This window comes from Microbacterium sp. 01T413_2 (genome assembly GCF_056398985.1).
In genome coordinates this window covers 1-57,671 of the sequence record NZ_JBFTQL010000006.1, presented here as the reverse complement: position 1 = coordinate 57,671, position 57,671 = coordinate 1, and the positions used below count along the sequence as shown (strand labels likewise).

Here is a 57,671-nt window from a genome sequence, read left to right as displayed (position 1 = left end):
GGGCTCCGTGCCGGTCGTGGTGGCGGGCCTGGTGCTGTTCGGCCTCGGCAACGGATCGCTGGRCGTGATGATGAACGTCGAGGCGACCGCGATCGAGCAGCAGATGGGCAAGACGATCCTGCCGGTGTTCCACGCCTTCTTCAGCTTCGGCACGGTGATCGGCGCCGGGGTGGGAGCGCTCCTGGTGAACCTCGGCCTGAACGTCGCCGCGCACACCCTGATCATCGCCGTGATCATCGCCGTGCTCGCCTTCGCCTGCTGGATGAACGTGCCCAGTCGCGAAGCGGCGCTCGACCCGCAGCCCGAGGAGAAGCCGCACTGGCGCGAGCGGATGCACGTCGCGCTCGAGGCCTGGCGCGAGCCGCGCACCTACTTCCTCGGCATCGTGATGCTGGGCATGTCCTTCGCGGAGGGCGGCGCCAACGACTGGCTGGCCCTCGGTGTCTCCGAGGACCACCACGCGGGTCCTGCGCTCGGCGCCGCGGCCCTGGCCACGTTCTCCGTCGCGATGACCGTCGTGCGCCTGTTCGGCGGCCCGCTCGTCGACCGCTTCGGGCGCGTCGTGGTGCTGCGGGTGCTCGCGATCACCGCCGCCGCCGGCATCCTGCTGTTCATCCTGGCGCCGAGCACCCCGCTGGTGTTCGTGGCAGCGGCGCTGTGGGGCGTCGGCGCGTCGCTCGGCTTCCCGCTGGGCATGTCTGCCGCGGCCGACGACCCCGCCAAGGCCGCCGCGCGGGTGAGCGCTGCCGCGACGATCGGCTACATCGCCTTCCTCGGCGGGCCACCCGTGCTCGGCTTCATCAGCAACCACATCGGCCTGCTCAACACGCTCTTCATCCTGGTCGCGCTGGCGGCCCTCTCCGGCCTGTTCTCGGGCGCGGCCCGGCCGCTCCGCGAGGAGGAGAAGGTCTCCGCGGGCTGAGCCCACGCCCGTCTCGGCCGCTGCGGGCGGCGCGTCTGCAGGACCCCGGGACGCGCATCCGTGGATCCGTCCTGCCTCCGTCGCACGATCGTGCAGGTGTTGCGGCGCAGCGGGCTAGGCTCTTCGGGTGCGTCTCGTCATCGCCCGCTGCGCCGTGGACTACTCCGGCCGCCTCAACGCCCATCTGCCCCTCGCCACGCGTCTGCTCGTGCACAAGGGCGACGGCAGCCTGCTCGTGCACTCCGACGGCGGCAGCTACAAGCCGCTGAACTGGATGAGCCCGCCGTGCCGCCTCGAACCGGAGCAGCCGGGGGAGGAGGAGGCATCTGCCGGCGTCACCGAGGTCTGGCGGGTCACCCACCAGAAGACCGGTGACGCGCTGCGCGTGCAGATCTACGAGATCCTGCACGACTCGGCGCATGAGCTGGGCATCGATCCCGGCCTGCAGAAGGACGGCATCGAGGCGGACCTGCAGCGACTGCTCGCCGAGCAGGTGGAGCGGATCGCCGAGGGAGCCACCCTGGTGCGCCGGGAGTACCCGACCGCCATCGGCCCTGTCGATCTCATGGTGCGTGACGCGGACGGCGCCGCGATCGCCGTCGAGATCAAGCGCCGTGGCGACATCGACGGCGTGGAGCAGCTCACCCGCTATCTCGAGCTGCTCGGCAGGGATCCGCACCTCGCTCCCGTGCAGGGTGTGTTCGCCGCACAGGAGATCAAGCCGCAGGCGCGCGTGCTGGCCGAGGACCGGGGGATCCGGTGCCTCGTGCTCGACTATGAGGACATGAAGGGCATCGAGTCCGGCGTGCCGCGGCTGTTCTGATCCGGTATTCCCTGAAAGGCATAAACGTGGCCGCATCCCCCTACTCCTGCATCCTCTGGGACGTCGACGGCACGATAGCCGACGCATCCGCCGGCATCCTGCCGCGCCTGCTCGAGGTCTTCACATCCTTCGGGCTGCCCGAGCCCGACGCAGGCGCCCTGTCCCGCTGGATCGGACCGCCGATGTTCGAGTCCTTCCAGGAGCTCGCCGGGATGTCCGCAGAGGATGCGCACCGCGCCGTCCGCGAGTACCGCCGCCTCGCCGCGCGCGACGGCTACGCCGCGAGCGTGCGGATCTATCCGGGAGTGGCCGAGGCGCTGAAGACGGTGAAGGCCGCCGGCATCCCGCAGGCGACGGCCAGCTCGAAGCCGGAGAACCAGGTGCTCGCGATCCTCGAGCACTACGAGCTCATCGACGACTTCGTCGTGGTCGCCGGAGCCCTGCCCGACGCCGCGGGCCTGCACGACGGCAAGGAGGCGGTCCTCCGCCGSGCGCTSSGCCGKCTSRCCGASGCMGGCGTCGAYRTCAGCCGYCCCGTCCTGATCGGCGACCGCCTSCACGACATCGAGGGSGCSGCSCCKCTCGGCGTGCCCGTGATCTTCGTCACCTGGGGCTTCGGCGAGCCGGGCGAGTCGGCCGGCGCCGTCGCCGAGGTCGCGACCCCCGACGAGCTGCTGCGAATCCTCTTGCCCGCGGCCTGACCGGATCCGCCTGGTCATCCGCGAGACCGAACTTCCGTCCCGAGAGCGACGATCGAATCGTCGGTCTCGGGACGCAGCTTCGGTCTCATGGTCAAGCCGCGCACGTCGAAGCCCGCACAAAGAGAACTCCCCCGGTGCCGAAGCACCGGGGGAGTCTCAGAATTCCGTGTCGCTCAGAGCGGACGGATGTTCTCGGCCTGCAGGCCCTTGGGGCCCTGYGCCACATCGAACTCGACGCGCTGGTTCTCGTCGAGCGAGCGGTAGCCGGAGGATGCAATGGCGGAGTAGTGCGCGAACACGTCAGCTCCACCGTCGTCGGGGGAGATGAAGCCGAAGCCCTTCTCCGAGTTGAACCACTTAACCGTGCCCTGAGTCATGTACTGCCTTCTTGCTTGGGCTTACGCCGGCGCAAACGCGTCGACGATGCTAACGCTATCCGAGTCGACCCGCATCGCAACACCCCGGATGACAAGGTGACGAAAATGTTGCACGTCTGCGCGACCGCCGGATCCGACCGTCCGCCGCCGGAATCGCCTGTCACGACGGCACAGCGCCGGGAAATGGAGCGGGTCCCCACCGCGGGGGGAGCGATGGGGACCCAGGACGACCGGAGGGTGCGTCTGAGATCAGCATAACCCATCTTCTGAGATTTTGTCCCCCAAAAGGGGGACAAATCTGCCTCACGGGGATATCATCTCAATACATCGGAATACTGGGGACGAAGCGGCCCCCCCGGGGGATCCATTGGGGACTGGATGCGCCGAGGGGGCCATTGCACGCACTGACCGCCGGTCTCTGGGGAAGACCTTTCCACCTTCGCTGGGGACGTCAGGCGGGAGCGGCCGTCTTCACGTGCGCGCGGTCCACATTAGGCGAGGCCGCGCACCCTGTCCAGAACGGACGGGCGCGCCGATCGGAAAACGCTCTCAATCGTTCAGAGAGCGCCATTCTTCGGCGAGAATCCCGTAGTTCATGCCGTCCATCCACTCTCCGCTGCGGTGCAGCGCCGTACGACGGCTGTGCTCTTCGCGCCGCATTCCCAGCCGCTCCATCATCCGCCACGACGCCTGGTTCGCGGCGAAGCAGCCCGCGCTGACCCGGCGCAGCCCCAGCACGGTGAAACACGCGGCCATCACTGCACGGACCGCCTCGGTCGCGTAGCCGCGGCCCTGCTGCGCGGGACCCATCGCCCAGCCGAGCTCCGCCTGCACGCCCGCAGCCTGCGCACGAACCTCGGCCTGCGACCAGGCGTCCTCGACGCGCACCATGATGTCGCCGATCACGCCAGTGCCCGGCAGTTCCACGAGCAGGGTGATCGCGAGTCGCTCCGGATCCGTGAAGTGCGCGCGGAACTCCTCGGCATCTGCGGGCGCGGTGGTCAGCCACCGGGACACCTCGTCGAGGCGGCGATAGCGCCACACCGCGTCGGAGTCGGCCGGCGTGCTCGCCCGCACGATCAGGCGCTCGGTGCGCAGGGGGAGGGCGAGACGTTCCAGAGCGGAGGAGGTCATGCCTCCAGGCTAGAGTCCGGATCCGACATCCGTGCGGCGCGCACGTCGACGAGTCCGTCCAGGGCCTGCAGCAGACGAGCGGCGCCCGGCCGGTCCGGGGTCGCGCGGGTGTGCACCAGCACGTTCATCGCGGCGAGCACGAGCGACACCGCACGCACGGCCTCGTCGTGGTCGGCCGCCCGTCGCTCGGCGAGTTCGATGAGCTGCTCGCGCACGGATCCCATCCATTGCGAGAAGGCGGGCAGCAGCTCGGGCCGGCGCATGAGCAGCTGCTTGATCCGATGCCGGTCCATGCCCTCGTCCATCGACGAGCCGACGACCTCGCACAGCGCCGGCACGAGCTCACCACGAGCATGCAGGAAGCGCGTCACCACGTCATCGGCGGCGCCGGACTCCGGCAGCTTCAGGGCCGCCGCCGCCTTCGAGGGGAAGTAGTTGAAGAAGGTGCGCGGTGAGACATCGACGGCTTCGCAGATCTGCTCGATCGTGGTGCCGTCCAGGCCCTGCTCCTCGACCAGATGCAGCGCCGCCTCGTGCAGCGCCTGCCGGGTCTGCTGCTTCTTGCGCTCGCGCCGGCCCTCACCGACGCGCTCGCTCGCGGCACCCCGGCCGTCGACGGTCTCGATCATGCTCCTCATCCTTCCCGACGGGAGGGCCGGAACGGGAATCCGCCCGTTCCGGCCCGTCCGCTCAGGCCTGCTGGGTCCTGATGGTGCCGGTCTCGCTGACACCGGCGGCATCGGCCTGCTCCTGCAGCGCGGAGCGCGTGCGGAGCGGGGGAGCCTTGAAGAACCAGGTCAGCACGAAGGCGAGCATGAGCACGCCGAACCCGACCCAGTAGATGACGTCGATCGCCTTCGTGAAGCCGACCATGAACGGCTTGGTGAGCACCGGGTCGGCCCCGTTCAGGAACGACGTGTCGCTCACCGCGCTGCTGGATCCGCTCGACGTCTTCGAGGACGCCTTGTTCAGCTCCTTGACGATGTTCGGCACGAGCTGGTCGACCCAGTAGCTGCGCTGGTCCTTGTTCGACCAGTCCACGACGACCTTGCCGTCCTGCACGGCCGCATGCGCCTTGTCGGCGACCGCCTGCAGGGCCGCGGCCTCAGCGGCCGGAGTCGCCTCCGCCACCTTCTGGGCGATCACGGTCTGCGCCGCAGCCGCCGGGAGCTGGCCCGCCGCGACTGCCTGGTTCACGCCGTCAGTGACCTTCTGCGTCACAGCCTGGCCCGCCGCGGTCTTCGCCGCAGCCGCGCCCTTGTCGAGCTGTGCCTGGATGTTCTGCTCGAGCGGACCCGTGATCGGCGTCCACAGCTGCTTCATGACCGCCTTGTTCTGCTCCTTGCCCGCGACGGCGGGATCCAGAGCTCCGTTCAGCGCGGCCGTCAGCGTCGGCTTGTCGGCCATGCTGTGCGTGATGTTCAGCGGCAGCAGGGTGAACAGGATGGAGAGCATGATCGCGGTGCCCAGCGTTCCACCGATCTGGCGGAAGAAGGTCGCGGCGCTCGTGGCCACACCCATGTCCCTGGCCTCGACGGCGTTCTGGCTCGCCATGACCAGCGACTGCATGAGCTGGCCGAGGCCGAGGCCGACCACGAACATGCCGATCATCATGAACCACACGGGAGTGTTCGAGGAGACGAAGGTCAACAGCAGGAAGCCGAGGGCCATGATCAGCGTGCCGGTGCGCGGGAAGATGCCGTACTTGCCGGTACGCGAGGTGATCTGTCCTGCCGCCATCGACGAGCCCATGAGGCCGACCACCATCGGCAGCATTGCGAATCCGGACTCGGTCGGCGTGAGTCCGCCGACGATCTGCATGTACAGCGGGATGGTCATCATGGCACCGAACATGCCGAAGCCGACGAGCACGCCGATGCCGGTCGCCCAGGAGAACGGGCGCGAGTGGAACAGCCGGATCGGGATGATCGCATTGTCCTTCATCGCGATCTCGATCAGCACGAAGGCGATCACGCCGAGGCCGCCGATCACGTAGCAGGCGATCGCGCCGAACGAGGCCCAGCCCCACTCACGGCCCTGCTCGGCGACGAGCAGCAGCGGCACGAGCGCCACGATCACAGCCGTCGCGCCCCACCAGTCGATCCGCGGATTCTTGTGCTTGCCGACCTTCGGGAGGTGCAGGAACGCGAGCACCATGCCGAGCGCGATCAGGCCGATCGGCAGGTTGATGAGGAACACCCAGCGCCATCCGGAGATCCAGAGGATCTCGTTGGCACCCGCGAACAGGCCGCCGACGAGCGGGCCGATCAGCGAGGAGATGCCGAAGACGGCGAAGAAGTACCCCTGGTACTTCGCCCGTTCGCGCGGCGCGAGGATGTCGGCCATGATCGCGAGCGGCAGCGACATCAGCGCGCCCGCGCCGATGCCCTGGACGCCTCGGAACGCCGCGAGCATCAGCATCGACGACGAGAACGTGGCCAGGATGGAGCCGAGGATGAACACCGAGATGCCGAAGATGAACAGCGGYCGGCGACCGAAGATGTCGCTGAGCTTGCCGTAGATCGGCACCGAGATCGTCGACGTGATCAGGTACGCCGTGGTGACCCAGGCCTGCTGGTCGAGACCGTGCAGGTCATCGCCGATCGTGCGGATCGCGGTGCCGACGATCGTCTGATCGAGAGACGACAGGAACATGCCGGCCATGAGGCCGTAGATGACGAGCAGGATCTGCTTGTGCGTCATGATCGGGGCGTTCTGCGAGCGCTCGGCGCGCGTCGCCCCTGTTGTTGCTGTGGCGGTGGACATGGAGTCCCTTTCACGTGAATCGAGGACACCGTCGCCCGTCGTCGACACCCGTCGCTTCGAGCGCCGACGTTGGCGGCAAGAATTTTGCAGCCCTGCAAGATTACACGAAAGGAAAGGTTGCGCAAACGCAGAATCGCTATGAGGTTGCTGGATCTGCGCGGCGGGGCGCTTCGACAGGCTCAGCGACCGCGGGGTCAGGCGGGGTCGCGGAGGAGAGCGCCGCGAGCGGCCACCAGTTGCTCCACGCCCTCCAGCAGCCGCGCGGCGCCCGGCCGCTCGCCGCCCGCGATGCCGTCGTGCATGATCACGCTGAGCGCCGCCATCGTCAGCGCGACCGCGGCCATCGCCTCCTCGTCATCCGCGCGCTCGCGCACCAGCGCGAAGTACTGCTCGCGCACGCTTCCCATCCACTGCGCGAACGCGGGCATCAGCTCGGGGCGGCGCAGCACCAGCGCCTTCATGCGCTTGCGCTGCTGCGCGTCATCCATCGAGGCGCCGATGAGCTCGCACAGCGCCGGAACCAGCTCGCCCTCGGCCGCGCGGAAGGCGGCGGCGCCCTCAGGGGAGATCCCGGAGTCCGGCAGATCCAGCGCAGCGGCGGCCTTGGACGGGAAGTAGTTGAAGAAGGTGCGCGGCGAGACGTCCACCGTCTCGCAGATCTGCTCGACCGTGGTGCCGTCGAGGCCCTGCTCATCCACCAGCTGCAGCGCCGCCTCGTGCAGCGCCAGACGCGTCTGCTGCTTCTTGCGCTCGCGGCGCCCGCAGTTCTCCGCGTGCGGATCCGCGGCCGGTTCTTCGTTGCTCGTCATCTCTGTCTCCTCGAGAGCCCGGGCGGGGTTCCGCTCCGGTTCTCGTCGGGCTCTGCTCAGGCCTTGTGGGTCCTGATGCTTCCGGTCTCGGTCATGCCGACCTTGTCGGCCCGTTCCTGCAGGGCGGAGCGGGCGCGCAGCGGCGGAACCTTGAAGAACCAGGTCAGCACGAACGCGAGCAGGATCACGCCGAGGCCGACCCAGTACAGCGTCACGAGCCCCTGGATGAAGCCGATCTTGAACGGCTTGCTGAGCGCSGCGTCCGCCCCSGTCAGGAASGASGTGTCGTTCACCGCRGTGCCGGAGGAACCGGATCCGGAGGCGTCGTTCTCCTTTTTCTTGATCTGGTCCTGCAGCGTCGGCACCAGCTGGTCGACCCAGTAGGTGCGCTGGTCGTGGTCGGCCCAGTCGACCGCGACCGTGTCGCCCTGCACAGAGGCGTGCGCCTTCTCCGCGGCCGTGTTCAGCACCTGCTGGTGCGCGGAGGCCTCGGCGGCAGGCGTCGCCTCGGCGACCTTCTGCGCGATCACGGCGGGGGCGGCCTCAGCGGGCAACTGACCCGCGGCGACGGCCTGGTCCACGCCCGCGGTCACGGCGGTGGTGACGGCGTCGCGGGCCGCGGACTTGGCCTTCGCGTCACCCTCCGCCACGCCCTTGTCGAGCTGCGCCTGAACGCCCTCGGTCAGCGGACCGGCGACTCCGCTCCACTGCTGCTTCATGATCGCCGCGTTCTCGCTCTTGGACGACGTCGCCGGATCCAGCGCGGCGTAGAGCGCCGCGGTCAGGTTGGCCTTGTCCTCGGTTGCGTGCAGGATGTTGGTCGGCAGCATCGAGAACAGCACCGACAGCATGACGGCCGTGCCCAGCGTTCCGCCGATCTGGCGGAAGAACGTGGCAGCGCTCGAGGCGACGCCCATCTCGTGCGGGTCGACCGAGTTCTGGCTCGCGAGCGTCAGCGGCTGCATGAGCTGGCCGAGACCGAGACCGAGCACGAACATGCCGGCGAAGATCTGCCACAGAGGCGTCTCGTAGCGGATGAGCGTGAGGGAGAGGAAGCCGACGGCGGTGAAGAGCGTGCCGAGGACCGGGAAGATGCGGTACCTGCCGGTGCGTGCGGTGATCTGTCCCGAGACCAGCGACGCGATGATGAGGCCGAGGATCAGCGGCAGCATCGACAGTCCCGACTCGGTCGGGTTCATGCCGACGACGATCTGCATGTACAGCGGGATCGTCATCATGGCGCCGAACATCGCGAAGCCCACGAGGACGCCCAGCACCGTGGCCATCGCGAACGTGCCGGAGCGGAACAGCTTCAGCGGGATGATCGCGTCCTCCTTCATGAGGGCTTCGATCACGATGAACGCCACGAGGCCGAGCCCGCCGATCGCGTAGCAGGCGATCGCGGCGACCGAGTCCCAGCCCCAGGTGCGGCCCTGCTCGACGACGATGAGCAGCGGCACGAGCGCGACGATCACGGCGGCGGCGCCCCACCAGTCGATGCGCGGGCCCTTGTGCTTGCCGACCTTGGGCAGGTGCAGGAACGTGATCACCATGAACAGGGCGAACAGGCCCAGCGGGATGTTGATGAGGAAGGTCCAGCGCCAGCCGTCGATCCAGAGGATCTCCTTCGCACCGGCGAAGAGACCGCCGACCAGCGGGCCGATCACGGTCGCGATGCCGAACACCGCGAAGAAGTAGCCCTGATATTTGGCGCGCTCACGCGGGGCGAGGATGTCGCCCATGATCGCGAGGGGGAGCGCCATGAGGGCACCGGCGCCGATGCCCTGGAACGCGCGGAACGCGGCCAGCATCATCATCGAGGTCGAGAACGCGGAGAGCGTGGAGCCCAGGATGAAGATGACGATGCCGAGGATGAACAGCGGGCGGCGGCCGAAGATGTCGCTGAGCTTGCCGTAGATCGGCACGGCGATGGTCGACGTGATGAGGAACGCGGTCGTCACCCAGGCCTGCTGGTCGAGGCCGTGCAGGTCGTCACCGATCGTGCGGATCGCGGTGCCGAACACGGTCTGCGCGAGCGACGACAGGAACATGCCGCTCATCAGGCCGTAGATCACCAGCATGATCTGCTTGTGGGTCATGATCGGCTTCGGCGCGTGCGCGATGGGCGCCTCGACCGTCGTGACGGTGTCGGTGGCGGTTGCCATACAGGTCCTTCCAGGAGAACGGGGGATGGAGCGGTGCGGATCCTGCCCGCGGACTTCATCGATCGACGCGAGCGCCGACGCCGGCGCAAAACTTGCAACCCTGCAATGTTACACCTTTGCAAGCTTTCCTGCACGCACGGATTCGGATCCGTTGTGCCGGGCCGGTTGTCGGAGGCTTCGGCGACGATGGAGGCATGACGGACGGCTACGACCCCGGGTTCCTCGCGACGACTGTGCCTCTTCCTCGCCCTGGTCACCAGGTGCGCGAACTCGCGTACCCGCGATTCACCGTGCTGCTGGACCCCGAGCGTCGGCTGGCAGCGTCGACCGGCGTGAACATCGACGGTGCGACCTTGCGCGACTTGCCGCGCACGGGCGAGTGGCGGCTCGATCCGCGGGTCGGCGAGGATGAGCAGACCGGCCCGGCCGTCTACGCCCGCAACGACCTCGATCGTGGTCATCTGGTGCGCCGGCGAGATCCGGGCTGGGGCGAGACCGGTGACGCGCGCGCGGCGATGGAGGCCACCTTCGTCTACCCCAACGCGGCGCCGCAGGCCGCGAACTTCAACCAGGGACCGGAGCTCTGGCTGGGCCTCGAGGACCATGTGCTGACCTATGCGGAGGCGACGGCGCAGCGCCTCTCGGTGTTCACGGCGCCGGTCCTGGCCGAGGATGACCCGCCCTACCGCGGCATCCGGATCCCGCTGCGCTTCTGGAAGATCGCAGCGTGGGACACGGCGGGTTCGCTCGCGGCGGCGGGATTCGTGCTCGATCAGTCCGACCTGGTCGACACCAGGGACGGCCTGCTCGCGACGGCGCCGCTCGGCGGGTTCCGCACGTTCCAGGTGCCGGTCTCCGAGATCGCGACCCTCGCCGGCGTCGACGTCGGGCCTCTGGAGTCCGCCGACGTGCTCGCGACGCGGACGGTCCGCCCGGGCGAGTGGCGTCTGCTCCACGCGCTCGACGACGTCGTGGTCTGACCAACCCGACCGCGGACGGAAACGGGCGGACGGAACATCCGCCCGCCGAGGCGATCAGCCGGCCACGCGCTCCCGTGCGGCGCGAAGAATGCGGAACCAGGTGCGTCTGCTCACGTTGAGCGCCATGAGGCACTCCTCCTCGCTCGTGCGCGTGCCGAGGTGGACGAGCTCGAGCGCCCGCCGTTGACGACGGTCCTCCGCGCCCGCTCCGAACACCTCGTCGAGCCGGGCGGTGAGTGCGGCGATCCGCACGGGGTCGTCGTCTTCGGCGAGAAGCAGACCGGCGTCGATCGAGCGCGGCACGAACCCGAGTTCGCCGAGCACCATCGCCTCCACGTTGCCGATCGCCCCGAACGGGCGGAAGTCGCTCAGCGCCACGGGCCGCGGAAGGGGACCSGKGACCTCGCTSGCGATGCTCGMSGGSACRGGCGGTCGSCGATCCGGCKCGGGGTAGTGGATCAACATCGACTGCATGTCGCCGACGCCGTGCTGCAGCATGAAGGCGCCGCTGCCGAGCCGCGCCGCCTCCGCCGCGTCGCGCGCAGGACCGTCGGCGAAGAGCACGACGCCGGCGAATGACCGAGCCGGATCCGCGTCTGTGCGTTCCGCGGCGAGCGCCAGGCTCCTCGCGATGGCGCCGGGCGCCGGCCCCGAGTCCCGTTCATGCGACCTCCGCGGATCCGGCTGCCTCATCGGCGCGGCGGTGTGCGCAAGCTCCCGCACCGCGACGAAACGCGTCACCATCACGGCCTCGCCGTCGCGGCGGCGGATCAACAGCAGGCCCTCAGGCCGCTGCAACCAGTCGAGCACCTCACCCCAGTCCGCGCCGTCGTCGAAGCCATGGTGGCGCCCGAAACGCTCGAGCTCACCCGGGTGCAGGCGATTGTCGGCGTAGTACTCGTCGCTGGGATCGTTGCCGATCGCGGCCCGCAACTCGGCGCTCTCCAGCAGCCGGGAGAGCCGCAGCAGCGCCCCCATGTCGCCGAGCCTCGCACGCGTGGCGAGGTGCTCGGCGATGCGCCGCGAAAGCGCGGCCGCCCGCGCCGGGGCCGTGCTGCGCAGGTGTTCGCGGATCGACGCGGCGAGGACCGCATGCAGCGCGATGTCGTCTCCGAGACGCTCCACGACGGGCAGTGCGGCGAGGCGCCGCAGGCCGTCGCGAGTGGCCTGCCCGGGAAGGGCGGCGCTCAGCAGGCGAGCGTCGACAGTGCGGGCGAGAGCAGCGACCTCGAGAACGTCGCGGGATACGTCGAGGATCGGCTGTCCGACGAGCCACTGCGTCAGCCGCTGCTCGAGCGCGGCTGAGCTCGGGCCGTCGGTGCGACCTGCGGGAGCGCTGGCGGCGACCGTCAGGGCGAGCGGGGATCCCTGCGCCCACTCCACGATCTCCGCGACCTGCGCCTCATCCATTCCCCGCGAGCGCAGCAGCTCGGCGGAGTCCTCGTCGGTGAGGGGGCGCAGCGGCAGTCCGACGACGATCGCGTCCAGCCCCGCGGTGCGCCACGACGGGGAGGGTCCCTTGCGGCCCGCGACCAGAAGGCAGCTGGTGTCGGCGAGCTCGTCCAGCAGCCGGTCGCGCAGCACGTCGAGGCGCGGACCGAGTGCATCCGCCTCGTCGATCACGACACATCGCCGCACGGCGCCACCGGACATGACGACCTCGACCGCGTGCTCGAGTTCGGGCGGCAGGGTGCGTGCATCGATCCGCGACGTGCGCAGTCCCCGGCGATCCGCGAGCGCGGCGGCGGCCCGCAGCAATGTCGATTTGCCGATGCCGCCGGGTCCGTGCACGAACAGGATCCGGCTCGGCGTGTCAGGGTCGAGCAGGTCCGCGACCGTCGCCATCTCCGGATCCCGGCCGACGAAGCGCGCGGCGTCGGATTCCTCTGCAGCGGCGCGCAACGACCGTGGTCTCACGGGACGAACGTAGTGGACGGGCGCACGCGTGCGGAAGGCCTGGACGACACAGGCTTCGAGGGCAGGTGGCCGAGTGCGCGGCGCACGCTCAGCCCGGTCGTCGTCAGCCGCGTCCTGGGTCGCGTCGCCGTGACCGCTGAGCTCCACGATGTCCGTCAGCCCCGCGGCCCGACGGCGCCTCGCCCCTCAACCCCGTCTTCGACGACGGCCTCGCAGCAGCCCGGCTCCGGCCAGTAGCGCGAGCGCACCGATGACCACCGCCGCGACCGGGAGCGCCGCCCCGGTGCCCGGCAGGTCACCGCCTCCGTGATCTGCCTGTGCCGGGAGGGAGGGAACGGGCGTCTGCGGCGACGACGGTTCCGGACTCGGGCTCGGTCCGGAGTCGAGTGCGCGTGTGATGAGGATCGTCACGGATGCCGGAGAGACGACCGTGCGCGTCCCGGGGGCGGGGGTCAGCGCGACAGTCAGCACGTGCCCCTGTTCTGCTGAGGCGGCCGCAGTCAGCAAGGCCGTCGGGACCGTGATGGTGCCGTGGCCGCCGCCCTCACGGCCGCCCGCGAGGGTCACGGTTCCGGCGGAGGCGGTGTAGTCGGTTCCCGCCCGGGCGGTGGCATCGACGGTGTGCCACTCCACGGCGACCGACTCGTCGGCCGGTACGAGCGGCGAGGCGATCTCGATCGCGGCCGTGTCGCCGGCGGCGACGACGACGCTGCGGGCCCGTAGCGTGACCGGGTCGTCGTCGGCGATCGTCAGGGATCCGGTCACGGGGAGGATCACGGATGCGACATCCGGAGCGACTGGGGCCGCGGTCAGCGTCAGAGCACGGTTCGGCTGGGGCACGGTGTTGCCGAGCAGCACGAGCGGCGCGGTTGCAGTCGTGCTGCCGGCCGGCACCGGAACCGTGACGTCGAGCGGCTTGTAGTCGGTTCCCGCGGTCGCCGTGCCGTCGGCGGCGGTCACGCGCACGCGGAGATCCACCGCTGCCGGCCGGGAGAGCCGGACCGTCACGGGCGCCGCGGTCAGAGCGTCGTCGCCCTCTGCGATCGAGGAGGGTTCGAGAGAGAGCTCGGGAGCCGGATCCGCGTCGGTGATCGTGATGTCGGCGACGTCCTCGCCGAGGATCGCGTTCGCGGACACTCCGGTGAGCATCACGGGTGCGTGCCGATCCGCACCCCACACGCCATCGGGTGCGGGCAGCGTCAGCGGGAGGTCGACGCGGGTCTGGCCGGCGGGCACGGTGACATCGCCAGTCGCGTCGCCGAAGCGCCAGGACACGACGAGATCACCCGACGCGGGCCGGTCCAGCACCACGCCGGCCGTGGCTGCGCCGCCCTCAGGACCCGTGGCGCCCGACGCCGACACCCTCACGTCGGGCTGCGGCGGCACCCATCCCGACGCGGCCACCGTGGCCGAGGGGAGCACCAGCGCATACCCGTCCCACGTGGCCAGGCTGCTCTGCAGCACGAAACCGTCGATCAGCGCAGGCGCCGGGGTGCCCCAACCACCCTGCCCGGGGTGGCCGGACGACCCCGCGGTTCCCTCACCCCAGGTGAGCAGTGTGCCATCGGCGCGGCGGAGGTGCATCGTCGGCCACGTCGTCTCCAGATCCACCGCCGCGGCCCCCGGCGGGAGTGGCGCCTCGAACAGCTTCCAGCCGGGGCAGGTCTGAGGCGTGCAGCCATCGAGGTCGAGAGCGAGTCCGGTCGACGCCTTGACCCAGAGCTTTCCGGATGCCGTGACGACCCAGAATTCGTCGGAGCTCTGCGTCACTGCAACGTCCACCGCCGGATCCGCAGGTCCGAAGTCGCCGAACGGGACCACCTGGTTGCTGGGCGCCTGCGCGGGGCCCGGCATGTCCGCCCCGCAGGCCAGGACGCGCCCGTCCGCGAGCCGGAACATCGCGGCGCCGTCGTTGTTGCTGCCGCCGATGGCCTGCACGAGTCCCGGCAGCGCCGCCGTCAAGGCCGGCTCAACCACCGCGGTGTAGCTGATCGGCCGATACCCCGGGGTCCCCGCGCACTGCCGCCGACCCCACTGCAGCAGGGTCCCGTCGGCCTGCTGCGCCAGCCCCGCCCCGCCGAGGTTCCACACCTTCACCACGTTGCTCAGCGGATCCGGCGCCCCGTCACCGTCGGTGTCGGGGCCGAGCACGTAGTCCGGGTAGTTGCGGCAGTTCAGGGCCGCTCCGGCACCGAGCTGCCCGTCGGTCGTCGCGTTTCCCTCGCAGCCCACCGACGCGACATGACCGTCGGAGAGCAGCAGGAACACGGCCGGCACCAGATAGGTGGTCTCGGTGATCGCCGTCACGCCGCCGAGCTCCCCGGACTCGCTGCCGAGGCCGTACATCGGTCCGTAGTTCGTGCCGGGGCGCCGGGTGATGGACCCGTTGCCGTCACCCCACCCCCACACCGTGCCGTCGCTGCGCAATGCGTTGCCCCCCACCATGAAGCCCGAGATCTGCACCGCGTCCGTGATTCCCATCGGTGCGGGGACATCGGCGGCTCCGCCCCGCGCGTTACCGCGGTAGTCGCCCCAGGTCCACACCTCACCGCCCGTCCCGAGATTCGCGGGCTGGTCGGCGGTCGCGGTGTTGCAGTCGTCGTCCCGGCCGTTGTACAGCACCTCGCCCTGCCCCGGATGCACGGACGCATCATGGTCGTCGCAGTCGGCGACCGCGTTGTCCGCCCAGCCGTCGTGGTCCCGGTCGGGGTCGTTCACCTGCCAGCGCCAGGCCTGCTCGGCGATGTTTCCGGGATGCGGATCCTGCACCTGCACGCTCACCGTATGCGGCCCGCGATCGCCACCCGCCGGGGTGAGCGTCAGTGTCGGCCCGTTCCCGGTCTGCACGGCGCCGTCGACGAACCAGTCGTAGCGCAGGGCCTCACCCTCGGGGTCGTTCGCCTGCACGGTGAAGGTCTGCTCGTCRCCCACTGCCGTGGTGGCGTAGGCGCGCCCGTCGATCCCTGCCGGATCGAAGCCGTCGATCCGCGGAGCGCCGTTCGCCGCTGTCACGTGGACCAGCGCGTGCGCGGTGACCGCCGGGCCGTCGCCGACCGTTGCCTTCGCCGCGACGAACCGATGGCCCGCGATGGCGAACGTCACCGTTGCGGACGCCCCGGTCGCATCGTCGAATGCGCCGTCRCCGTCCAGATCCCAGCTCACCGTCGCACCCAGGTTCGCGCTCGCGGCCAGGGTCACAGGCGCACCGACCGTCGCTCCCGTCGCACCCGTCAGACGCAGGGTCGGCGTGGTGGCGGATCCGACGATTCCGTCAGCCAGCTGTCGCAGCGTCGTCGCCGTGCTGCGCAGCTGGTCGGACTCGGCGCTCTGCTCGTTCACGACGGCGCTCACCGGACCGAGGTTCGACAGCGGCGCGCAGTTCAGGCCGCCAGGAACGATGCCGTTCGCGCGCACCTCGTCGAGCCACGCGGATCGGGCCGAACCCGCGTTGCCCCAGTTGCGCAGGGCCTGGTTCTCGGTAGGGGTGATCCCGCTGCCGTTCGCCCCGTTCAGCCCGCCGAGCAGGCGCCGCGCGTCGGCGCATTCGTCCTGCGTGATTGCGGTGAGGTCGGGGATCGCGGTCTGCACCGCGTCGAACCACCCCTGCATCAGCGCGGCGGTGACGGGTGCGGCGTCCGCAATGGTGTCGGCCAGATTCGCCGCAGAGCGTGCCTGGGCCACGGCCGCCGCGGTATCGCCCGCGGCCTGGGCGCCCTGATAGCGCTCTAGCGCGGCCAGCAGTGCGGTCCGCATCAGCTGCTCACGTTCCAGTGCGGTCGCGAACTCGCTCAGCCGGTCGAAGACCGGACCGTCGCCCTGGGTCTGCGGGATCGGCAGGTCGGGCTGCACCGCCGAGGACGCGGAGGTGTAGTCGGTGCGCGGGGGGTCGGCATAGATCCCGAAGAACGTCTTGGCTTGGTTCGCGATGAGGTTCTTGGCCCCGGACGTGACGAAGGTGCGCACCGGGGATCCGTCCAGCCCCCAGTACGAGGAGATCAAACCGAAGCAGGCACCGGCGTCGTCGCCATGGCATCGGGCGGCATCCTTGATCCGCCCGGTCTGTTCGATCCAGGTGGAGATCGCCGGGGAGTCCACCCAGATGTTGACGACTTCCAGGCAGCCGTGCAGCGCGTCCTCCAGTTCTTCGCCGTGCTCGAATGCGGCGGTGCCGCAGCCGGCAGCCTTGTCGACGTTCAGGAGGGTGTCGAACAGCTTCGCGATCTCCTGCCAGTTGCCCCATTGGGTGCGGGCATTGTTCTTCAGCTCCAGGATGGACTGATCGATCGCGGGCAGGACAGGCGGGAATGCGACGCTGATCGTGTCGCTCAGGAGCGTGTCGGACGCGGCGTTGAAGACACCGTTCTGGCAGGTGTCGACGACGATCGAGTACTCCCCCTCCGGCAGGGATCCGCTGGGCTGGGTGATCGCGAGGATCTCGTCCACGAACGTACCCCCCGCCTGCACGATCGTGGTGGGCGTGCCGGAGGCGTCGCTCAGCGCGTCGCCGTCGGAGGGTTCATGGTTCGCGGCGACGACGTAGACGTCCGCCGCCGGGTAGACGAAATCATCGATCCCGCCGGCGTTCGCCGGCGCCGAGCAGTTGTTGAAGTACCGCAGCCGCCCGTCGATGCGCAGCACATCGTTCGGCCCCAGAGTGGCGTGCGCCTCGCCGCTGCTGAAGCGGATCGAATCCTCATCGGCGTGCGCGGGGGAGGACGGTACGACCACGATGCCGGTGACGATCGCCGCCAGCAGCAGCGCCACTCCAGTCGATCGAGCGCTCTGCCTGCTTCGCCCCGTCACTCGCCCTCGTTCCCGTTCGTCGCACGTCCCGCCGCATCGCCGGATCCCGGGTCCGGCGATGCCCCGCACCCCACTCGATGCGTTCCCGAGCGCCGATCCAGGGCACGACAGACGTTAGCGGCGCGACTCGGGGCGCGTCAGTGTCACCACGGTGCCATGGTTATCCACAGGCGCCGGAACGGGCTGCGCGGACCATCACTGTGTACCGGATGGCCGCCATCGCGCTCCCGCGATGCCCTCTCGCCCGCTGATCCGGGCTGTGCGCCCTCAGCCCGCCGGCAGGTGGTCGCAGTCCGGGGTCGGTGCCTTTCCGTCCCAGCGGTCCAGGGTCCACTGCTCGAGCTGCGGCGTGAGCGGCGAGTCGGGCCCCACGAGCTCCACGTGCCCGAGCCCCGGGTAGGTGCGGTAGTCGACGGGGATGCCGGCATCGCAGCGAGCCTTGACCCACTCGTCCTGGATCACGGGCTTCACGAGCGGATCCGCCAGACCCTGGGCGACCAGCAGGGGAGCAGGGAACGGCCCCGTGGGCTCCTGCTCCTTGAGCTTGTCACCGAAGGGCCCCGCCAGCAGCGCGTTCGGGAAGATCTGGTTCGGCACCTGACTGCCGCGCAGGATCGCCGCAAGGCCGTCGTGCCCGTTGAAGCAGAGTCCACCGATGCGTTCCACGGGACCTGCGGATCCGGGCGTGAGGTTCTTCTCGACGTCGAGATCCGGGAACACCTTGTCCCAGGTCGCAGCGATGTACGCCGAGACCGTCTTGCCCGCCGTCTCCGACTTGATGGCCTCGGCGAGCGCGTACAGGTTCGAGGCCGGCGCGAACGCGGCGACGCCCTTGACCGTGAACTCCGGGGCGTACGACGCGGCGATCTGACCCGTCCACAGCGATCCCTGACCGCCCTGCGAGTGGCCCCAGATCACCGTGTCGGTGGAGACCTTGAGCTCGCTGAAGCCGAGCACGGCCTTGGACGCGTCCCACACGTTGCGCGCCTCCGCGTCGCCCACGAGGTAGGGATGCGGGCCCTTCGTGCCCAGACCGATGTAGTCGCTGGTCACGGCGACCCAGCCGTGCTTCGTGACCATGTCGACCATCGCCGTTCCCGCGCCGTCGGCGAACGGCTCGGCGCTGAGCGAGGGCGCGCAGCCGGGGACGACGCCGACCGTGCCATGCGAGACGGTGAGCAGGGGGAGTGGATCCGGTCCGGGATCCGCCGGTGCGAGCACGGTGCCGCTCGAGACCGCCGGGGATCCGTCGGGGTTGGTTGTCGTATAGAGGATCCGCCAGGCCTTCGCCCCAGCCGGCACGCCGACGGTCATCGGTGCGGAGCGGATCAGGGTGCCGGCCTGCGCCGGCACGTCGGCGGGCGGGGTGTAGAACGCGTCCGGCACCGGCAGCGGGGTGCCGCCGAGCAGCGCGCCGCTGCCCGCGGCGAGCGCGACCGCGAGCACGAGGGCGACGCTCGCCCCGATCGTGCGGAGCCAGCGCACCCCGCGACGTCCACCCGGGGCGCGGGGCGCCTGGGGGCGACGCCAGAGCACCCGCACGAGCAGCTGCAGCCCGATGAAGACGAACCACGCCCCCACTCCGAGGCGGAACACGACCAGAGTCAGCACGGGCCAGAACACCGTGACTGCGGCGACAGCCAGTGTCGCGACGGCCCCGATGATGCCCGTGACGCGCTGGTCCGCGCCGGGCCGGAACGCCCGTATGACGGTCGCCACGGCGAAGACGACCAGCGCCACGGTGAGGAGCTGCGCCAGCAGGGGCGCGCCCGCTGCGGGCCACAGCGCCATCCCGGCGCCCAGCAGCACGAGCAGTGCACCGAGCACCCGGCTGACGATCACGGGAAGCGAACGGGATCCGGATCCGGGTCCCTCGGCGCGGTCACCGGGCACGACCAGAACGGCGACACCGACCAGCAGGATCCCGATCCCGGTGACCAGCGCGATCGTCTGCACCGTCATCGACACGAGGAGGAAGACGGCGCCGACCGCGACGAGCGCGAGCCCCAGCACGATCCGGATCGCCGTGCTCTGCCGGGCGATCACGCCGATCGGGCGAGCGATCCCGCCGCTCAGGCGGTCGGAGCGTCCGCGTCGGGCCTCATCCGGATCCGGTAGGACTGCACTCTCGTCGCCGGCCACGGTGCCCCCTTCGCCTCACGGGTCACTCGGCCGCTCAGCCGCGATCCGCATCCTGCGATCCCCGTGCCGGGGTGCGCTGAGGCCAACATACTGGCCCTTCGGCTGCAGTGTGAAGCGTCTGCGCGCGGGCGGAGTCCCTGCCCGCACGACGGGACAGGGACTCGGCTCACCGCGCGGGTCAGCCGACGCCGATCGCCAGGACCAGCAGGCCCGGCGTCTTGCCGTCCGTGTAGGCCGGCCGCTGCGGCAGCGTCACGTAGGCGACCTGCTTCGCGCCGTCGATCGGGATCGTGCTCTCGAAGAGGCTGAACGGGCCGTTTCCCTTGCCGCTGGGGGTGTTGCGATAGGCCATCTTCGTGAACAACGTGTTCCCCGTCGCCGGCTGGTTGTAGTAGTAATCGCCGGCGGCGAGCGTGAACGAGCTCGTGGATCCGTCCGTGTACGTCACCGATGCCGTGCCGGACACCGGGGTGGGATATGCGTTCACGCCGAACACCACGAGTCCGAGCGCGGTGCCCTGCCCGTGCACGGCGATGCTCTGCCCGCTGGCCCACACCGCGTTCTTCTCACCCGGCGTGAACTGCGGCCAGGTGTAGGCGACGTTTGCGCCCTGAACGGTCGCACCGGGAGCGATGCCCTTGGCCTTCAGCAGCTCGTTCGAGGAGAGGCTGCTCCGGCTGAGCGCGAGATCGCCCGTATACGGCGAGGCGCCGTCCGCGGTGATGGCCACATCGTTGTAGGCGGCCTCGACCGACGCGAAAAGGGCGCGCACCTTTGCGTCCGTCGCGACGCCGCCGAGCAGGCCGTCGCCGGCGGTCACGGTCGCGGTCAGCGTCGCTGTGCCTTCCGCGGCATCGGCGGGCGGGGTCACGGTCCAGGACAGCTCCGCGCCCGCGCCGGACTTCAGCCCGTCCGGAACGCTCGCCTGGACCGGGGTCACCGTCCATCCGTCCGGCGCCTGCAATGCGGCCGTCGCGCTGCGCGTGGGCTTGGCGCCCCAGAATGTCGCGGTGACGTGCACGGTGACCGGCAGGCCCGCTGCGGCCGTGACGGACGGCATCCGCAATACCGCCGACGGATCCGTGTGCGCGCCGACGCCCTGGTCCGCGCCCAGGTTCACCGGGCCCGTCTCAGGCACGGGGGTGCCAGTGATGTCCCGTCCGCCGTTGTCCGCGACCGCGAGACCGGCGCGGAAGGCCGGCGAGAACTGGCGTAGCCCCAGACCGCCGAGTCCGTCGAGGCCGGTCGGCTTGTGGGTCTCCTCCACGAAGCCGGGGTCGTCGCCGAGACCGCCCGGGTTGACGGCGCCGTCGGCATTCGCGGGCACGCCCGTGACGCCGATGAAGAGGTTGTGATCGAACGACAGCCCGGGGCCGCGCACCTGCACGCCCATGGGAGCGCCGCGGTTGACCATGATGTTGTTGCTGAACGTCACGCCGCGGCTGGTGCTGTTGTCGTCCTGGAGGAAGTACGTGGGCGTCGCGTGCTCGTCGACGATCGTGTTGTTGTAGATGTGCGTGTCCTGGATGTTGCCGGGGCACAGCTGGAACACCCGCGCCGCGTCGTCGTAGCTCATGTTGTAGCGGAACACAGTGCCCCAGGTGCGCGCACCGGAGTAGGGGCAGACGAGCAGCAGGCCGCCCGCGTTGTCATGGCTGTAGTTGTACTGGAAGACGGTGTTCTGGGATCCGCCGTCGGCGTCGAACGACATGCCGTCGTGACTGTTGCCACCCCCGGACACGTCGTTGTACTGCACGAGCGTGTCGTCGGCGTTGAAGGGCCAGATGCCGGCATTCGCCACGGCGGATCGGAGCTGGAAGCCCGCGAGGATGTTGTGCTCGATCACCGCGCCTTTCGTCGTGTCGACCTTGATGCCGTCGCCCGCGACGCTCGTCAGGGTGTTGCCGGCGATGACGACGCCCGTGCTCGGCGTCCACGGGCCGAGACCGCTGGTGTCCTGGGATCCGACCTCGGGACGCTTGTTCCAGGTCGACTTGAAGTAGATGCCCTCGCGCCCGACATGCGTGATCGTGCTGTCGCGGATCTGCAGCCCGTCGATCCACGTCGGCGTGCTCTTGCCCCCGATGCCGATCTGGATCGCAGCGGATCCATTCAGTCCCTTGTTGTCGTCGCCCATCACGTCATGCACGTCGAGTCGCTGCAGCACGTAGCCGCTCGCCTTGCCGAAGTCGGTGAGGGAGAGACGGATCCCGTTCCGCTCGGTGCCGGGGTTCGCGGCGTTCGTGATCGCGAGGTCCTGCACCGTGATGTGCTCGATGTCCTTCAGCAGTACGGCGTCGTGCGCGCCTGCGCCGTCGATGACCGGCGCGGCGCCATCGCCGTAGGCACCCACGACGATCGGCGCATCAGCGGATCCGGATCCGTGCGGGATGAGCGTGCCTGTGCACGTCGTGCCGCGGGCGAACAGCAGCGCATCACCGGGCTGGAGCGCGAGAGCGTTCACCTCGGCGAGGGTCGTGTACGGGTGGTCGGCGCTGCCGTCCGCGCCGGCGTCGGCCGCGCCGCAGTCGACGCGATACTCGGCGCCGGTCGCTGCGGCGGCGGGCAGCGCCCCGAGCCCGACGAGCGGCAGAGCAAGAGTCGCTGCACCGGCCAGGAGGCCCGTCCAGCGGCGGATCCTCCCCGATGCGGCAATGGGATGGGGATGCGAAGTGCGGGCCATCGTGCGTTCCTCCTCGAATGCAGTCCTGTGCCCCCATGGTCACGGGAAAGCGTGTTCCAACGAAAGGAAGCGAACGCATTCGCACACGTACGAGCGGAATCGATCCGGTCGGCTCATGCGGCAATGACATCGATCCTCCGTCTGTCACGAGGAGGAGGGCCGCGGCCGCTCTGCGCGCGGAGACGAAGAAGGCCCGGATCCTGAGATCCGGGCCTTCTTCGTTCTGTGCGCGAGGGGGGACTTGAACCCCCACGCCCTTGCAGGCACTGGCACCTGAAGCCAGCGCGTCTACCTATTCCGCCACTCGCGCATGTCGATCCTCGCGAACCAACCTCCCGAGAATATCACGCCCCGAGTCCCGGTTCGAACCACGGCGCCGCGCCCGCAGGCCGCCCCATCCGCACGCCGGGTCCCGCGCGACCGGATCCCGCGCGGCCGGGCCCCTCGCGGATCCGAGCCCCTGCCTTCCGCCCGCCGCGTCACCCGACCGCTTCAGGGTTTCCTGCGTATCGCGCCATCCGGGGCTTCATTCAGGCCGTGTCGCTAACATGGCCGTACCGATCGGTGAGCCATGGGAGCCCAGTGGGACTACTAGACAGCTTTGAGAAGGGTCTCGAGCGCGCAGTGAACAGCGCCTTCGCGAAGACCTTCCGCAGCGGCATCCAGCCCGTGGAGATCGCCTCGGCCCTGCGCCGTGAGATGGACACCAAGGCCGCTGTCGTCAGCCGCGACCGCATCATCGTGCCGAGCACCTTCCTCGTGAATCTCAGCGGCGAGGACGCGACCGCCATGCACGGACTCGGATCCGCTCTCATCGACGAGCTGCACGTGCTGGTGAAGGAGCACGCCCGTTCGCAGGGCTACAGCTTCGCCGGCCCCGTGAACATCGCCCTCGAGGCCGACGACAAGCTCGCCACCGGCACCGTGCGCGTCGAGTCCGCTTCCACCTCGAGCACCGGACGGGTCACCTGGCAGGCCGAGATCTCGACCGGCGGATCCCGGTACCCGCTCACGAAGGCCCGCACTGTCATCGGGCGCGGCAGCGATGCCGACATCACCATCGCCGACGCCGGATCCAGCCGCAAGCACGCCGAGGTGCTGTGGGACGGCGATCACGCCATGCTCCGCGACCTCGGCTCCACCAACGGCACCAAGCTCGACGGCCAGCGCGTGCGCGAGGCCCAGCTGGAGAGCGGCATGGTCATCACGATCGGCCGCACGGACCTGACCTTCCAGGTCGTGCCCGTCTCGGCACCGGCCCGCGGCGACGACGCGACGCGCGCGTTCGGGGTCAATCCGTGAGTGAACTGACACTGCTCCTGCTGCGCATCGGCTTCCTCGTGCTGATGTGGTTCTTCGTGTTCGCGGTCGTCTACTCGCTGCGTGCGGATCTGTTCGGCGTGCGCGTGCGCAAGCTTCCTCAGGGCCAAGCCGCCGCGGCGAGCGCTCCCGCCGCGAAGCCGGCGCCCGCCAAGCCCGCGGCCGCGCCGAAGGGCAAGCCCGGCGGCCCCGCCACCACGTCCACCGTCACCAAGCTCGTGATCACCTCGGGTCCGAAGGCCGGCCTCGAAGTGCCGCTCGGATCCGAGCCGATGTCGATCGGCCGCTCCAGCGAGTCGGGTCTCGTCATCCGCGACGACTACACGTCCAGCCACCACGCGCGACTGCTGCTGTGGGGCGAGGCGTGGATGCTGCAGGATCTCGACTCCACGAACGGCACGTTCCTGAACGGCGAGCGCGTCGGCGCCCCGGTGCCCGTACCGATCGGCGCGCCCATCAAGGTGGGCGCCACCACGTTCGAGTTGCGGGCGTAACCGGCGACCATGGTCTTCGAGGGCTCGAGCGCCGCGATCTCCCACACCGGGAAGGTCCGCTCCAACAACCAGGACTCCGGTTACGCCGGGGCGAACCTGTTCGTCGTCGCCGACGGCATGGGCGGCCACGCGGGTGGCGACGTCGCGAGCAGCATCGCGATCCACCGGCTGCAGAACCTCGACCACGCCTACCCCTCCACCATGGACGCGGAGGCCTCGCTGCAGGCGGCCGCCACCACCGCCGCGGGCGACATGATCCGCGCCGTCAAGGACCGCCCGGAACTGGCAGGCCTCGGCACCACGCTCGACGCGATCATCATGGTCGACGACTATGCCGTCATCGGCCACATCGGCGACTCGCGCATCTACCTCTACCGCGACGAGACGCTCACCCAGATCACCACCGACCACACGTTCGTGCAGCGCCTGGTCGACTCCGGGCGGATCACCCCCGAGGAGGCGCGCTATCACCCGCGCCGCTCCGTACTCATGCGCGTGCTCAGCGACATGGACGCGGATCCCGAGCTCGACATGTTCGTCATGCCGACGCTGCCCGGCGACCGCTGGGTGCTGTGTTCCGATGGCTTGTCCGGCGTGGTCGACGAGGCGCACATGCAGAAGACGCTGCGGCTCGGCATGGCGCCGGGGCGCACCGCGGACGGCCTGCTGCGCTACGCCCTCGACGGCGGTGCCCCGGACAACGTCACGATCGTGATCGTCGATGTCGGCGGCCAGCACCCCGTGCTCTCCGGATCCGCCACGGTCGTCGGCGCTGCGGCGAATCCGCAGGGCATCGTCGTTCCGGCGGCGCGCCCGGCCCGTCCCAGCTGGCTGCACCCCGTGCGCCAGGCGGCGAACGAGCCGACGCACTTCGAGCCCGCCGCCGACTACCTCGAGGAGCTCATCGAGGAGGACCACCGCCGCTCGGTGCGCCGACGGGTCGGCTGGATCACCGGCCTCATCGTCGTGATCGCGCTCATGGCGGCCGCGCTGTTCGGCGCCTACGCGTGGACTCAGACGCGCTACTTCGTGGGCGTCGACACCCAGTCGGACACGGTCGCGGTCTTCCAGGGGATCCAGCAGGAGCTCGGGCCGATCTCCCTCTCGCACGTGTACGACGACACCGGCATCAGCATGTCCGATCTGCCGAGCTTCAACCAGTCGCTCGTGCAGCAGACCATCACCGCACGGTCCCTCGACGATGCGAACGCCATCGTCGAGCGCCTCCGCGCCTCGGCAGGGACGGGGAAGAAGCCATGACCTCCACCGCACCCGCACCTCACGCCGGCGACGTCGCCGCCGACACCGCCGTGCTGCGCGCGCTGCGCAGGATCCGCGGGCCGCAGACGCAGCGCAACCGCGAGTTCTGGCTCCTGCTCTTCGCTGTGGTCGTCGCGGGCACCGCGCTCACCCTCGTGCAGCTGGGCGCGCTGGGCCGGATCGACCCGATGATCCTGCTCATCGGCGGCGGGCTCGCCGTGCTCGTCTTCGCCCTGCACATCGTGCTGCGCTTCGTGGCGAGCGATGCGGATCCGTTCGTCCTGCCGATCGCGACGCTGCTGACCGGCGTCGGGATCGCGGAGATCTACCGTCTCGACATCGCGGCGCACCGGGTGGGCTTCGACGCCTACTCGAACAAGCAGCTCATGTGGATGGCGATCTCGGTGATCGGCGCCATCGCGCTCGTGATCTTCCTGCGCAACTACCGCGTGCTGTACCGCTTCACGTACCTGTCGGGCCTGACCGGCATCGTGCTGCTGATCCTGCCGTTCATCCCCGGCCTCGGCGTCGACGACGCGAACGCGGACGTCTGGATCAACATCGCCGGACTCGGGATCCAGCCGGGCGAGCTCGCGAAGATCTTCCTGGCGATCTTCTTCGCCGGCTACCTGGTTCGCACGAGGGAGAGCCTGTCTTCGGTGGGCAAGCGTTTCGCCGGCATCACCTGGCCGCGCATGCGCGAGCTCGGGCCCGTGATCGTGGTGTGGCTGATCTCGCTCGCGATCATCGTCGCCCAGCACGACCTCGGCACCGGTGTGCTCATCTTCGGCATGTTCATCGTCATGCTCTACGTCGCGACCGGCAAGACGAGCTGGGTGCTCATCGGCGTCGCGGGCGTGGTGGTCGGCGTCGCGATCGTGTCGCAGTTCCTCACCTACGTGCAGAACCGGTTCAACACCTGGATCAACGCCTTCAACCCGGACCTCATGGAGGACCAGAGCTACCAGCTCACGCAGGGCATCTTCGGCCTCGCGCACGGCGGACTGCTCGGCACCGGCCTCGGCCAGGGCCGCCCGCAGATCACGCCCGTCGCCGAGAGCGACTTCATCATCACCAGCCTCGGCGAGGAGATCGGCCTCATCGGGCTGTTCGCCCTGCTCTGCCTGTACATGGTGTTCGTCAGCCGCGGACTGCGGATCGGCGTCGCSGGKCAGGACGACTTCGGCAARCTRCTSGCGGTGGGGGTCTCGTTCACGATCGGYCTGCAGGTSTTCATCATGGTCGGCGGCGTCACCCGGGTGATCCCGCTGACGGGACTCACCACCCCGTTCCTCGCCGCGGGAGGATCCTCGCTCATCGCGAACTGGCTCATCGTCGGGCTGCTGCTGCGCATCTCCGACGGGGTGCGCCGCCAGCCCAGGGTCGTGATCGGATGAGGAAGGTGATCGGATGACGAAAGAACTCCGTCGGATCAGCATCCTCGTGCTGGTCATGTTCCTCGCACTGTTCGGCTCGGTGAGCTGGATCCAGGTCGTGCAGGCCGATGCGCTCTCGCAGAACGACGCGAACCGGCGCACGCGTCTGGACAGTTACGAGATCCAGCGCGGATCCATCCTCGCGGGCGACACCCCGATCGCCACGTCGACGCCGTCGGGCGACATGTACTCGTTCCAGCGGGTGTACACCGACCCGCAGATGTGGTCCGCCGTCACGGGCTACTACAACCCGGCCCTGGGCAGCGCCACCGGCATCGAGAAGGCCATGAACAGCGAGCTCAGCGGCACCGGCAGCACGCAGTTCCTGTCCTCGATCGAGCGCATCATCTCGGGCCAGCCGCAGAAGGGCGCGAACGTGCGCCTCAGTCTCGACCCGGTGACGCAGAAGGCCGCCTACGACGCCCTGCAGGGCTACCAGGGAGCCGTCGTCGCCATCGAGCCGAAGACCGGGCGGATCCTGGCCATGGTCTCCACCCCCGGTTTCGACACGAACTCCCTCGCCGTGCACGACGGGACCGCGGCCAACAAGACCTACGACGGGCTCGTCGCCGATCCGAACAAGCCGCTGAACAACCGCGCCATCGGCGGCAACATGAACCCTCCCGGATCCACGTTCAAGCTGGTCGTGGCCAGCGCGGCGCTCGACTCCGGCAAGTTCACGATGCAGTCGACGTTCCCGAATCCCGCCGCCTACACGCTGCCCGGCACGACCACCGCGGTGCACAACGCCTGGGGCGGCACCTGCGGCGACGGGCCGACCGTGACCCTCGCCGATGCGATCCGGCTGAGCTGCAACATCCCGATGGCAGAGCTGGCCGTTCAGCTCGGCGACAAGGACATCCGCGCCACGGCGGAGAAGTTCGGCTTCGGCAAGGCGTTCTCCCTCCCGCTGGAGTCGACCCCCTCGACCTATCCGAAGAGCCTGTCCTCCGACCAGACCGGTCTCACCGGGTTCGGTCAGGGCGACGTGCGGGCGACTCCGCTGCAGATGGCCATGGTCGCCGCCGGCATCGCGAACGACGGCGTCGTGATGAACCCGCGCATGGTGGATCAGGTCSTCGGCGACGATCTKTCGGTGCAGAAGCAGTTCGACAACACCCAGTTCGGGCAGGCCATGAGCTCCGAGCAGGCCGCGGCGATCACCGCGGCCATGCAGGCGTCGGTCTCAAGCGGCGCGGCGCAGGGTGCAAGAATAGACGGAGTCGACGTGGCCGGTAAGACGGGCACAGCGGAGAACGGCGACACAGATCCCTACACGCTGTGGTTCACCGGCTTCGCGCCCGCTTCGAACCCGGAGATCGCCGTTGCGGTCGTCGTCGAAGACGGCGGTGGGCAAGGACAATCCGGATCCGGTGATGCAATCGCATCACCGATTGCCAAGAAGGTCATGGAGGCGGTGCTGAAGAAATGAGGCCGACGCAAGGTGTGCATTTCGGCGGTCGCTACGAGCTGCAGTCTCGGATCGCCATCGGCGGCATGGGCGAGGTGTGGGAGGCGACCGACCACGTCATCGGGCGGACCGTAGCCATCAAGATCCTCAAGGACGAGTACATGGGGGATCCTGGCTTCCTCGAGCGCTTCCGCGCCGAGGCCCGCCACGCTGCCCTGGTGAACCACGAGGGCATCGCGAGCGTCTTCGACTACGGCGAGGAGAACGGCTCCGCGTACCTCGTCATGGAGCTCGTGCCCGGCGAGGCCCTCTCGACCATCATCGAGCGCGAGGGCGCCCTCAGCGCCGACAAGACGCTCGACATCGTCGCGCAGACCGCYTCCGCACTGCAGGCCGCGCACGCCGCGGGTCTGGTGCACCGCGACATCAAGCCCGGCAACCTGCTGATCACGCCGGACGGCCGCGTCAAGATCACCGACTTCGGCATCGCCCGCATCGCCGACCAGGTGCCGCTCACGGCGACCGGTCAGGTCATGGGCACCGTGCAGTACCTCTCGCCCGAGCAGGCGTCCGGTCATGCCGCATCCCCGGCCACCGACATCTACTCGCTCGGCATCGTCGCGTACGAATGTCTGGCAGGAAAGCGCCCGTTCACGGGCGAGTCGCAGGTCGCGATCGCGATGGCGCAGATCAACGACACCCCGCCGCCGCTGCCCGCCACGGTGCCGCAGCCGGTGCAGAACCTGGTCATGGCGATGATCGCGAAGAAGCCGGCGGACCGGCCGAGCTCCGCCGCCACCGTCGCCCGTGCCGCGCAGGCGCTGCGCCGCGGCGATCTGAACTCCGCCGCGATCGCGGTGCCCGCCGTCATCGCCGGCGTCGTGGGCGCCGGTGCCGTCGCGAGCTCCGACGACGCCATGACGCAGCTCATGGGCGCGACGCAGGGTGCGACCACGATCATGCCGACCACGGCGCAGATCCCGACCGAGGCCGATGCGGCCCCGGAGAAGAAGAAGCGCAGCCCGTGGACCTGGCCGCTGATCGCCCTCATCGCGCTGCTGATCATCGTGCTCGGCGGCACCATCTGGGCACTGCTGTCGAATCAGAAGGCCCCGGAGCCCGCTCCGTCGACGACCTCGCAGACCACGCCGAGCAAGACGCCGAGCAAGACGCCCACCCCGACGCCGACGGCCGACACCGTCGCGCTCAGCACACTCAACCTGGTCGGCCAGACGTGCGACGCCGCGGTGCAGACGCTCAAGGGCGCAGGCCTCGACGGATCCTGCTCGACGGGCGACAGCGCCCCCGCGCAGGACAAGGTCGGCACGGTCTACAGCACCGACCCCAGCGGCGGCAACGTCAAGAAGGGCACCTCGGTCAAGCTCACCGTCTACGGCGACCTCGCTCCGATCGGCGCACCCGACTCGCCGCCGACGCTCGGCGGACCGGCGATCGCCGGGCAGAACGTGCAGCTCAGCTGGGCCGGCTTCGTGTGCCCCAGCGGCACCGGCAACGTGTCGGGCTACGTGGTGACGCTGACCAATGCGACCTTCGTCGGCGACGGATCCCAGAAGACCTTCGACGCCGGCACGCTGAACGCGCAGATCTCGATCGCGAACCAGCCCGGAGCTCAGGTCACCGCGACGTACATCGCGCTGTGCGGGGACAGCAAGCGCGAGAGCGGTCCGTCGCCGCAGATGTTGGAGCTGATCCTGCCGGGAGTCGGTCCGGGAACACCGACGCCGACGCCCTGAGCGGCGGACAGCAGTACTGAACACGAGAACGAGGGGGGTCCTCTGTGGCGACGACCACGCGCATCATGGCCGGTCGCTACCGCGTCGATGATCTCATCGGCCGCGGTGGCATGGCCCATGTGCACCGAGGGTACGACCTGACCCTCGGGCGCGAGGTCGCGATCAAGATCCTGGACAGGGAGCTCGCGCGCGACACCGCGTTCCGCACCCGGTTCCGGATGGAGGCGCAGGCGGCATCGCGCATGTCGCACCCCTCGATCGTGCGCGTGTTCGACGCGGGCGAGGATGCCACCCCCGAGGCCGGGGGCACCGCTGCCGAGCCTGTGCCGTTCATCGTCATGGAACTCGTGCACGGCGAGCTGCTGAAGGACGTCATCGCGCGCGGGCCGGTGTCGACCGCCGATGCGGTGCGCTATGCCGACGGCATTCTCGAGGCTCTGGAGTACTCGCATCGCGCCGGTGTCGTGCACCGCGACATCAAGCCGGGCAACGTGATGATCACACCGGCCGGCACGGTCAAGGTGATGGACTTCGGGATCGCCCGTGCCGTGTCGGACTCGTCGTCCACGGTCGCCGAGACCACGCAGATCATCGGCACCGCSGCGTACTTCTCGCCGGAGCAGGCCAAGGGCGAGCARGTCGAYGCKCGCACCGACCTGTACTCCGCCGGCATCGTCCTGTACGAGATGCTGACCGGACGGCAGCCGTTCCGCGGCGACTCCCCGGTGGCCGTCGCCTACCAGCACGTCAGCGAGACCCCGCTGCCGCCGAGCGAGGTGCACGACGAGGAGCACTCCGCCGCTGAGCTCGAGCGCATCCGCGCCCTGGATCCGGTCGTGCTGCGCGCGATGGCGAAGGATCCCTTCCAGCGCTTCCCCGACGCGGTCTCGTTCCGCACCGCGCTCGACGACGCCGTGACCGGCGCCGTCCCCACGAAAAAGCAGCTGTCATCGCTCACCAGTGAGCTGTACGGGCCGAGCCCGCGGCACGCCCAGGAGACCGCGCGCACCCTCCGCCAACTCTCCACCGACACGACCATGACGCGCACGCAGTCGGGTCCCCCGGTGGCGTGGATCTGGGCCGGCGTGGCACTGCTCGTGGTGCTGCTGGCCTCGGTGCTGATCTGGGTGCTCGCGATCAAGCCCACCACAGATGTGCCGAGCGCCACCCGCACCGTTCCGAGCCTGGCGGGGCAGACCTACGAATCGGCTGTCGCGCTGCTGTCGAAGAACGACCTGCGCGCCATACGCATCGACCAGTCGGATGCGACCGTCGAGAAGGGCAAGGTCGTCAGCACCGAGCCCGAGGCCGGTACCCACATGGACAAGGGCCAGTCCGTCACCGTGTACGTCTCCAGCGGCGCGGCCGATGTCAAGGTCCCGCAGCTCGTGGGCCTCAGCGCCACCGCCGCCAAAGACGCTCTCTCCAAGGCGGGTCTGCAACTCGGATCCATCCGGCAGGAGAACGACCCCCGCACGCAGCACGACATCGTGCTGTCGTCGAGCGTGCAGGCCGACACCAAGGTCGCTCCGGGTACCGTCATCGACCTCGTCGTCGCGAGCGGCGTGGTGACGCTGAACAACCTCACCGGCTGGACGCTGGACTCGGCGACTCAGACCCTGCAGGAGCTGGGGCTCACGGCGAACCCGGTCGGCAACCCGAACTGCAAGGCCACGGATCCGAAGACGGTCGCGTCGATGTCGGCGCCCCCCGGAGACGTTCCCGTGCTGTCGACGATCGACCTGAGCTACTGCACCGGCAAGTGACGCGTCGAGGTCGTTGAGCGCGCTGCGCGCAGCACACGGGCGTTGAGCGAGCCGAAGGCGAGACGAAACGCGGAGGCGAAACGCGGTGCCCTCCCTGATCCGCTCAGGTCGGGGTCGGCGCGGGCTCGATGCTCACATCGCCGGGCGAGATCAGCGGGCTCACCCAGGGGAACACCCAGAACATGAGTCCGTACAGCACCGCGGCCAGCAGCACCAGCACGATGATCAGCCGCACCCACCACGGGCCGGGGAGGATGCGCCACAGCGCGCCGTACATCAGCTCACCGCCTTCAACGAGTCCGGGGCGCCCAGGGCCCGCGGCTGGAAGCTCTCGAACACCCCGTACGCCACGATGCGCTCGGCGAGCGAGTACAGCGGCGAGCACGCCGTGAGAGTGATGTACCGGCCTCCGGGGGCGCCCGCCGCAGCCGGATCCGGTTCCTGCGGGACGGGATCCAGAACGTCGACGCTGTCCGGCGTCACGTACTCGAGCGTGCGGAACCGATAGGTGTACCAGCCCTGCTCCGTCTCGATCACGATCGCGTCGTTCAGGCGCAGCCGGTCGAGCTGGTTGAACGGCTTGCCCCAGGTGGTGCGATGGGCCGCCATCGAGAGGTTGCCGACCTGCCCTGGCATGCCCGAGCCCGGGTAGACCCCGATCCAGCCGTGGTCGAGGGTGTCGGGCCGGGTCACACCGCCCGCGATCGTGACGGCGTAGTCGGCGCCCCAGCGCGGCACGCGCATCAGGGCGCCCCACGGCACCCCGTCCTCCGGCGCGGGCATCACGGGCGGCTCGTATCGGGGGTGCGCGCCGTCGACGCCGCTCCCGTCGTCGATCTCGGCCGGCAGCGCGGGGGCCGGATCCTTCGCCCACTGCGCGCTGATGGACTGCCCCTTGTCGTTCGCGGCGGCGCTCATGATGATGTCGCCGATCCACATCTGCCATGCCACGTACAGCAGCACCACGACGCCCGCGGTGAGCAGCAGCTCGCCCAGCACGCTCGTGACCGTGACGCGGCGGTGGGCTCGTCCGCCCCGGCCGGCACGGCGTGCGGCGGCTCGCGGGGCGTCGGTCATCCCGCGATCCTACCGAGGCGACCTTTCCTCGCGAACACCACCTGATGTGCGCTGCGGCCCGTTGGGTAGACTGAGCCCATGGCACGATCCCGCAAGCCCGAAGAAGCCGTTGCCGAGAAGGTCGACGGCGGCACCGCTCCCAACGCCGTATGGTTCAAACCGGTCATGGTCGGCTTCATGCTGCTGGGCCTGGCCTGGATCCTGGTCTTCTACATCACAGGCATGCAGTACCCGATCCCGGGCCTGCAGTCCTGGAACCTGCTGATCGGTCTCGGCATCGCCCTGATCGGCTTCCTGATGACGACGCGCTGGCGCTGACGCCACCGCTCCGCTTCTCGAGACGCCCTCGCTCACGCGGGGGCGTTTCTGCATTCCCGCCCTTCGACAGGCTCAGAGACCGTATCCCGCAGGGTTGTCCACGGATCCAGCGGGTTATCCACATTCTGGGGATGGATATGCACACCCCCTCCCCGAAGTTATCCACAGATCTATCCCCATGTGGGGAGAATTACACGGCTGTTATTCACACGGCCCCGGAGGACGGCGAACGGCCCCCGCCTGAAGGCGAGGGCCGTTGTGGTCCGGTGCTCAGCGGCCGGCGGTGATGAGCAGGGGAGGAACGATCGCGACCACGGCGAGCAGCACGAGGACGAGCGCCGAGACGAGGCCGATCCACCAGAACCTCGCCGTGCCGCGGCCGCTCGTGCGGACGTAGATGAGCGCCACCAGCGCGCCGACGACGGCACCGCCGACGTGCGCCTCCCACGCGATCCCCGGCACGATGAATCCGTACACGAAGTTGATGGCGAGCACGACCAGCGCTCCGACGATGTTGCCGCCGAGGTGGCGGCCGATCACGATCAGCGCGACGAACAGGCCGAAGATCGCCCCGGACGCCCCGACCGTGGGCTGCGCCGGATCGATCAGAGCCATCGCGACGGAGCCGCCGAGACCGCTCACGAGATACAGCGTGAGGAACTTCGCGCGACCCAGCAGCGGCTCGAGCTGCTGCCCGACCATCCACAGCGCCAGCATGTTGAGGCCGAGGTGGATGAAACCGCCGTGCACAAGGAGTGCGGTCAGAAGGCGCCAGGGCTCGAACGGCAGTCCGGACAGCGACGGGTAGAGGTACGCGCCCGCGAACTGCAGGTAGCCGGTGATGACCGAGCCGATTCCAGGGAGCAGCTGCAGCAGGCTCACCGCCGAGGTGATCGCGAGGATCCAGTACGTCACGATCGGACGCCCGCCCACGGCGGTCATCGACCGCGCGCCCCAGCGCCGGTTGGCACGGCGCTGGGCCGGGGTCTGGCTGCGACGCTGCTCCTGCATGCACTCCGGGCAGATCACGCCGACCGGGGCCTGCGTCTGGCACTCGGGGCAGATCGTGCGCATGCACCGCTGGCAGAGCACGAAGCTCTGCCGTCCGGGATGCCGGTAGCAGAAGTTGTCGGGATTCGCGTGGAACTCCGAAGTCGTCATCCGTGCACTCCGGATTCCTGGGTCCCTGAGCCTGTCGAAGGGCGCGGGGTCAGTTCGCGACGATGTCGACGGACTGCAGCACCACGTCCTCGACCGGGCGGTCGCCCGCACCGGTGCGCACCGCGGCGATCTCGTCCACGACGGCCTTGGACGCGTCATCGGCGACCTCGCCGAAGATCGTGTGCTTGCCCTGCAGCCACGGGGTCGGGTCGGTCGTGATGAAGAACTGCGAGCCGTTGGTGCCCTCGACCTGGCCGGTGATGGCGTTGCGGCGCAGGCCCGCGTTGGCCATCGCGAGGATGTAGGGCTCGTTGAAGTTGAGTTCGCCGTGGATCTCGTCGTTGAAGTTGTAGCCGGGGCCGCCGACGCCCTGGCCGAGCGGGTCGCCGCCCTGGATCATGAAGTTCGGGATGATCCGGTGGAAGATGACGTCCTTGTACAGCGGGCCCTCGCCGGGCTTGCCGGTGGCGGGGTGCGTCCAGGATCCGGTGCCGTCGGAGAGTTCGACGAAGTTCTTCACCGTGCGGGGAGCGTGGTCACCGTAGAGGTTGACGACGATGTCTCCGTGGTTGGTGTGCAGCGTGGCGACGTGAGTGGCGTGAGGCATGGATCCATTCTCGCATCGGATCCCCGCGACCTTCCGATTCGCCTGTGAACTTCTCGGATGCACACCCGCCGCACAGGCACTTCTCTGGCAGGATGGGGAGTCCGAACCCCGTTTCGATTGGGAGGGCATCGTGAGCCTGAGCCGCAAGCGTCAGAAGGAACTCCGCCAGCTGCAGAGCGAGGCGAACAAGCTGTGGGCCGCGCAGCAGGTCATCGTCGGCGATGCCGCGAACGTCGCCCGTGAGGCGGGAAGGCAGCTCGACAACTTCCGCCGCGAGCAGGTCGTTCCCACCGTGCAGGACGTGTACGAGCACCGTGTGGTTCCCGCCGTCGACAAGAGCATCAAGTTCTCTCGCGATGTCGTGGATCACAAGGTCGTCCCCGCGATCGGCGGTGTGGTCGGATCCGCGCTCAGCGCGTGGGACATCGCGAACGCCAAGCGCACCGGCACCCCGTACACCCCGCGCGCCGTGGTCGCCGTGCCCGCGGAGCGCAAGAGCGGACTCGGCATCGGAGCCGTCATTGCGATCGTGCTCGGCGCCGCAGCCGCGGTGGGCGTCCTCGTCGCCGCCTGGCAGGCCCTGCGTGCCGACGACGAGCTCTGGGTCGCGGACGACCCGCTGAACGCCCCCGAGGCGTGAGCACGTCCGCTTCGCCGGCTCCCGAGCCCGTCGAAGGGTCCGTTTCCGAGCCCGTCGAAGGGCCGCACGCCCGCGTCCGCGACGCCGCGGCCGCCCGCGGCCTCGACATCGAGATCCGCGAGCGCCCGGCGGCGAACAGCCTGCAGGAGGCCGCGGCGCTGCTCGGGCTGGATCCCTCCGGCATCGTGAAGACCCTCGTGGTCAAGAGAGCCGACGACACGTTCCTGTTCGCGCTCATCCCCGGCGGTCGCAAGATCTCCTGGCCGAAGCTGCGCGCCCTCGTGGGCGTGAACCGGCTGAAACTCCCGGAACCGGCCGTCGCACTGGCCGCGACCGGCTACGAACGCGGCACGATCGTTCCGATCGGCAGCACCACCGACTGGCCGGTTTTCGCCGATGAGACGATCCGCGGGCGGCGGATCGCGATGGGCGCGGGTGCCCACGGCTACAGCCTGTTCGTGGACGCCGACGATCTCATCGCGGCCTACGACGCGACCGTCGCCGACATCTCCGAACCGGAGTGATGACACGCCCCTGCGCAGCGTGCGAGCGCGGGGGTAGCATCCGGGAATGACGGATGCACTGGATGCGTGGTCGGAGTTCCACGTCGCGATGCTGGGCGCGACTGCGGCCCTCGCCGGGCTGGTCATCGTCGCGGCGAGCGTCAACATCGAGAAGATCATCCTCGCCAAGGCCCTGACCGCGCGGCTCGCCGCGGCGATCGCGGGGCTGGTGCTCGCGATCCTCACCTCGGGCATCGCCCTCATCCCCGCACTCGAACCGCTCTGGTTCGGCGTGCTCCTGCTGGCGACGACGGCCGGAGCCGCGGGGTTCCAGGTGCATGCCGCGCTCGCCCTCCGGCACGATCCCGGGCTGGGCAACACGCTGCCCCGCGCGGCTCTGGGCTTCCTGCCGCTGATCGCCTACAGCGCAGCGGGCGTGCTCCTGCTGACAGGCCTGCCCGTCGGGCTGTTGTTCGCGGCCGCGGGGTCACTCCTCGCGCTCGTCGTCGCGATCGTGATCTCCTGGGTCGCCCTGGTCGAGGTCCTGCGCTGACTCAGCCCCTCGCGCCCGCCATCCCGAGAGCGATATCCACGAGGCGCACGCGCTGCAGGCCGGCGACCTCGTCGAGCGCGTACCAGGCGGCCATGTCGGTGGATCCGCCCTTCTCGAAGCGCAGCTTGCCGCTCACGATCCGCGCCCGGTACACGATGCGCAGTGTGTGCAGCGGCTCGGTCGCGCCGGGCGTGACCCGGCGGCGGGCCGGGATCACCCTGGAGTGGATCCCCAGCAGCTCATCGACGACCACCTTGTAGCCGGTCTCTTCGCGCACCTCGCGCCGGACCGCGGTCTCCGGATCCTCACCCGGCTCCAGCCCGCCCCCGGGCATCGTCCACGACACCCGGCGACCCTCGGTCCACCGCGCCAGCAGCACACGTCGGTCCTCGTCCAGGATGACCGCGTATGCCGCGACGCGCATGTCCATGGTTCACACCCTAGGCCGTCCCCGACTGGTACGGCGCGGTCAGGTCAGACCTCTCCGCACGCGCACGATCGGATCGATCAGTTCTGAAGAAGCGCCCGTCCGCACGCCTTCGTACGCTGAAGAAGTCCCCGGATCCACGGGGCCGTCGAGCGGAGGATGCCATGACCGAGAACAACGCCCCTGTGCTGAGCGACTTCGAGCGCGCCGCCGTCAAGGAGGCCGCGAAGGAGAGCCGTACCCGCGCCGCCCGCAAGAAGGTGAGCCCCGAGGAGCTGCGCGCCGCCGGCGAGGCCGACGTGCTGGCCAAGATCGCGGAGATGGATGAGGAGGACGGATCCCTCGCCACCGCCCTGCACGGCCTCGTCGCCGAGAACGCGCCGCACCTCGTCCCCAAGACCTACTACGGCATGCCTGCCTGGGCGAACGCCGCCGGCAAAGTCGTCTGCTTCTTCAAGCCGAAGGCCAAGTTCAAGGTGCGCTACGCCACGTTCGAGTTCGAGTGGCCCGCGCAGCTCGACGACGGCACCGTATGGCCCGTGTCCTACGCGGTGACCGCGCTGACGCCCGCCGACCTCGCCTTCCTCGGCGAGCGCATCCGCACCGCGGCCCCTGCGGAGTGACGCCGGATCCGGACTCCTGAGGTTCAGGTCGCGATTTCGGCTGCAAAACCGGCCCGGATGGGACCGAATCTGCGACCTGAACGCGGGGATCGCGACCTCAACGCGGAGATCGCGACCTGAACGCGGAGATCGCGACGTGAACCGCAGGCCGGACGCCGCGACCCGGACAGCGCGGGCGGGCCGGATCCGTCACTCCCCGCGCAGGTGCGCGGCGGTGAGCTCGGCCATGTCCTCGTCGCTGAGCTCGTCGAGCTGGCGTGACTCGCGCTTGTCCATCCGCAGCCAGCGCATCATCAGGATCACCAGGATCGGCACGTCGACGACCTCGGCGATGAGCCACAGGAGGTCGCCGGAGAGCTGCTGATCGCGTAGCGGATTCGGGAACCACAGCGGCAGGGCGCCGGGCCAGGCGCCGGCGTGATCGAAGACCACGGTGCCCAGTCGCAGCAGCACGCCGGGGACCGCGTCGAGCACGAGCTCCACGAACGCGAACAGGAACTCCGCCACGATGAACAGGCTCGTGCGGGCCACGGTGTGCGCCGCCATCGGCAGCACCATCAGGAGCCCCAGCAGCGGGACCAGCACCGAGATCACGGCCTCGGCGACAGCGCCTGACCGCAGCATCGCCGACAGCGGCGTGAAGAAGACGGCGAACACCAGGCATGTGAACACCGGGGCCATGATCGCGTTGCCGAAGAACTTCGCGAGCCGCGACCTCAGGAAGCCGTTCATGCGCGCGCGAGGGCGTGCCGACAACACCGTGCGGGCCAGCGCCACGGGTCGGCCGAACGTCACCAGCATCGGTACGACGAACAGCAGCAGCGCGATCCGCGTCGTGAACGCCCAGCGGAGCTCCATGCTCCACGTCCCGAGGAACCCGAACGACACCCAGGCATACGAGCCGAGCCCGAGCACCAGGTACATCAGCGTCAGCCGCAGCGGCCAGCGGTGGCCGCGTCGACGCAGCGCCACGACACCGCCGAGGTAGAGCCCGGCCGCGACGATCAGCACCGCGAGTGCTGTGGGATCCAGACTCCAGGTGCTGAGGAAGACGGGGATGGACGGCGTGGCGACTCCGTGTCTCGCGAGGGCGGTGGATGCGGCACCGCGCGGCGGCGGGCCGCGATGACGTTACGCCCGGCGGCTATGCGGGCGGTGAGGACCTCGCGATCGGCCGTCGCGATGGCCGCCCTTAACGCCCGGTGAACTCTCGCGGTCGAGTGCGCGACACCCGCTGTTCGCGGGGGCGCAGCGCGGAATGCTGACGATCATGAGCGCCGAAGTGATGATCCTCATCCTGGTGGTCGTGACCGCACTCGGTTTCGACTTCACCAACGGATTCCACGACACCGGGAACGCGATGGCGACATCCATCGCCACCGGGGCGCTGAAGCCCAAGGTCGCGGTGGCACTCTCGGCGATCCTGAACCTGGTGGGCGCATTCCTCTCGGTCGAGGTCGCCGCGACCATCACCAAGGACGTGCTGACGATCCAGAGCCCGAGCGGCGATCTGGTGCCCGGTCTCAACCCCGAGTCGGCCATGATCATCATCTTCGCGGGGCTCGTGGGCGGCATCCTGTGGAACCTGCTCACCTGGCTGCTGGGCCTGCCGTCCAGCTCCTCGCACGCCCTCTTCGGCGGCCTGATCGGCGCCGGCATCGCGGGTGCCGCCACCGTCAACTGGGCCGGCATCCTCGGCAAGATCATCGTCCCCGCCGTGCTCTCCCCGCTGATCGCCGGCGTCGTCGCCGCGGTCGGCACCTGGCTCGTCTACCGCCTCACCCGCACCGTGCACGCCAAGCACCGCGAGGCCGGCTTCCGCTGGGGTCAGATCGGCACCGCCTCGCTCGTCTCCCTCGCGCACGGCACCGGCGACGCGCAGAAGACCATGGGAGTGATCGCCCTCGCCCTCATCGCGCACGGCTCGCTCACCGGCGACCAGATCCTGAACGAGGGCCTGCCGATCTGGATCATCGTGAGCTGCGGCGCCGCTATCGCACTCGGCACCTACCTCGGCGGCTGGCGCATCATCCGCACTCTCGGCAAGGGCCTCGTCGAGATCGAGTCGCCCCAGGGCCTCGCGGCCGAGGCGTCCTCCGCCGCGATCATCCTCACCTCGAGCTCGATGGGCATGGCGCTCTCGACCACGCACGTGGCGACGGGCTCGATCCTCGGTTCCGGCGTGGGCCGGCCCGGTGCCCAGGTGCGCTGGGGCATCGCGGGGCGCATGGTCACCGCCTGGCTCATCACGATGCCCGCGGCCGGTGTGGTCGGCGCGCTCTGCTTCTTCCTTGCGCACGGCATCGGCGGGCTCGCCGGCGCTATCACCGTGTTCGTGCTGCTGCTGGCGGCCGCCGCCCTCATGTACCTGCGCAGCCGCCGCCAGAAGATCGACCACCACAACGTCAATGCCGAGTGGGACGGATCCCTCGCGCCGAACGCCGCCTCGCAGGGCGCGGCGGCCTGAACCGAAGGACGGATACATGAACTTCGACATCGCACAGATGGCGCTCTCGGCCGGTCGCGTGCTGCTGGTCGGACTGCTGTTCGGTGCGGGGCTGCCCGCCTTGTTCGCCCTCGGGATGCGCCTGCAGTCGGCCGGCACCGGGGAGGTCGACGGCGAGGCGCCCGGCACACGCCGGCCGTTGCTGACCGCGGCGGGATGGATCCTGTTCGCGCTCGTGATCGCCGTGGTGCTGGCCGGGGTGCTCTTCATCACCCGGCTGAGCATCTACCACTACTTCGGCATCTCCCTGTTCGGGGTCGGCAGATGAACGGCAACGTTCTCGGCCGCGTGCTCGACTGGCTGCGCGCCGGCTATCCGGAAGGCGTGCCACCCAAGGACTACACGCCGCTGCTGGCACTGCTCCGGCGCACGCTCACGGCGGAGGAGCTCACCGCGGTGGTCAGCGCGCTCGCCCAGCAGGAGACGGACCCGGTGCGGGTCTCGCAGATCCGGGCCGCGATCGCGGGCGTGACCTCGGCGACGCCGGGCGACGACGAGGTGCGCCGCGTGGCCATGCTGCTCTCCGATCGCGGAGTGCCGCTGAGCACCAAGGCGCAGCGGATCGTSGGCGATCGGACGATTCTCGCCGATGCCGCTGCCGGAGCGCGCGGAACCGCCGGCCCGGATGCCGCGGTCGACGAGCCGGGCTCCACCGAGCAGAACCTGATCGCGCAGGCGCTGCGCTGGCTGGGCGCGGGCTATCCGGAGGGCATCCCCGCCCAGGACCGTGTGCCGATCCTCGCCCTGCTGCGCCGCCGCCTCACCGACGACGAGGTGCAGAAGGTGTGCGAGGCGGTCGCCGCGCAGAGCGGAGCGGATCCGGAGATCTCGCTCGTCGATGCCCAGGTGCTCATGATGAAGGTGCTCGGCGAGCTCCCCGGCGACGATGACGTGGAGCGCGTGCGCACGCGTCTCGAGGAGTCGGGCATCACGCTGAGCTGACCGGCTCCTCGCTCACGTTTCCTGACCGCGAGACTCCGACTGAGTGACGAGACTGCACCCCAGAACCGCAGTCTCGTTACGGAGTTGGAGTCTCGCGAGACAGGCGAATCGTCTGGGCTGGGCGGGCGACGCAGCGGATCCGACGGACGATTCGGCGCGGGATCCTGGCGCACGCAGCGGTTCATCTCGATCTCGGAATATGTCTCGCCGCGGGCCTGGCGCGCCGTCCTCGACGGCACGTAGCGTGGAGGAGTGAGCACGCCTTTCCCCGCCTCCGTGTACGCCGCCCGCCTCGACCGCGCCCGCACCCTGACCGCGAGTGCCGGTCTGGACGCGATCATCGTCGGAGCCGGGCCTGACCTGACGTATCTCGTCGGCGTCGAGGGGGACACGATCGAACGTCTGACCGCCCTCGTGATCCCTGCGGCCGGGGATCCGACCGTCGTCGTGCCGCGGATGGAGCTCGCGAAGGTACGCGACACGGCCGTCGGCGCGCTCGGTCTCGCGGTCGCGGACTGGGTGGACGGCGAGGATCCCTACGCGCTGGTGACGGCGGCGATGGGCGGATCCGTCTCACGGTTCGGCGTCTCGGACGCGTTGCCGGCGCTGCACGCGATCCCGCTGACCGAGCGCCTGGACGTGCGGCCCGAGCTCGCGACGCCGGTGCTCCGCGAGAGCCGCATGATCAAGGACGCCGCCGAGATCGCCGAACTGCGCCGCGCCGGTGAGGCGATCGACGCCGTGCACCGGCGCGTTCCCGGCCTGCTGCGCGCCGGGCGCACCGAACGCGAGGTCGGCGCTGACATCGCCGCTGCGATCGTCGAGGAGGGGCACCGCACGGTGGAGTYCGTGATCGTCGCCTCGGGTCCGAACGGCGCGGATCCGCACCACGAGGTATCGGACCGGGTGATCGAGGACGGCGACATCGTGGTCGTGGACATCGGCGGCGCGGTGCCCAGCGGCTACAACTCCGACAGCACGCGCACCTACGCCGTCGGCACGCCGGATCCCGAGGTCGCGCGACGCATCGCCGTGCTCGTGCGCGCGCAGCAGGCGGCCGTCGACGCGGTGCGCCCCGGCGTCACCGCGAAGCAGGTCGACGCCGCCGCACGCGACATACTGGCCGCGGAGGGTCTGGCCGAGGCGTTCCTGCACCGCACCGGCCACGGCATCGGCGTCACCACGCACGAGGAGCCGTACATCGCGCCCGGCAACGCGTTGCCGCTGCGCGAGGGCATGGCCTTCAGCATCGAGCCGGGCATCTACTTCCCCGGCGACTGGGGCTCCCGCATCGAGGACATCGTCGTCGTCACCGCCGACGGCTGCACCAACCTCAACACCACCCCGCACGAGCTGACGAGCGCCGGTCTCTGACCTCCGCGTGCTCTTGATCCCGACAGGCTGACGCAGGGAGTGCATTTCGCGACCTGGTGCAGGGTGATCGTCGCCACGCCGACGTTGACGAGGGGACCGAAGCCGATGCGTCTCCGCGTAATCTGAGCCTGTGGCCGAGGACTGGCGGTTGATGGGACAGGAGTCCTACCTCTGCGGTCGGTCCATGCGTCTTGCACGTTGGACGCCATATCGGCAGGGCTGGGATCACGATCGGTGTGACTTCTGCGCGGCGGAGATCTCGGATGATCCGACCGGTCATGCTGCTTACAAAGAAGCGTGGGTGACCGCGGACGATGATTACAGTTGGGTCTGCCCGGAGTGCTTCAACGACTTCCGCGAGCGATTCGGCTGGGTCGTAACGGATCAAGAGGCGGACACATGACGGCGCGAACGAGGATCCCTTCACACGTTCTGATCACCGTCGGAGCGGCTGTGGTGCTTGTCGGAATCTCGGGCTGCACGGCGGGCACCGTCACGACGGACGGAAAACCCTCCACGCGGCCCTCTGCCACCGCCACGTCTCCCGCCCCAAGTCCGACGGCCACCCCTGCAGCGACCGACAAGGTCGCCTGCGATACCTACTCGGACATGCTGACCATTCTGCACAACACCGACTACTCCTTCTATCGCGGTGCGATCAGCCCGCAGGAGCGGACCGGCTGGTACTCCCTCGCCTTCCGCGTCATCGGGCACGCGCCCACCGTCGGCGAAGGGCCGGTCGCCAAGGCGCTGACGACGCTGCAATCGATCCAACCCTCGATGCAGACCGATTCGACAACCCAGGATCCCGCGACCGTCGCCTGGGGCGAGGCCTCGCAGGCGCTGGCCGCGGCATGCCAAGCCGAGGGACTTCCGACCGGGGCGCAAGGCTTCGTCGGAGGCTGACCCCTGCGGGATCCTGACCCATCGCGCCCGCACCGTGGATCTCCCGGTGCGGGCGCAATCGGGGGCGGCCCGCACCGGGAAGTCTGTGTCGCGCGGTCAGCGCACGCGGTCGAGGGCCTCGGGGATCTCGGTGCGCCAGGATGACGGAGCCTCCGAGGCGGGCGCCGCGGGAAGCACGCCTTCGCCGTCCGGATGCGGGATCGCATCGAGCAGCGCCTCCGTGTAGGGATGCACCGGGTTGGCCCACACCACGGGCGTCGCGCCGGACTCGACGATGCGCCCGCGGTACATGACGGCGACACGGTCGGCCATGAGCCGGACCACGGAGAGGTCGTGCGAGATGAACAGCATCGCCGCGCCCGAGGCTACGCACAGCTCGCGCATCATGCCGGCGACCGAGGCCTGGGCCGAGGCGTCGAGCGCCGAGATCGGCTCGTCGGCGACGATCAGGTCGGGCTTCGCGGCGAGCGCTCGGGCGATGGCGACGCGCTGCCGCTGACCGCCGGAGAGCTGGTACGGGTATCGGTTCTCCAGGGTCGGGGAGAGGCCGACCGCCTTCAGCCAGTGCGATGGCGCTTCGGTGTCGACGCCACGGGCACGGGCGGCGCGGGATCCCTCCGCGATCTGCTGCGCGACGCGGATCCGCGGGTTCAGCGAGGAGTTCGGATCCTGGAACACCATCTGGATCGCGGTGAGTTCGGCGGGGCGGGTGCGCATTCCGAGCGGCTTCACCGGACGGTCCCGGTAGAGCACCTCACCGGCGCGCGGCTTCTCCATGCCGATCGCGGCCCGAGCCGTCGAGGACTTCCCGCAGCCGCTCTCACCGACGAGCGCGAGCACCTCACCGGCGGCGATGTCGAAGGAGACGCCGTCCACCGCGCGGAACGCGGCGCGACCGCCGTACTCGACGACCAGGGAGTCGACGTGCAGGACCGGCTTCTGATCACTCATCGGTTCTCCTCCGTGTCGGCGGCGTCCGCGTCGGCGGCAGAGGCACCGAGCGCGGAGCCGCTCTCGGCCGGCGCATCCACGAGGGAGTCCTGCGCGTCGGGCATCGCATCCAGCAGCTCCCGCGTGTACGGGTGCTGCGGATTCTGGAAGACCTGCTGCCGGGATCCGGACTCGACGATCAGCCCGCCGCGCATCACCGCGACCTCGTCGGCGATCGCGCTCATCACGCCGAGATCGTGCGTGACGAGCAGCACGGCGAGGTCGCGCTCGGTCGCGAGGTCGCGCAGCAGGTGCAGGATCCCCGCCTGAACCGTCACGTCCAGCGCCGTGGTCGGCTCGTCCGCGAGCAGCACCTCGGGCTCGCAGGCCAGGGCGATGGCGATCGCGATGCGCTGCCGCTGCCCGCCGGAGAACTGGTGCGGATACTTCTGCAGCGCCTCCTCCGGGTTCGGCACGCGCACCAGCGCGAGCAGCTCCGATGCCCGCTTCCGGGCCTCGGCGCGGGACAGCCCGAGATGGGCGCGCATGCCGTCGGCGAGCTGGGAGCCGACGGTGATCTGCGGATGCAGGCTGGCGGACGGATCCTGGAAGACCATGCCGATGCGCTTGCCACGCACGCGGCGGTAGGCCCCGCCCGTCATCCCGACGAGCTCGACCTCCGATCCGCCCGCGCCGCCGAGGACGATGGATCCGGAGGCGGTGCCTCCAGCCGGCAGCAGACCGAGGATCGCCATGGCGGTCATGCTCTTGCCGGATCCGGACTCTCCGGCAAGGCCCTGGATACGTCCGGGGACSAGGTCGAGCGAGATGCCCYTSACGACCTCGGTGCGGTTGCGWCKGCTCTGSCCGAGGTCGACGCGCAGGTCGCGGATCGCGAGTGCGGCGCTCATGCGGCCACCTCCCCGGTCGCGGCGGCGGCCGACACCGCGGTGGGCGCCTCCGCCTCGCGCTCGCGCGCGGCGAGCGGATCGAGGGCGTCGCGCAGCGAGTCACCGATGAAGTTGAACGCCATCACGATGCTGAGGATCGCAAGGCCGGGGAACAGACCCAGCCACCAGGCCGAGGTGTTCTGCATGGCCGCGGCGATCATSGTGCCCCATTCGGGCGTCGGCGGCTGCGCKCCGAGACCGAGGAASGACAGKCCGGACAGCAGCAGGATCGCCGTGCCGATGTCGAGCGASGCGAGCACSAGCACRGGGCCKGCGATGTTCGGCAGCACGTCSCGCAGCAGGGAGCGCAGCGGGGAGGATCCGAGCAGGCGCCCGGCGATCACATAGTTCTGCGTGCGCAGTCCGAGCACGAGCGACCGCGTGATGCGGGCGTAGGGCGGCCAGGCCACGATGATGCCGGCGATGACCGCGTTCATGATCGACGGGCCGAGGGAGGCGGCGATGACCATGGCGAGGATCACGGTCGGGAACGCCATCACCATGTCGGTGATGCGCATGAGCACCTCGTCGAACCAGCCGCCGAGATAGCCCGCGACCGCGCCCACGACGGTGCCGACGATCATCGCGCAGACGACGAGCATGAGCGCGAGCGGGATCGTCGCCTGAGCACCCAGGAGCAGACGGGAGAACACGTCGCGGCCGTTGACGTCGGTGCCCATGATCGCGTCGCCGCTGGGGGCGGCGAGCCGGGGGAGGTCCTGCGCGAGCGGGTCGTGCGGGGCGATCCACGGGGCGAGGATCGCGATCACGATCCACATCAGGGCGATCACCGTGCCCACCACGGCCAGCGGCGTCCGCCAGGCGCGCGGCAGCCAGGGGCGACGGCGCCTCGGGGCGACCTGCTCGGGGATGACGAGATTCATGACAGCCTCACTCGCGGATCCAGGACGCCGTAGAGCACGTCGACGACGAGGTTGATGACGAGGTAGATGACGCCGACCACGAGACCGACGCCGGTCACCGCGAGCAGATCGAGGTTCTTCGACGCGTTGTAGGCGTAGGTGCCCAGGCCGGGCCAGGCGAACACGGCCTCGACCAGCACAGTGCCCGAGAGCAGGCTGCCGAAGGCGATGCCGACGAGGGTGAGGATGGGCAGCGCCGCTCCGCGCAGCACGTAGCCGACGACGACCCGGCGTCCGCTCAGGCCCTTCGCCCGCGCCGCACGGGCATAGTCCATGTCGAGGACCTCGAGCACGGAGGTGCGCACGAACCGGGTGAGGGTCGCGATCGTGAACAGGCTCAGCACCAGCACCGGCAGGGCCAGGTGGCTGGTCGCGTCGAAGAATCCGACCGAGTCGCCGTTCAGCAGGTAGTCGATCGTGTAGAAGCCGGTGATGCGCGGCGGCGGTGTGATCGTGGGGGAGATCCGCCCGGATCCTGACACCCAGTGCAGCTGCATGAAGAACAGTTGGTAGGTGAGGATGGCCATCCAGAACGTGGGGATGCTGAGCCCGATCAGGGTGACCACGCGCACGACCTGGTCGGTGACCTTGCCGCGGCGGTAGGCGGCGAGGGTGCCCAGCACGATCGCGACGGCGAGGCTGATGATGATCGCGTAGAAGGCGATCTCCGCCGTGGCCGGCACGGCCTTGGCGAGGTCTGCGGAGACCGGCTGTCCCGACTTCAGCGAGGTGCCGAGGTCGCCGCGCAGCAGGTTGCCGACGTAGAGGAAGAACCGGATCCACACCGGCTGGTCCAGCCCGTACTTCTGCCGGAAGGCCTCGACCGTGGCGGGGTTCGAGGCGGCGCCCTCGCCGAGGGCGGCGCGCACCGGATCACCGGGCACGATCACGGTGAGGGAGAAGGTGACCAGCACGATCCCGAACAGCAGGATCACGCTCGTCACGGCCCGCCGGGCGAGGAAGCGCAGCAGCGTGTGCTGGGCCTGCCGCGTCTTGCGGGTGGCGATGACTCGGGTCTCGGACACAGGGTGCTTCCGGATCTACGTGGCGGAGGGGGCGTGATGCTGCGGGGACCGGAGCCGCGTGGCTCCGGTCCCCGCAGGGCTCACTTCGCGGGGTGCAGCGTCCGCAGGTCGAGGGTCCAGGTCACGTTGTACTCGAGACCCGCCACCTTGGTGGAGCTGGCGAGGTTGATGCCGGGCACGATCAGCGGCACGAACGGTCCCGACTCCTGCATCGCCTTGGCGTAGTCGCTGAACGCCGTGTTGCGCTCGTCGACGGAGGTCGCGTTCTGCGCCTTGGTCACCAGGCCCGCGATGGTGCTGTCGGCCTCCGTCGGCCAGCCGGCGCGCAGGCCGACCTTCTGACCAGGGCCGAACGGCAGGAACGAGGAGGTGTCGGCGTAGTCAGGGCCCCAGTACCAGAGCGAGAACGCCTCCTGCGCCTTCACGTAGGGCTGCACTTCGGTCGCGAACGGCGCCGGGGCGAGAGTCGCGTTGATGCCCGCGGCCTTGAGCTGCTCCTGCACGCGCTCGGCGACCGGGGTGAACTCCACGCCGCCGACCGGGTTGTCGTTCGGGAACTGGAGCTTGATCTCCTGGCCGGTGTATCCGGAGGCGGCGAGAGCAGCCTTGGCCTTGTCGAGGTCCTGCTTCACGCCGGACTTGTTCGCRCCSGGGAACATCGGCGGGATGACGCCGGTGGCCTGCWCGGATCCSKYGCCGGCSAGCTCSAGSAGCTTGTCGTAGTCSAGCGCGTASCGCACGGCCTCGGCGAACTTCGGGTTCGCGGTCGCACCGCCCACGTTCTTGTCCTGGTTGATGAGCAGGAACAGCGTCTCGGCAGACGGCGCCGAGTTCACGGTGAAACCGTCGCCGAGGTTCTTGACCTGGTCTCCGGAGAGGTCGACCGCCACGTTCGAGTCGCCGCCCTTGAGGTTGGTCAGCTGCGTGGAGGACTGCGAGATGTTGCGCACGACGATCTTGTCGTAGGCCGGCTTGTCCTCGCCGTCGTAGCTGTCGTTCTTCACGAGCACCACCTGCGAGGTCAGGTCGAGCGACTGCAGCTTGTACGGACCGGAGCCGGCCGAGTTCGCGTCGAGCCAGGTCTTGGCCGCGTCCTTGTCGTCGGTCGTGCCGCCGTTCTTCTTCACGAGCTTCGAGTTGAGGATCGCGAGCGACGGGTTGGTGACGATCGCGGGCAGCTGCAGCGACGGCGTCTTGGTCGACAGGGTGACGGTCTTGTCATCGACCTTGGCGACCGTGATGCCCGCCATGAGGAAGTTGGCCTTGGAATCGGTGATGCCCGCGACGCGGTCGAGCGAGAACACGACATCGTCGGCGGTGACCGGGGTGCCGTCGGAGAACTTCCGGCCATCCTGGATCGTGAAGGTGAACTCGGTGGCGTCCGAGTTCTGCTTCATGGTCGCGAGATCCGGTTTCGGGGTGGTCGAATCGGCGCCCTGGAACGTCAGCAGCGTGTCGTACACCGCGTGCAGCACCATGTTGCCGGTGGGCACGTAGTTGCGGCCGGGGTCACCGGTCTCGAGCGAGAACGCGGTGTCGACCACGAGCGTGCCGCCCGAGGAGGAGCCGCTGGAGTTGTTCGCGGAGTTGCCCCCGGAACAGCCGGCGAGCGCGATTGCAGCCACAGCGATGAGCGCTGCGGCGACGTGGCGATAGGAACGGGCCACGGGCTTCCTCCTCATTGAATTGGACAGGTCAGATGACCGGGTCGGGTTTCCCGGCACTATATCCGACCGTTTAGCCAGATTTCGAGCAATCCATTGTCACGCTTCCATCACTACGGCAATATGTCCAGCATGAGCGATGATCAGCCTTCCGTCTCTGGACGATCCGCGCCCGGGATCGACGAAATCGCGTACGACATCCTCCGCGCACTGCGCCGCAACGGGCGGATCTCGATCGCCGCGCTCGCGCAGGAGGTCGGGATCTCCCGGGCCAGCGCTTACTCCCGGGTGGAGTCCCTGACCCGCGCCGGGATCATCACGGGGTACACCGCCGAGGTCGACACGACGCGACTCGGCCTCGGGGTGAGCGCGCTCGTGTTCTGCACGATCCAGCCGCAGTCGTGGTCCTCGTTCCTGCAGGCGATCGGTGACATGCCCGATGTGGAATCGGCGATGGTGATGACCGGTGAGCACGATGTGATGCTCCTCGTCCGCAGCGTCGACATGGAGCGGATGCAGTCGCTCGTGATCGGCACGATCGCCGACCGTCCCGAGGTGACGAAGGTCGAGACCGCGATCGTCATGGGCGAGGTCTTCCGTCGACCGTTCGTGCTGCCGGACGAGATCCCGGAGCGCGCGGCGATCGGCGTCGACAGCGGCCTGATGCGATTCACCCGCACCGACGGGAGCCGCGGGACCCGGGTCTGACGGTCACCCCGGGGTCGTTGAGCGAGGACGGCGAAGCCGACCGAGACGAAACGCGGTGCCCTCACCGGCGACAGCAGGGCCTCAGACCTGCAGGCAGACGCTCACGTGTTCGACGCCATCCACGGCGAAGTCCTCGATGAGGCGGATCCGGCCGTCGTCCTCCTGCTCGGCGCGGCTCACCGCGTCCCCACGCACGACGGAGCCGTCGCTGACCAGGGCATGCGCGAACGACACCCGCACCTCGGCACCGGCCACCTCGCCGACGAAACGGCCCTCCGTCACCGTGTCACCGGTGTATTCGCCCMAGATCAGGCGGCCGTCCTGGTGGTAGTCGAAGGTCGTCGGGGCCTTGGGATCGACCTCGCTGGCGGTCGAGGAGACCATGGCGAAGCGCAGTCCGTCGAGGAGGAGCGTGGAAGGCATGACGACGAGTATGGACCCCGCACCGGCGTTCGGCGCAATCCCGTCCTCCTCCGGTGCGGGCCGTGAAGGCGGTGCGCGGATCCCGTGCGGGTCGCCATCATCTCCGCCGGAATGACAATCCCTGCGGCGCAGAAATCTATTAACAGGTTCATCCACATGTGGATTACTCGGCGAATGCGGAAAACGTCCTGTGCAGTGCCGCCAGCCCGGGCTCTTCGTGGAGATACCTGCTGTTCACCGGTGGTTTTCCCGCGCGTCACAGATCTTGTCATTGCGACGCCGGGAAACCCCGCACCGATATTCCGGTGTGTGCTCTCGGCACACGGGAATCACCGTGCGCGGACGGAGGGATCCGGCTCAGGAAATCCGCCGGAAGAGCGTGTTCCCCGCGGCGGCGAAGGCGCTTCCCACGGCGAGGATCGCGGCGCCCCCACCCGCGTAAGCGATCTGCAGGTGGCTGCCGTGGTTCTCCACCGTGATGTAGATGATGACGAAGGCGACGGCCGAGGCGAGGGCGCTCGCCCCCGCGATCCACCACAGCGCGGGCAGCGTTCGTGCCGGCGGCACCGCTTCGGGCACACGCCAGAGCAGCAGCGCGATGCCGCCCAGGCACCCGCATGCCGCGACCAGCATGAACGCCGCGACCACGTCGCTCGGCCGGTGCCACTGCTGGATTACCAGCAGAATCCCGGTGACCACGGCGAATGCACCGCCCAGCACTGCCGCCAGAGGGCGCCAGCGCGGGGGACACACGACGAAGACAGCGAACGCCGCGGCGGCGGCGACCGTCGCATGCCCGGAAGGGAATGAATTGTCGAGCAAGTCGGTGGCGCCGGTCGCTACGCGGTCCAGGAACACGTGCTTGGCGAGCTCGGCGGCGATCACCGCGATTCCTCCCACAGCGAGGGCGACCAGCAGATGCCGGAACCGTCGCGTCCCCAGGCCGATGATCAGCGTGAGCAGGATTCCCCCGCCGATGGCGACCGTGGGTACATTGCCGAGCACCATGCCCGTGAGGCGATAGACCAAATCGTGCTGCGACGAAGCCCCCACGAACGCCCGCTCGTCGACGATCTGCCCGACGTAGGTGCGCACGAAGAACACGTATGTGGCCACGAACGCGGCCGCGAGGATCACGGCGGCTATCGCGAAAGACCACACTCCACGTCTTGCCGCCATGCATCCATCATGCAGGTTCGAACTGTGGGCCTGCTCACCAGTCCCTGCGATCTTGCGCAGCCCGCAGGTCTTTGAGAGCCCGTGACTCGTCGTACGTCCCGGTACGGCCGCGCCGCATGAGTCGTCGGACGAGACCGGTATCCTCCGGGAGCCGCGTAGGCGTCTCCGGCTCCTCGCCGTGTCCATGGCGCGTGCGTGCCGTGTCGAGCAGCGGCAGGGCGATGTGCACGAGAGGGCCGATTCCGAGGGCGAACACGACCGTGCCGACACCGACGGTTCCGCCGAGCAGCCAGCCGATCGCGAGCACCGTGACCTCCACCGTGAGGCGGGAGACCCAGATCGGCCAGCCGAGGCGGGAGTTCATGCCGGTCATCAGACCGTCGCGCGGGCCAGGACCGAAGTGCGCACCGATGTACAGCCCGCTCGCGAGGGCGACCGCGAGCACCCCGGCGACGAGCAGGAGGATCTGCATGAGCAGGCCGTGCACCGGCGGGAGGACCGTCACCGTCGCCTGGATCGCGGTTCCCACGAGAAGGACATTCAGGAGAGTGCCCAGGCCAGGCTTCTGCCGCAGCGGGATCCACAGCAGYAGCACCAGSAGSCCGACGATGTTSGTGATCCATCCCACGCCGATGCCGGTGTGCCGGGACAGCCCCTGCGCGAACACGGTCCAGGGGTCGACGCCGAGTCCGGCGGAGATCATGAGCCCGTCTCCGACGCCGTAGAGCACAAGTCCGATCACCAGCTGCAGCACCCGTCGTGTCATGGATCCATGATGCAGGAGAACTGGACTGGTGAGACCAGTCCAATCACCCTAGGCTGGCCTGATGGACTCCCGTCTCTCCGCGCGCGCACTGGTAGAGCTGCTCGGGCTGTGGCGAACCAGCGAACCGGCCTTCGACGCTCTCGCTGACGGCATCCGCCTGCTCTGCCTCGACAATCGCATCGCTCCCGAGACGGCGTTGCCCGCCGAGCGGGAGCTCGCGGCAGCGCTCGGCGTGAGCCGGACGACGGTCGCAGCCGCCTACCGGGGACTGCGCGCGACCGGGCACATCGTCAGCCGCCAGGGCTCCGGCAGCGTCACCCGGCCGCTCGGACGCACCGCCGCCGCGCGCTGGTTCGACCACGGCGGCATCGACCTGCAGCAGGCCAGCCCTCCGGCGTGGCCCGGCCTGCCGGGGGTGATCGCCGAGGTCGCGGGTTCAGCGACCTCGCTCGTCTCCCGCTCCGGCTACGACATCCTCGGACACGCCGAGCTGCGTGCCGCGATCGCGGACCGGTACACGGTGCAGGGGATCGACACCGTGCCCGAGCAGGTCATGGTCACCAACGGCGCCCAGCATGCGCTGAACCTGATCGCCGGCACTCTGCTGCGCCGGGCCGATCGCGTGCTCATCGAGACGCCGACCTATCCGCACGCCGCGGAGACGTTCCGTCGGGCCGGATCCCGTCTCGTGGGTGTTCCTGTGGATGCGCGGCATGGCTGGGACCTGGATCGAGCCGTGCAGGCGTTCTCCCGCACGGCTCCCGTGCTCGCCTACCTCATGCCGCAGTTCCAGAACCCGACCGGGCGATGGATGAGCACGGAGGAGAGTTCGGTGTTCGCGCGCGCCGCACACGATGCCGGATCCGTCCTCCTGATCGATGAGACGACCGCCGATCTCCGTGTCGACGGGCCCGCGGGCCGCGCGCCCTTCACGACCGGCCCCTGGATCCGGGTGGGCTCGCTCGGCAAGTCCGTGTGGGGTGGGCTGCGCATCGGATGGATCCGTGCCGACGGGGATCTGATCCGCCGCCTGCGGGCGGCACGCACCTCGCACGACCTGGGCACCCCCGACCTCGAGCAGGCCATCGCAACCCGCGTGGTCGCGCGGCTCGATGAGATCCTGCCGCAGCGCTCCGCTCTGCTGCGCACCGGCCGCGACACGCTCACCACAGCGCTGGCCGCGGCATTGCCGGAGTGGTCGGTGCCTGAGGTGCACGGCGGAGTCGCACTCTGGGTCGAGTTGGGCGCGCCGCTGAGCTCCGCCCTGGTGATGGATGCCACACGGCACGGGCTGCATCTGTCGGCCGGACCGCGGTTCGCGGTGGAGGGCGGTCACGAGCGGCACCTGCGGATCCCGTTCACGGCCGAGGCCCGCGAGCTCGCCCGCGCGGTCGACATCCTCGAGGAGTCCTGGCGACGGGTGACCGCGGGCGTCGACCTCCCTGCAGCCGGACCGCGGCCGACCCCCGCCGAAGCACTGGTGTGAGTGGTCGAGTTGGACGCGGACGAGCACCGGTTCTCGGCTGCACTGGCCTGGGAACGACGAAGGGTCCAGGCGTATGCCTGGACCCTTCGTCCTGTGTGGAGCCTAGGAGATTCGAACTCCTGACATCCTGCTTGCAAAGCAGGCGCTCTACCAACTGAGCTAAGGCCCCGTGCCGGGATTCGGCGGGTTTCGACCGAATGAGCGGATCCGATTCTCTCGGATCCGCTCACATGTCGGTGGGGCTACCAGGACTTGAACCTGGGACCTCTTCATTATCAGTGAAGCGCTCTAACCGCCTGAGCTATAGCCCCGTATCAACCTCCAAGACTTTACCGGACGTTGACACGATCACGAAATCGAGCCGGGTCAGCTGCCTTCGCGCAGGGTGATGCTCCCCGCGGACAATGAGGCCTGGATGCGATGCGACGACGAGAAGTCGTTCTGCACGCTCGTCTCCAGGTTGCCCGCCGAGACGTCCTTGGACAGGGCGTACCGGCCCGACGGTACCGTCACGTCCATGGATCCGGCACTGACGTCCAGGCGGATCCCGTCGGGCTGCGTGCCCGCGAGCGTGGCGTTCAGGTCGCCCGCCGACATCGACAGGTCCGCCGTGGTGACGTCGTCCAGGCGCAGCGTCGCCGAGCCTGCGCTCACCCGCGTGGTGACCGCGGTCGCGCCGCCGGCGACCGTCAGCGACCCCGCGTTCACGGTCGTGCTCAGCGTGTCGAAGCGTCCCTGGGTGGAGAGCGAACCTGCATCCAGCCGCAGGTCGGCGCCCAGTTCGCCCTCCAGCTCGCGGGGGAGCGTGAGGGTCATCTGCGGATCGATGCCGAACCAGGCGCCGATCCACCAGCCGAACGGCCCGCTGGGGCGGTCCACGCGCAGCACGTCGCCGTCCCGGCGCATCGTCCAGTCGCTGCTGCCGGCCCCGGTGGTCCGCATCGTCGCCGCGGCGACGTCATCGAAGCGGACCGTCGCGGAACCGCGCCCGACCTGGACCTTGAGGTGTGTCACGCCCGAGGTGTCGACGGTGGTGGTGCTGCCCACGGAGCCGTCGCCGGTGGCGATCTGGCTGACAGCCGCGAGTGCGGAGGTGCCGCCGACGGTGACCAGCGCCCCGCCGCCGATGATCGCCGCGGCGATGGTGATCGCGGTCAGGGCTCCGCGACTCGGGTTCGAGCCTGGCGCGGGGGATCCGGGGCGGGAGGAGTCCGGCGCAGCGGCCGCAGAGGGGTCCGGCTCGGGCGGGTTCGGAGGGGTGAGATTCGTCATCGGTTCGGTCCTGTCTGTGCGGGTCCGGCACCAGGGCCGTTCAGGCCGGCGCTGGAGATGTGGGCGATCGCGGCGAGGACGCGGCGGTTGCCGGACTCGTCGGGTTCCAGCCCGAGTTTCTGGAAGATGGCGGTGATGTGCTTCTCGACGCTGGCTTCGGAGAGGAACAGCGCGGCCGCGATGGCCTGGTTCGACTTGCCCTCCGCGATCATGGCGAGCACCGTCCGCTCGCGTTCGGTGAGGCTTCGCATGCGGTCGTCCTGGTTGCGCCGGGTGAGCAGCTGTGCCACGACCTCCGGGTCCAGCACGGTGGATCCGGAGGCGATGCGCGCGACCGATTCGATGAACTCGGAGACATCAGCCACCCGGTCCTTCAAGAGGTAGCCGAGCGGGCCCGCGGACCCCTGTGCTGATCCGCTCTGCGCGATGATCAGATCGCTCGCGTAACGCTCCTCGACGTACTGCGACAGCACGAGCAGCGGAAGCTGCGGCAGTCGGGTGCGCAATGACAGCGCGGCGCGGATCCCCTCGTCCACGAATGTCGGCGGGAGCCTGACATCGAGGATGCAGAGCTCGGGATCGGTGGCATCGACGCTCTCGTCGAGGTCGGTCGCATCGGGCAGCGCGGCGACGACCGCATGCCCGGCGTCCTCGAGCAGACGCACGAGCCCCTCCCGCAGCAGCACCGAGTCTTCGACGATCAGGATCCTCATGAGGTCACCATTCCTGCAGAAGCGGCGTTTCGTCTCGGTCGGCTTCGCCGTTCTCGCTCAACGACCCCGGGGAACACGATCAGGATGCGCACGGGACGCTCACCTCCAGGCTGGTCGGACCGCCCGCGGGGCTGTCCAGGCGCAACGTGCCACCGGCGGCGAGCACGCGGTTGCCGATCCCGTCGAGGCCTCCGCCCGGAAGCACGGTCGCGCCCCCGATGCCGTTGTCCTCGACCCGGGCCCAGAGCGTGCCGCCGTCGCGCACCCGCACCACGACCCTGCATTCGCTGGCCCGGGAATGCTTGGCCGCATTGGTGAGCGACTCCGCGATGGTGAAGTACACGGCGGCCTCGGCGTCACGCGAGCACCGCCCGTTCAGCCGCACATCGAGCACGACCGGCACGGGGGACCGCCCGGCGAGGGCCGAGAGGGCCGCGTCCAGCCCCCGGTCGTCGAGCACCGAGGCGTGGATTCCGCGCGCGAGCTGGCGCAGCTCGGTGATCGCCGCCTTCGTCGAGGTGTGCGCCTCGGCGATGAGCGCCTTGGCGGCTTCCGGATCCGAGTCGATCTTCTGCTGCGCCATCCCGAGCGTCATCCCCACGGAGACGAGCCGCGGCTGTACGCCGTCATGCAAGTCCCGCTCGATGCGGGTGCGCTCCACGTCTGCGGCGCGCACGGCGCCGGCGCGCTGCGCGGTGGTCGTGCGCACCCGCTCACTGAGGTCGAGGTTTCGGTCGGGGGTGGCGACGATGCCGCGCGAGATCGCCCGGTGCAGCAGCGCCACGCTGATGATGCCGACGACGGCGGCCGCCGCGCCTGCGCCGCCGATGAGCGGGGCCCAGGCGCTCGGGTACCTCGTACCCCAACCCGTGTCGACCTCGCCGGTGGTGAACAGCGGGGCGAAGGCCGTGACCGCCGACCACCCGAACCACGCCATGAGCCGCAGCACCAGGGATCCGAGCGCGCAGGCGATGGCGAAGTTGGCCAGCGCCCGCCACATCCGGCCGTTGTACGCCTGCCGCCAGAGCGAGAGCAGCCAGCCGCCGAAGCCCGGACGGTCGGTCGCACGCCAGCGCAGGGCCGGGAGTCCGAACCCGTACAGGCCGTTCAGCCGCGCGATCTCGAACCAGGCCACTCCGTACAGGGCGTAGACCAGGCCGACGAGCACGATGATCCCGACGCCGAGGAAGCTGAGGCCGAAGCCGATCCCCAGCGCACCGCCGAGGATGCCGACCACCGCGGATCCGATCACGCCGAGCGCGGCGAGTTCGAGGATCGTGAGGAACAGGCGCACCGGGGTGCGTGACGCTTCCGCGACAGGGCCTGTCACAGGAGGCGGGGAGGAGGCTGCTGTGGTCATGGCTCCACGCTACGGGCGCGCTCGTGGACCGGGAACGGGGGAAGCCGGGGGATCTGGYTCGGGGTTTCCGTAAGAACAGCGGTTATGCATGCCTTGCCTTGATGGACGGCGGTGCGTGCAGGTGCTTACGTGGACCCATGACTGCACTGCATCCGCACGAACCGCACGGCACCGGTCTCGGACAGCGCCTGAACTGGCTGCGAGCCGGGGTGCTGGGCGCGAACGACGGCATCGTGTCGGTCGCCTCCCTCGTCGTGGGCGTGGCCGGTGCCACGACGGACAATGCCGCGCTGCTGGTCGCGGGCCTCGCSGGCCTSATCGGCGGCGCGATCTCGATGGCGCTCGGYGAGTACGTCTCGGTGWSSAGCCAGCGCGACAGCGAGCACGCGCTCATCGCGAAGGARCGCGARGAGCTGCGYACSATGCCSGASGCGGAGCTCGCCGARCTCACCGAGCTGTACCGCCAGCGCGGACTCAGCGACGACACCGCGCACCGGGTCGCCGTCGAGCTCACCGAGCACGACGCACTGGCCGCGCACCTCGAGGTCGAGCTCGGCATCGACCAGGACGATCTGGTGAACCCGTGGCACGCGGCGATCTCCTCGGCGATCGCGTTCACGGTCGGCGCCATCCTGCCGCTGCTCGCGATCCTGCTGCCGCCGCCCGGCTGGCGCGTGCCGGTCACCTTCGTCGCCGTGCTGATCGCCCTCGCCGCGACGGGCTTCATCTCAGCGCGGATCGGCGGCTCGAATCCGACGCGCGCCTCGATCCGTCTGGTCATCGGCGGGGCGCTCGCCCTCCTCGCGACGTGGCTCATCGGCACCCTGCTCGGCAGCACCGGCGTCGTCTGAGATTCGATCCCGCATCCATCGACCGCGAGACTGCATCCCCGTCACGAAACTGCAGCAGAATCGTGCAGTCTCGCGACAGAGTTGCAGTCTCGCGGTCAGAGAACGCGGAAGAGAACGCGGA

52 protein-coding genes and 3 tRNA genes (1 of these 55 running past the window's edge) are annotated in these 57,671 nt (G+C 69.5%); 25 read left to right on the top strand and 30 right to left on the bottom strand.

Annotated elements, in window-relative coordinates:
• The 3 genes from AC1DMN_RS05540 to AC1DMN_RS05530 all read left to right on the top strand — a co-directional run.
• Positions 1-922, top strand: the 3' portion of a protein-coding gene (locus AC1DMN_RS05540; protein ID WP_477383953.1) for an MFS transporter. Its footprint begins 302 nt before the window's first position; only the last 922 of its 1,224 coding nucleotides appear in the window; the start codon falls outside the window, past its left edge; it ends in the stop codon at positions 920-922.
• Positions 923-1,049: 127 nt separating this feature from the next.
• Entirely contained in the window at positions 1,050-1,745 is a 696-nt protein-coding gene (gene nucS, locus AC1DMN_RS05535; protein WP_477229963.1) for an endonuclease NucS, read from the top strand.
• 26 nt (positions 1,746-1,771) lie between these two features.
• Complete coding sequence (locus tag AC1DMN_RS05530; RefSeq protein ID WP_477383951.1) at positions 1,772-2,446, top strand: HAD hydrolase-like protein; 675 nt, start codon at positions 1,772-1,774, stop codon at positions 2,444-2,446.
• Between the two features lie 173 nt (positions 2,447-2,619).
• Here the strand turns inward: AC1DMN_RS05530 and AC1DMN_RS05525 are convergent, their stop codons facing one another.
• The 6 genes from AC1DMN_RS05525 to AC1DMN_RS05500 all read right to left on the bottom strand — a co-directional run bounded on the left by AC1DMN_RS05525 (position 2,620) and on the right by AC1DMN_RS05500 (position 9,697).
• Positions 2,620-2,823, bottom strand: a complete 204-nt coding sequence (locus AC1DMN_RS05525) for a cold-shock protein (RefSeq protein WP_045250254.1) — start codon at positions 2,821-2,823, stop codon at positions 2,620-2,622.
• Between the two features lie 549 nt (positions 2,824-3,372).
• On the bottom strand, positions 3,373-3,957 hold the full coding sequence (locus AC1DMN_RS05520) for a GNAT family N-acetyltransferase (protein WP_477229964.1): 585 nt from the start codon (positions 3,955-3,957) through the stop codon (positions 3,373-3,375).
• On the bottom strand, positions 3,954-4,586 hold the full coding sequence (locus AC1DMN_RS05515) for a TetR/AcrR family transcriptional regulator (protein WP_477229965.1): 633 nt from the start codon (positions 4,584-4,586) through the stop codon (positions 3,954-3,956). Before AC1DMN_RS05515 ends, AC1DMN_RS05520 begins: the two co-directional genes overlap by 4 nt.
• Positions 4,587-4,647: 61 nt before the next feature.
• Positions 4,648-6,723, bottom strand: coding sequence for an MDR family MFS transporter (locus AC1DMN_RS05510; RefSeq protein ID WP_477229966.1), 2,076 nt, complete (start codon positions 6,721-6,723; stop codon positions 4,648-4,650).
• Between the two features lie 194 nt (positions 6,724-6,917).
• Positions 6,918-7,532, bottom strand: a complete 615-nt coding sequence (locus AC1DMN_RS05505; protein WP_477229967.1) for a TetR/AcrR family transcriptional regulator — start codon at positions 7,530-7,532, stop codon at positions 6,918-6,920.
• A gap of 56 nt (positions 7,533-7,588) precedes the next feature.
• On the bottom strand, positions 7,589-9,697 hold the full coding sequence (locus AC1DMN_RS05500) for a DHA2 family efflux MFS transporter permease subunit (protein ID WP_477229968.1): 2,109 nt from the start codon (positions 9,695-9,697) through the stop codon (positions 7,589-7,591).
• A 194-nt stretch (positions 9,698-9,891) separates the two neighbouring features.
• Between AC1DMN_RS05500 and AC1DMN_RS05495 the strand changes: the two genes are divergently transcribed.
• On the top strand, positions 9,892-10,677 hold the full coding sequence (locus AC1DMN_RS05495) for a DNA/RNA non-specific endonuclease (protein ID WP_440732764.1): 786 nt from the start codon (positions 9,892-9,894) through the stop codon (positions 10,675-10,677).
• A 54-nt stretch (positions 10,678-10,731) separates the two neighbouring features.
• On the opposite strand, the gene AC1DMN_RS05490 is transcribed toward AC1DMN_RS05495, so the two are convergent.
• The 5 genes from AC1DMN_RS05490 to AC1DMN_RS05470 all read right to left on the bottom strand — a co-directional run bounded on the left by AC1DMN_RS05490 (position 10,732) and on the right by AC1DMN_RS05470 (position 22,532).
• Complete coding sequence (locus AC1DMN_RS05490; protein ID WP_477383949.1) at positions 10,732-12,594, bottom strand: AAA family ATPase; 1,863 nt, start codon at positions 12,592-12,594, stop codon at positions 10,732-10,734.
• Between the two features lie 186 nt (positions 12,595-12,780).
• The gene (locus tag AC1DMN_RS05485) at positions 12,781-17,358 is read right to left on the bottom strand and encodes a Calx-beta domain-containing protein (protein ID WP_477229970.1); all 4,578 of its coding nucleotides are present in this window, start codon (positions 17,356-17,358) and stop codon (positions 12,781-12,783) included.
• 306 nt (positions 17,359-17,664) lie between these two features.
• Positions 17,665-19,539, bottom strand: a complete 1,875-nt coding sequence (locus AC1DMN_RS05480) for a lipase family protein (RefSeq protein WP_477229971.1) — start codon at positions 19,537-19,539, stop codon at positions 17,665-17,667.
• 178 nt (positions 19,540-19,717) lie between these two features.
• The gene (locus AC1DMN_RS05475; protein WP_477229972.1) at positions 19,718-22,222 is read right to left on the bottom strand and encodes a right-handed parallel beta-helix repeat-containing protein; all 2,505 of its coding nucleotides are present in this window, start codon (positions 22,220-22,222) and stop codon (positions 19,718-19,720) included.
• Between the two features lie 226 nt (positions 22,223-22,448).
• Positions 22,449-22,532 (bottom strand) — tRNA-Leu (locus AC1DMN_RS05470).
• A 227-nt stretch (positions 22,533-22,759) separates the two neighbouring features.
• Between AC1DMN_RS05470 and AC1DMN_RS05465 the strand changes: the two genes are divergently transcribed.
• The 7 genes from AC1DMN_RS05465 to pknB all read left to right on the top strand — a co-directional run bounded on the left by AC1DMN_RS05465 (position 22,760) and on the right by pknB (position 31,663).
• Complete coding sequence (locus tag AC1DMN_RS05465) at positions 22,760-23,524, top strand: FhaA domain-containing protein (protein ID WP_477383947.1); 765 nt, start codon at positions 22,760-22,762, stop codon at positions 23,522-23,524.
• Positions 23,521-24,036 carry an FHA domain-containing protein FhaB/FipA gene (locus AC1DMN_RS05460; RefSeq protein WP_440732758.1) on the top strand — a complete coding sequence of 172 codons (516 nt, stop codon included), beginning with the start codon at positions 23,521-23,523 and terminating at the stop codon, positions 24,034-24,036. Before AC1DMN_RS05465 ends, AC1DMN_RS05460 begins: the two co-directional genes overlap by 4 nt.
• A gap of 9 nt (positions 24,037-24,045) precedes the next feature.
• Positions 24,046-25,296: a protein phosphatase 2C domain-containing protein gene (locus AC1DMN_RS05455; protein ID WP_477383945.1), complete on the top strand. Its 1,251-nt coding sequence runs from the start codon at positions 24,046-24,048 to the stop codon at positions 25,294-25,296.
• Positions 25,293-26,693 (top strand): FtsW/RodA/SpoVE family cell cycle protein, encoded by a 1,401-nt coding sequence (locus AC1DMN_RS05450; protein ID WP_440732756.1) that lies wholly within the window; start codon positions 25,293-25,295, stop codon positions 26,691-26,693. The genes AC1DMN_RS05455 and AC1DMN_RS05450 overlap by 4 nt, the downstream gene beginning before the upstream one ends.
• A gap of 13 nt (positions 26,694-26,706) precedes the next feature.
• A complete protein-coding gene (locus tag AC1DMN_RS05445) occupies positions 26,707-28,164 on the top strand; it encodes a peptidoglycan D,D-transpeptidase FtsI family protein (protein ID WP_477383943.1) in 1,458 nt (485 codons plus the stop codon).
• Positions 28,161-29,897, top strand: a complete 1,737-nt coding sequence (locus tag AC1DMN_RS05440) for a protein kinase domain-containing protein (RefSeq protein ID WP_477383941.1) — start codon at positions 28,161-28,163, stop codon at positions 29,895-29,897. The genes AC1DMN_RS05445 and AC1DMN_RS05440 overlap by 4 nt, the downstream gene beginning before the upstream one ends.
• A gap of 65 nt (positions 29,898-29,962) precedes the next feature.
• Positions 29,963-31,663 (top strand): Stk1 family PASTA domain-containing Ser/Thr kinase, encoded by a 1,701-nt coding sequence (gene pknB / locus AC1DMN_RS05435; protein WP_477230354.1) that lies wholly within the window; start codon positions 29,963-29,965, stop codon positions 31,661-31,663.
• Between the two features lie 103 nt (positions 31,664-31,766).
• On the opposite strand, the gene AC1DMN_RS05430 is transcribed toward pknB, so the two are convergent.
• Together AC1DMN_RS05430 and AC1DMN_RS05425 are read right to left on the bottom strand one after the other, a co-directional pair.
• Entirely contained in the window at positions 31,767-31,940 is a 174-nt protein-coding gene (locus AC1DMN_RS05430) for a hypothetical protein (RefSeq protein WP_441976537.1), read from the bottom strand.
• Positions 31,940-32,740, bottom strand: coding sequence for a class E sortase (locus AC1DMN_RS05425; protein WP_477229976.1), 801 nt, complete (start codon positions 32,738-32,740; stop codon positions 31,940-31,942). Before AC1DMN_RS05425 ends, AC1DMN_RS05430 begins: the two co-directional genes overlap by 1 nt.
• A gap of 78 nt (positions 32,741-32,818) precedes the next feature.
• Here AC1DMN_RS05425 and AC1DMN_RS05420 point away from each other — a divergent pair, with 78 nt between their 5' ends.
• Positions 32,819-33,058 (top strand): cell division protein CrgA, encoded by a 240-nt coding sequence (locus AC1DMN_RS05420; RefSeq protein WP_440732751.1) that lies wholly within the window; start codon positions 32,819-32,821, stop codon positions 33,056-33,058.
• A gap of 270 nt (positions 33,059-33,328) precedes the next feature.
• Here AC1DMN_RS05420 and AC1DMN_RS05415 read toward each other — a convergent pair whose 3' ends face one another.
• Together AC1DMN_RS05415 and AC1DMN_RS05410 are read right to left on the bottom strand one after the other, a co-directional pair.
• Positions 33,329-34,219: a rhomboid family intramembrane serine protease gene (locus AC1DMN_RS05415; protein WP_477229977.1), complete on the bottom strand. Its 891-nt coding sequence runs from the start codon at positions 34,217-34,219 to the stop codon at positions 33,329-33,331.
• Between the two features lie 49 nt (positions 34,220-34,268).
• On the bottom strand, positions 34,269-34,826 hold the full coding sequence (locus AC1DMN_RS05410) for a peptidylprolyl isomerase (protein WP_233310797.1): 558 nt from the start codon (positions 34,824-34,826) through the stop codon (positions 34,269-34,271).
• Between the two features lie 169 nt (positions 34,827-34,995).
• On the opposite strand from AC1DMN_RS05410, the gene AC1DMN_RS05405 reads away from it, so the two are divergent.
• The 3 genes from AC1DMN_RS05405 (at position 34,996) to AC1DMN_RS05395 (ending at position 36,522) form a co-directional block, all read left to right on the top strand.
• Positions 34,996-35,466 (top strand): DNA helicase, encoded by a 471-nt coding sequence (locus AC1DMN_RS05405; protein ID WP_440733203.1) that lies wholly within the window; start codon positions 34,996-34,998, stop codon positions 35,464-35,466.
• A 107-nt stretch (positions 35,467-35,573) separates the two neighbouring features.
• The gene (locus AC1DMN_RS05400; RefSeq protein WP_477230355.1) at positions 35,574-35,990 is read left to right on the top strand and encodes an aminoacyl-tRNA deacylase; all 417 of its coding nucleotides are present in this window, start codon (positions 35,574-35,576) and stop codon (positions 35,988-35,990) included.
• Between the two features lie 46 nt (positions 35,991-36,036).
• Positions 36,037-36,522, top strand: a complete 486-nt coding sequence (locus tag AC1DMN_RS05395) for a hypothetical protein (RefSeq protein WP_477229978.1) — start codon at positions 36,037-36,039, stop codon at positions 36,520-36,522.
• A gap of 1 nt (position 36,523) precedes the next feature.
• Here the strand turns inward: AC1DMN_RS05395 and AC1DMN_RS05390 are convergent, their stop codons facing one another.
• Positions 36,524-36,952 carry an NUDIX hydrolase gene (locus AC1DMN_RS05390; RefSeq protein WP_441976532.1) on the bottom strand — a complete coding sequence of 143 codons (429 nt, stop codon included), beginning with the start codon at positions 36,950-36,952 and terminating at the stop codon, positions 36,524-36,526.
• 161 nt (positions 36,953-37,113) lie between these two features.
• On the opposite strand from AC1DMN_RS05390, the gene AC1DMN_RS05385 reads away from it, so the two are divergent.
• A complete protein-coding gene (locus AC1DMN_RS05385) occupies positions 37,114-37,572 on the top strand; it encodes a hypothetical protein (RefSeq protein WP_477229979.1) in 459 nt (152 codons plus the stop codon).
• Between the two features lie 189 nt (positions 37,573-37,761).
• Here the strand turns inward: AC1DMN_RS05385 and AC1DMN_RS05380 are convergent, their stop codons facing one another.
• The gene (locus AC1DMN_RS05380) at positions 37,762-38,583 is read right to left on the bottom strand and encodes a cytochrome c oxidase assembly protein (RefSeq protein ID WP_477229980.1); all 822 of its coding nucleotides are present in this window, start codon (positions 38,581-38,583) and stop codon (positions 37,762-37,764) included.
• A 259-nt stretch (positions 38,584-38,842) separates the two neighbouring features.
• On the opposite strand from AC1DMN_RS05380, the gene AC1DMN_RS05375 reads away from it, so the two are divergent.
• The 6 genes from AC1DMN_RS05375 (at position 38,843) to AC1DMN_RS05350 (ending at position 43,300) form a co-directional block, all read left to right on the top strand.
• Entirely contained in the window at positions 38,843-40,039 is a 1,197-nt protein-coding gene (locus AC1DMN_RS05375; protein WP_477229981.1) for an inorganic phosphate transporter, read from the top strand.
• A gap of 16 nt (positions 40,040-40,055) precedes the next feature.
• Positions 40,056-40,346, top strand: coding sequence for a hypothetical protein (locus AC1DMN_RS05370; RefSeq protein WP_440732744.1), 291 nt, complete (start codon positions 40,056-40,058; stop codon positions 40,344-40,346).
• Complete coding sequence (locus AC1DMN_RS05365) at positions 40,343-41,020, top strand: DUF3349 domain-containing protein (protein WP_477229982.1); 678 nt, start codon at positions 40,343-40,345, stop codon at positions 41,018-41,020. The genes AC1DMN_RS05370 and AC1DMN_RS05365 overlap by 4 nt, the downstream gene beginning before the upstream one ends.
• Positions 41,021-41,272: 252 nt before the next feature.
• On the top strand, positions 41,273-42,394 hold the full coding sequence (locus AC1DMN_RS05360) for a M24 family metallopeptidase (RefSeq protein WP_477383939.1): 1,122 nt from the start codon (positions 41,273-41,275) through the stop codon (positions 42,392-42,394).
• A 130-nt stretch (positions 42,395-42,524) separates the two neighbouring features.
• The gene (locus AC1DMN_RS05355) at positions 42,525-42,797 is read left to right on the top strand and encodes a hypothetical protein (protein WP_441976525.1); all 273 of its coding nucleotides are present in this window, start codon (positions 42,525-42,527) and stop codon (positions 42,795-42,797) included.
• 206 nt (positions 42,798-43,003) lie between these two features.
• Positions 43,004-43,300: a hypothetical protein gene (locus AC1DMN_RS05350; protein WP_441976524.1), complete on the top strand. Its 297-nt coding sequence runs from the start codon at positions 43,004-43,006 to the stop codon at positions 43,298-43,300.
• A 96-nt stretch (positions 43,301-43,396) separates the two neighbouring features.
• On the opposite strand, the gene AC1DMN_RS05345 is transcribed toward AC1DMN_RS05350, so the two are convergent.
• From AC1DMN_RS05345 to AC1DMN_RS05325, 5 genes are all read right to left on the bottom strand, one after another.
• On the bottom strand, positions 43,397-44,251 hold the full coding sequence (locus AC1DMN_RS05345; RefSeq protein WP_477229984.1) for an ABC transporter ATP-binding protein: 855 nt from the start codon (positions 44,249-44,251) through the stop codon (positions 43,397-43,399).
• Positions 44,248-45,141 (bottom strand): ABC transporter ATP-binding protein, encoded by an 894-nt coding sequence (locus tag AC1DMN_RS05340; RefSeq protein WP_477383937.1) that lies wholly within the window; start codon positions 45,139-45,141, stop codon positions 44,248-44,250. The genes AC1DMN_RS05345 and AC1DMN_RS05340 overlap by 4 nt, the downstream gene beginning before the upstream one ends.
• Positions 45,138-46,064: an ABC transporter permease gene (locus tag AC1DMN_RS05335; protein ID WP_477229985.1), complete on the bottom strand. Its 927-nt coding sequence runs from the start codon at positions 46,062-46,064 to the stop codon at positions 45,138-45,140. Before AC1DMN_RS05335 ends, AC1DMN_RS05340 begins: the two co-directional genes overlap by 4 nt.
• Positions 46,061-47,128: an ABC transporter permease gene (locus AC1DMN_RS05330; protein ID WP_440732738.1), complete on the bottom strand. Its 1,068-nt coding sequence runs from the start codon at positions 47,126-47,128 to the stop codon at positions 46,061-46,063. Before AC1DMN_RS05330 ends, AC1DMN_RS05335 begins: the two co-directional genes overlap by 4 nt.
• Before the next feature lie 80 nt (positions 47,129-47,208).
• Positions 47,209-48,795 (bottom strand): ABC transporter substrate-binding protein, encoded by a 1,587-nt coding sequence (locus tag AC1DMN_RS05325; RefSeq protein WP_477383935.1) that lies wholly within the window; start codon positions 48,793-48,795, stop codon positions 47,209-47,211.
• Positions 48,796-48,924: 129 nt separating this feature from the next.
• On the opposite strand from AC1DMN_RS05325, the gene AC1DMN_RS05320 reads away from it, so the two are divergent.
• Positions 48,925-49,500, top strand: a complete 576-nt coding sequence (locus tag AC1DMN_RS05320; RefSeq protein ID WP_440732736.1) for an Lrp/AsnC family transcriptional regulator — start codon at positions 48,925-48,927, stop codon at positions 49,498-49,500.
• An 81-nt stretch (positions 49,501-49,581) separates the two neighbouring features.
• On the opposite strand, the gene AC1DMN_RS05315 is transcribed toward AC1DMN_RS05320, so the two are convergent.
• The 3 genes from AC1DMN_RS05315 to yczE all read right to left on the bottom strand — a co-directional run bounded on the left by AC1DMN_RS05315 (position 49,582) and on the right by yczE (position 51,868).
• Positions 49,582-49,923 (bottom strand): avidin-fold protein, encoded by a 342-nt coding sequence (locus AC1DMN_RS05315; protein ID WP_477383933.1) that lies wholly within the window; start codon positions 49,921-49,923, stop codon positions 49,582-49,584.
• A gap of 357 nt (positions 49,924-50,280) precedes the next feature.
• A complete protein-coding gene (locus tag AC1DMN_RS05310) occupies positions 50,281-51,102 on the bottom strand; it encodes a phosphatase PAP2 family protein (RefSeq protein WP_477229986.1) in 822 nt (273 codons plus the stop codon).
• Positions 51,103-51,136: 34 nt separating this feature from the next.
• Positions 51,137-51,868, bottom strand: coding sequence for a membrane protein YczE (gene yczE, locus AC1DMN_RS05305; RefSeq protein WP_441976519.1), 732 nt, complete (start codon positions 51,866-51,868; stop codon positions 51,137-51,139).
• A 61-nt stretch (positions 51,869-51,929) separates the two neighbouring features.
• Between yczE and yczR the strand changes: the two genes are divergently transcribed.
• Positions 51,930-53,354, top strand: coding sequence for a MocR-like transcription factor YczR (gene yczR / locus AC1DMN_RS05300; RefSeq protein ID WP_477229987.1), 1,425 nt, complete (start codon positions 51,930-51,932; stop codon positions 53,352-53,354).
• Between the two features lie 96 nt (positions 53,355-53,450).
• Here yczR and AC1DMN_RS05295 read toward each other — a convergent pair.
• From AC1DMN_RS05295 to AC1DMN_RS05275, 5 genes are all read right to left on the bottom strand, one after another.
• Positions 53,451-53,523, bottom strand: a tRNA-Ala gene (locus AC1DMN_RS05295).
• A gap of 68 nt (positions 53,524-53,591) precedes the next feature.
• Positions 53,592-53,665 (bottom strand) — tRNA-Ile (locus tag AC1DMN_RS05290).
• Positions 53,666-53,720: 55 nt separating this feature from the next.
• The gene (locus tag AC1DMN_RS05285) at positions 53,721-54,626 is read right to left on the bottom strand and encodes a DUF4097 family beta strand repeat-containing protein (protein WP_477229988.1); all 906 of its coding nucleotides are present in this window, start codon (positions 54,624-54,626) and stop codon (positions 53,721-53,723) included.
• Entirely contained in the window at positions 54,623-55,339 is a 717-nt protein-coding gene (locus AC1DMN_RS05280) for a LuxR C-terminal-related transcriptional regulator (RefSeq protein WP_441976516.1), read from the bottom strand. Before AC1DMN_RS05280 ends, AC1DMN_RS05285 begins: the two co-directional genes overlap by 4 nt.
• 79 nt (positions 55,340-55,418) lie before the next feature.
• Positions 55,419-56,699: a sensor histidine kinase gene (locus tag AC1DMN_RS05275; RefSeq protein WP_477229989.1), complete on the bottom strand. Its 1,281-nt coding sequence runs from the start codon at positions 56,697-56,699 to the stop codon at positions 55,419-55,421.
• A gap of 137 nt (positions 56,700-56,836) precedes the next feature.
• Between AC1DMN_RS05275 and AC1DMN_RS05270 the strand changes: the two genes are divergently transcribed.
• Positions 56,837-57,550, top strand: coding sequence for a VIT1/CCC1 transporter family protein (locus AC1DMN_RS05270; RefSeq protein WP_477383931.1), 714 nt, complete (start codon positions 56,837-56,839; stop codon positions 57,548-57,550).
• Positions 57,551-57,671: the final 121 nt, after the last annotated feature.

What these genes read in the sequence shown, in the direction of transcription:
- AC1DMN_RS05520 (WP_477229964.1), bottom strand. Translation starts at nt 3,957, where the DNA reads ATGACCTCCTCCGCTCTGGAACGTCTCGCCCTCCCCCTGCGCACCGAG.
- AC1DMN_RS05515 (WP_477229965.1), bottom strand. Translation starts at nt 4,586, where the DNA reads ATGATCGAGACCGTCGACGGCCGGGGTGCCGCGAGCGAGCGCGTCGGT.
- AC1DMN_RS05505 (WP_477229967.1), bottom strand. Translation starts at nt 7,532, where the DNA reads ATGACGAGCAACGAAGAACCGGCCGCGGATCCGCACGCGGAGAACTGC.
- AC1DMN_RS05495 (WP_440732764.1), top strand. Translation starts at nt 9,892, where the DNA reads ATGACGGACGGCTACGACCCCGGGTTCCTCGCGACGACTGTGCCTCTT.
- AC1DMN_RS05475 (WP_477229972.1), bottom strand. Translation starts at nt 22,222, where the DNA reads ATGGCCCGCACTTCGCATCCCCATCCCATTGCCGCATCGGGGAGGATC.
- AC1DMN_RS05455 (WP_477383945.1), top strand. Translation starts at nt 24,046, where the DNA reads ATGGTCTTCGAGGGCTCGAGCGCCGCGATCTCCCACACCGGGAAGGTC.
- AC1DMN_RS05430 (WP_441976537.1), bottom strand. Translation starts at nt 31,940, where the DNA reads ATGTACGGCGCGCTGTGGCGCATCCTCCCCGGCCCGTGGTGGGTGCGG.
- AC1DMN_RS05425 (WP_477229976.1), bottom strand. Translation starts at nt 32,740, where the DNA reads ATGACCGACGCCCCGCGAGCCGCCGCACGCCGTGCCGGCCGGGGCGGA.
- AC1DMN_RS05420 (WP_440732751.1), top strand. Translation starts at nt 32,819, where the DNA reads ATGGCACGATCCCGCAAGCCCGAAGAAGCCGTTGCCGAGAAGGTCGAC.
- AC1DMN_RS05415 (WP_477229977.1), bottom strand. Translation starts at nt 34,219, where the DNA reads ATGACGACTTCGGAGTTCCACGCGAATCCCGACAACTTCTGCTACCGG.
- AC1DMN_RS05410 (WP_233310797.1), bottom strand. Translation starts at nt 34,826, where the DNA reads ATGCCTCACGCCACTCACGTCGCCACGCTGCACACCAACCACGGAGAC.
- AC1DMN_RS05395 (WP_477229978.1), top strand. Translation starts at nt 36,037, where the DNA reads ATGACGGATGCACTGGATGCGTGGTCGGAGTTCCACGTCGCGATGCTG.
- AC1DMN_RS05390 (WP_441976532.1), bottom strand. Translation starts at nt 36,952, where the DNA reads ATGGACATGCGCGTCGCGGCATACGCGGTCATCCTGGACGAGGACCGA.
- AC1DMN_RS05385 (WP_477229979.1), top strand. Translation starts at nt 37,114, where the DNA reads ATGACCGAGAACAACGCCCCTGTGCTGAGCGACTTCGAGCGCGCCGCC.
- AC1DMN_RS05375 (WP_477229981.1), top strand. Translation starts at nt 38,843, where the DNA reads ATGAGCGCCGAAGTGATGATCCTCATCCTGGTGGTCGTGACCGCACTC.
- AC1DMN_RS05370 (WP_440732744.1), top strand. Translation starts at nt 40,056, where the DNA reads ATGAACTTCGACATCGCACAGATGGCGCTCTCGGCCGGTCGCGTGCTG.
- AC1DMN_RS05350 (WP_441976524.1), top strand. Translation starts at nt 43,004, where the DNA reads ATGCTGACCATTCTGCACAACACCGACTACTCCTTCTATCGCGGTGCG.
- AC1DMN_RS05345 (WP_477229984.1), bottom strand. Translation starts at nt 44,251, where the DNA reads ATGAGTGATCAGAAGCCGGTCCTGCACGTCGACTCCCTGGTCGTCGAG.
- AC1DMN_RS05320 (WP_440732736.1), top strand. Translation starts at nt 48,925, where the DNA reads ATGAGCGATGATCAGCCTTCCGTCTCTGGACGATCCGCGCCCGGGATC.
- AC1DMN_RS05310 (WP_477229986.1), bottom strand. Translation starts at nt 51,102, where the DNA reads ATGGCGGCAAGACGTGGAGTGTGGTCTTTCGCGATAGCCGCCGTGATC.
- yczR (WP_477229987.1), top strand. Translation starts at nt 51,930, where the DNA reads ATGGACTCCCGTCTCTCCGCGCGCGCACTGGTAGAGCTGCTCGGGCTG.
- AC1DMN_RS05285 (WP_477229988.1), bottom strand. Translation starts at nt 54,626, where the DNA reads ATGACGAATCTCACCCCTCCGAACCCGCCCGAGCCGGACCCCTCTGCG.
- AC1DMN_RS05280 (WP_441976516.1), bottom strand. Translation starts at nt 55,339, where the DNA reads ATGAGGATCCTGATCGTCGAAGACTCGGTGCTGCTGCGGGAGGGGCTC.
- AC1DMN_RS05275 (WP_477229989.1), bottom strand. Translation starts at nt 56,699, where the DNA reads ATGACCACAGCAGCCTCCTCCCCGCCTCCTGTGACAGGCCCTGTCGCG.